Annotated in this window: 43 protein-coding genes and 1 riboswitch (1 of these 44 cut by a window edge); of the genes, 12 read left to right on the top strand and 31 right to left on the bottom strand. The window is 65.9% G+C overall.

Features of this window, described 5'->3' with window-relative positions:
* Positions 1 to 70: the start of an FAD-dependent oxidoreductase gene (locus HMPREF1868_RS03110; RefSeq protein WP_062530256.1), read on the bottom strand. It extends 1,454 nt beyond the left edge of the window; 70 of the gene's 1,524 nt are visible here — the first part of the coding sequence; the start codon lies at positions 68 to 70; its stop codon lies beyond the left edge, outside the window.
* Positions 71 to 381: 311 nt separating this feature from the next.
* On the opposite strand from HMPREF1868_RS03110, the gene HMPREF1868_RS03105 reads away from it, so the two are divergent.
* Positions 382 to 804 (top strand): hypothetical protein, encoded by a 423-nt coding sequence (locus tag HMPREF1868_RS03105; protein ID WP_062530254.1) that lies wholly within the window; start codon positions 382 to 384, stop codon positions 802 to 804.
* A 162-nt stretch (positions 805 to 966) separates the two neighbouring features.
* Here the strand turns inward: HMPREF1868_RS03105 and buk (HMPREF1868_RS03100) are convergent, their stop codons facing one another.
* The 5 genes from buk (HMPREF1868_RS03100) to HMPREF1868_RS03080 form a co-directional block, all read right to left on the bottom strand.
* Positions 967 to 2,082 (bottom strand): butyrate kinase, encoded by a 1,116-nt coding sequence (gene buk / locus HMPREF1868_RS03100; RefSeq protein ID WP_062530252.1) that lies wholly within the window; start codon positions 2,080 to 2,082, stop codon positions 967 to 969.
* A gap of 2 nt (positions 2,083 to 2,084) precedes the next feature.
* The gene (locus HMPREF1868_RS03095) at positions 2,085 to 3,098 is read right to left on the bottom strand and encodes a phosphate acyltransferase (RefSeq protein ID WP_062530251.1); all 1,014 of its coding nucleotides are present in this window, start codon (positions 3,096 to 3,098) and stop codon (positions 2,085 to 2,087) included.
* Between the two features lie 78 nt (positions 3,099 to 3,176).
* Entirely contained in the window at positions 3,177 to 3,416 is a 240-nt protein-coding gene (locus HMPREF1868_RS03090; RefSeq protein WP_062530249.1) for an acyl carrier protein, read from the bottom strand.
* A gap of 66 nt (positions 3,417 to 3,482) precedes the next feature.
* The gene (locus tag HMPREF1868_RS03085; protein ID WP_062530247.1) at positions 3,483 to 3,950 is read right to left on the bottom strand and encodes a Zn-ribbon domain-containing OB-fold protein; all 468 of its coding nucleotides are present in this window, start codon (positions 3,948 to 3,950) and stop codon (positions 3,483 to 3,485) included.
* A 36-nt stretch (positions 3,951 to 3,986) separates the two neighbouring features.
* Positions 3,987 to 5,279, bottom strand: a complete 1,293-nt coding sequence (locus tag HMPREF1868_RS03080) for a thiolase family protein (RefSeq protein WP_062530246.1) — start codon at positions 5,277 to 5,279, stop codon at positions 3,987 to 3,989.
* A 181-nt stretch (positions 5,280 to 5,460) separates the two neighbouring features.
* Between HMPREF1868_RS03080 and HMPREF1868_RS03075 the strand changes: the two genes are divergently transcribed.
* Positions 5,461 to 7,065, top strand: a complete 1,605-nt coding sequence (locus tag HMPREF1868_RS03075; RefSeq protein WP_062530244.1) for a PucR family transcriptional regulator — start codon at positions 5,461 to 5,463, stop codon at positions 7,063 to 7,065.
* 307 nt (positions 7,066 to 7,372) lie between these two features.
* On the opposite strand, the gene HMPREF1868_RS03070 is transcribed toward HMPREF1868_RS03075, so the two are convergent.
* From HMPREF1868_RS03070 to HMPREF1868_RS03060, 3 genes are all read right to left on the bottom strand, one after another.
* Positions 7,373 to 8,347: a flavodoxin family protein gene (locus HMPREF1868_RS03070; protein WP_062530242.1), complete on the bottom strand. Its 975-nt coding sequence runs from the start codon at positions 8,345 to 8,347 to the stop codon at positions 7,373 to 7,375.
* 195 nt (positions 8,348 to 8,542) lie between these two features.
* Positions 8,543 to 10,681, bottom strand: coding sequence for an oxidoreductase (locus tag HMPREF1868_RS03065; RefSeq protein ID WP_082719495.1), 2,139 nt, complete (start codon positions 10,679 to 10,681; stop codon positions 8,543 to 8,545).
* 45 nt (positions 10,682 to 10,726) lie between these two features.
* Positions 10,727 to 11,290: a DUF1097 family protein gene (locus tag HMPREF1868_RS03060; protein WP_062530240.1), complete on the bottom strand. Its 564-nt coding sequence runs from the start codon at positions 11,288 to 11,290 to the stop codon at positions 10,727 to 10,729.
* Positions 11,291 to 11,423: 133 nt separating this feature from the next.
* On the opposite strand from HMPREF1868_RS03060, the gene HMPREF1868_RS03055 reads away from it, so the two are divergent.
* Positions 11,424 to 12,350 carry a LysR family transcriptional regulator gene (locus HMPREF1868_RS03055; RefSeq protein ID WP_062530238.1) on the top strand — a complete coding sequence of 309 codons (927 nt, stop codon included), beginning with the start codon at positions 11,424 to 11,426 and terminating at the stop codon, positions 12,348 to 12,350.
* Positions 12,351 to 12,493: 143 nt separating this feature from the next.
* On the opposite strand, the gene HMPREF1868_RS03050 is transcribed toward HMPREF1868_RS03055, so the two are convergent.
* The 3 genes from HMPREF1868_RS03050 to HMPREF1868_RS10160 all read right to left on the bottom strand — a co-directional run bounded on the left by HMPREF1868_RS03050 (position 12,494) and on the right by HMPREF1868_RS10160 (position 16,059).
* Positions 12,494 to 13,015: a hypothetical protein gene (locus HMPREF1868_RS03050; protein WP_062530235.1), complete on the bottom strand. Its 522-nt coding sequence runs from the start codon at positions 13,013 to 13,015 to the stop codon at positions 12,494 to 12,496.
* Between the two features lie 210 nt (positions 13,016 to 13,225).
* A complete protein-coding gene (locus HMPREF1868_RS03045; protein ID WP_062530232.1) occupies positions 13,226 to 14,290 on the bottom strand; it encodes a flavodoxin family protein in 1,065 nt (354 codons plus the stop codon).
* A gap of 176 nt (positions 14,291 to 14,466) precedes the next feature.
* The gene (locus HMPREF1868_RS10160) at positions 14,467 to 16,059 is read right to left on the bottom strand and encodes a helix-turn-helix domain-containing protein (RefSeq protein WP_156439393.1); all 1,593 of its coding nucleotides are present in this window, start codon (positions 16,057 to 16,059) and stop codon (positions 14,467 to 14,469) included.
* 143 nt (positions 16,060 to 16,202) lie between these two features.
* Here HMPREF1868_RS10160 and HMPREF1868_RS03035 point away from each other — a divergent pair, with 143 nt between their 5' ends.
* Genes HMPREF1868_RS03035 through HMPREF1868_RS03025 form a run of 3 tightly spaced genes read left to right on the top strand, consistent with a single transcriptional unit; the run spans position 16,203 to position 19,647 of the window.
* The gene (locus HMPREF1868_RS03035) at positions 16,203 to 17,201 is read left to right on the top strand and encodes a phosphate acyltransferase (RefSeq protein ID WP_062530228.1); all 999 of its coding nucleotides are present in this window, start codon (positions 16,203 to 16,205) and stop codon (positions 17,199 to 17,201) included.
* A 53-nt stretch (positions 17,202 to 17,254) separates the two neighbouring features.
* Complete coding sequence (buk, locus tag HMPREF1868_RS03030; RefSeq protein ID WP_062530226.1) at positions 17,255 to 18,379, top strand: butyrate kinase; 1,125 nt, start codon at positions 17,255 to 17,257, stop codon at positions 18,377 to 18,379.
* Between the two features lie 11 nt (positions 18,380 to 18,390).
* On the top strand, positions 18,391 to 19,647 hold the full coding sequence (locus tag HMPREF1868_RS03025) for an MFS transporter (protein WP_062530224.1): 1,257 nt from the start codon (positions 18,391 to 18,393) through the stop codon (positions 19,645 to 19,647).
* 440 nt (positions 19,648 to 20,087) lie between these two features.
* Here HMPREF1868_RS03025 and HMPREF1868_RS03020 read toward each other — a convergent pair whose 3' ends face one another.
* From HMPREF1868_RS03020 to HMPREF1868_RS02970, 11 genes are all read right to left on the bottom strand, one after another.
* Positions 20,088 to 20,954 (bottom strand): MBL fold metallo-hydrolase, encoded by an 867-nt coding sequence (locus HMPREF1868_RS03020; protein WP_062530222.1) that lies wholly within the window; start codon positions 20,952 to 20,954, stop codon positions 20,088 to 20,090.
* 85 nt (positions 20,955 to 21,039) lie between these two features.
* Positions 21,040 to 22,986 (bottom strand): CocE/NonD family hydrolase, encoded by a 1,947-nt coding sequence (locus HMPREF1868_RS03015; protein WP_072499919.1) that lies wholly within the window; start codon positions 22,984 to 22,986, stop codon positions 21,040 to 21,042.
* Positions 22,987 to 23,052: 66 nt separating this feature from the next.
* The gene (locus HMPREF1868_RS03010) at positions 23,053 to 23,301 is read right to left on the bottom strand and encodes an acyl carrier protein (RefSeq protein WP_062530220.1); all 249 of its coding nucleotides are present in this window, start codon (positions 23,299 to 23,301) and stop codon (positions 23,053 to 23,055) included.
* A 428-nt stretch (positions 23,302 to 23,729) separates the two neighbouring features.
* On the bottom strand, positions 23,730 to 24,878 hold the full coding sequence (locus tag HMPREF1868_RS03005) for an acyltransferase family protein (RefSeq protein WP_062530218.1): 1,149 nt from the start codon (positions 24,876 to 24,878) through the stop codon (positions 23,730 to 23,732).
* A 113-nt stretch (positions 24,879 to 24,991) separates the two neighbouring features.
* Positions 24,992 to 27,565 (bottom strand): leucine--tRNA ligase, encoded by a 2,574-nt coding sequence (gene leuS, locus HMPREF1868_RS03000; protein ID WP_062530216.1) that lies wholly within the window; start codon positions 27,563 to 27,565, stop codon positions 24,992 to 24,994.
* A 207-nt stretch (positions 27,566 to 27,772) separates the two neighbouring features.
* A complete protein-coding gene (locus tag HMPREF1868_RS02995) occupies positions 27,773 to 32,569 on the bottom strand; it encodes an InlB B-repeat-containing protein (RefSeq protein ID WP_156439392.1) in 4,797 nt (1,598 codons plus the stop codon).
* 243 nt (positions 32,570 to 32,812) lie between these two features.
* Positions 32,813 to 33,145 carry a type II toxin-antitoxin system PemK/MazF family toxin gene (locus HMPREF1868_RS02990; protein ID WP_062530212.1) on the bottom strand — a complete coding sequence of 111 codons (333 nt, stop codon included), beginning with the start codon at positions 33,143 to 33,145 and terminating at the stop codon, positions 32,813 to 32,815.
* Positions 33,142 to 33,444, bottom strand: coding sequence for an AbrB/MazE/SpoVT family DNA-binding domain-containing protein (locus tag HMPREF1868_RS02985; RefSeq protein ID WP_009279392.1), 303 nt, complete (start codon positions 33,442 to 33,444; stop codon positions 33,142 to 33,144). Before HMPREF1868_RS02985 ends, HMPREF1868_RS02990 begins: the two co-directional genes overlap by 4 nt.
* A gap of 158 nt (positions 33,445 to 33,602) precedes the next feature.
* On the bottom strand, positions 33,603 to 35,120 hold the full coding sequence (locus HMPREF1868_RS02980) for an IMP dehydrogenase (protein WP_009279393.1): 1,518 nt from the start codon (positions 35,118 to 35,120) through the stop codon (positions 33,603 to 33,605).
* A gap of 96 nt (positions 35,121 to 35,216) precedes the next feature.
* Entirely contained in the window at positions 35,217 to 36,506 is a 1,290-nt protein-coding gene (locus HMPREF1868_RS02975) for a glycosyltransferase family 2 protein (protein WP_009279394.1), read from the bottom strand.
* A gap of 25 nt (positions 36,507 to 36,531) precedes the next feature.
* Positions 36,532 to 37,569, bottom strand: a complete 1,038-nt coding sequence (locus tag HMPREF1868_RS02970) for an RluA family pseudouridine synthase (protein WP_062530210.1) — start codon at positions 37,567 to 37,569, stop codon at positions 36,532 to 36,534.
* Positions 37,570 to 38,045: 476 nt separating this feature from the next.
* On the opposite strand from HMPREF1868_RS02970, the gene HMPREF1868_RS09695 reads away from it, so the two are divergent.
* Positions 38,046 to 38,672, top strand: a complete 627-nt coding sequence (locus tag HMPREF1868_RS09695) for a hypothetical protein (RefSeq protein WP_156439391.1) — start codon at positions 38,046 to 38,048, stop codon at positions 38,670 to 38,672.
* A gap of 641 nt (positions 38,673 to 39,313) precedes the next feature.
* On the opposite strand, the gene HMPREF1868_RS09690 is transcribed toward HMPREF1868_RS09695, so the two are convergent.
* From HMPREF1868_RS09690 to HMPREF1868_RS02940, 7 genes are all read right to left on the bottom strand, one after another.
* Positions 39,314 to 39,457 (bottom strand): hypothetical protein, encoded by a 144-nt coding sequence (locus HMPREF1868_RS09690; RefSeq protein ID WP_156439390.1) that lies wholly within the window; start codon positions 39,455 to 39,457, stop codon positions 39,314 to 39,316.
* 60 nt (positions 39,458 to 39,517) lie between these two features.
* On the bottom strand, positions 39,518 to 39,742 hold the full coding sequence (locus HMPREF1868_RS02965; protein WP_009279398.1) for a hypothetical protein: 225 nt from the start codon (positions 39,740 to 39,742) through the stop codon (positions 39,518 to 39,520).
* 18 nt (positions 39,743 to 39,760) lie between these two features.
* Positions 39,761 to 40,285, bottom strand: coding sequence for a hypothetical protein (locus HMPREF1868_RS02960; protein WP_062530208.1), 525 nt, complete (start codon positions 40,283 to 40,285; stop codon positions 39,761 to 39,763).
* A gap of 208 nt (positions 40,286 to 40,493) precedes the next feature.
* The gene (locus HMPREF1868_RS02955) at positions 40,494 to 41,771 is read right to left on the bottom strand and encodes an ATP-binding protein (protein WP_231782238.1); all 1,278 of its coding nucleotides are present in this window, start codon (positions 41,769 to 41,771) and stop codon (positions 40,494 to 40,496) included.
* Between the two features lie 158 nt (positions 41,772 to 41,929).
* Positions 41,930 to 42,403: a hypothetical protein gene (locus tag HMPREF1868_RS02950; RefSeq protein WP_156439389.1), complete on the bottom strand. Its 474-nt coding sequence runs from the start codon at positions 42,401 to 42,403 to the stop codon at positions 41,930 to 41,932.
* Positions 42,404 to 43,220: 817 nt separating this feature from the next.
* A complete protein-coding gene (metK, locus tag HMPREF1868_RS02945; protein ID WP_062530204.1) occupies positions 43,221 to 44,474 on the bottom strand; it encodes a methionine adenosyltransferase in 1,254 nt (417 codons plus the stop codon).
* Between the two features lie 92 nt (positions 44,475 to 44,566).
* Positions 44,567 to 44,687: riboswitch (SAM riboswitch) on the bottom strand.
* Positions 44,688 to 44,945: 258 nt separating this feature from the next.
* Entirely contained in the window at positions 44,946 to 45,695 is a 750-nt protein-coding gene (locus HMPREF1868_RS02940; RefSeq protein WP_062530202.1) for a TetR/AcrR family transcriptional regulator, read from the bottom strand.
* A gap of 280 nt (positions 45,696 to 45,975) precedes the next feature.
* Here HMPREF1868_RS02940 and HMPREF1868_RS02935 point away from each other — a divergent pair, with 280 nt between their 5' ends.
* The 4 genes from HMPREF1868_RS02935 to sdaAA all read left to right on the top strand — a co-directional run bounded on the left by HMPREF1868_RS02935 (position 45,976) and on the right by sdaAA (position 54,202).
* Positions 45,976 to 48,570, top strand: a complete 2,595-nt coding sequence (locus HMPREF1868_RS02935) for a YhgE/Pip domain-containing protein (RefSeq protein ID WP_062530200.1) — start codon at positions 45,976 to 45,978, stop codon at positions 48,568 to 48,570.
* Positions 48,567 to 50,798: a YhgE/Pip domain-containing protein gene (locus HMPREF1868_RS02930; RefSeq protein WP_062530198.1), complete on the top strand. Its 2,232-nt coding sequence runs from the start codon at positions 48,567 to 48,569 to the stop codon at positions 50,796 to 50,798. The genes HMPREF1868_RS02935 and HMPREF1868_RS02930 overlap by 4 nt, the downstream gene beginning before the upstream one ends.
* Before the next feature lie 174 nt (positions 50,799 to 50,972).
* A complete protein-coding gene (gene gltX, locus HMPREF1868_RS02925; RefSeq protein ID WP_062530196.1) occupies positions 50,973 to 52,481 on the top strand; it encodes a glutamate--tRNA ligase in 1,509 nt (502 codons plus the stop codon).
* Between the two features lie 122 nt (positions 52,482 to 52,603).
* Positions 52,604 to 54,202 carry an L-serine ammonia-lyase, iron-sulfur-dependent, subunit alpha gene (gene sdaAA / locus HMPREF1868_RS02920; RefSeq protein ID WP_062530194.1) on the top strand — a complete coding sequence of 533 codons (1,599 nt, stop codon included), beginning with the start codon at positions 52,604 to 52,606 and terminating at the stop codon, positions 54,200 to 54,202.
* Between the two features lie 495 nt (positions 54,203 to 54,697).
* On the opposite strand, the gene HMPREF1868_RS02915 is transcribed toward sdaAA, so the two are convergent.
* The gene (locus HMPREF1868_RS02915) at positions 54,698 to 55,945 is read right to left on the bottom strand and encodes a lysylphosphatidylglycerol synthase transmembrane domain-containing protein (RefSeq protein WP_062530192.1); all 1,248 of its coding nucleotides are present in this window, start codon (positions 55,943 to 55,945) and stop codon (positions 54,698 to 54,700) included.
* A gap of 190 nt (positions 55,946 to 56,135) precedes the next feature.
* Here HMPREF1868_RS02915 and HMPREF1868_RS02910 point away from each other — a divergent pair, with 190 nt between their 5' ends.
* Entirely contained in the window at positions 56,136 to 57,533 is a 1,398-nt protein-coding gene (locus tag HMPREF1868_RS02910; RefSeq protein ID WP_062530190.1) for a glutamate-cysteine ligase family protein, read from the top strand.
* Positions 57,534 to 57,671: the final 138 nt, after the last annotated feature.

Below are 57,671 nucleotides of genomic sequence, written 5' to 3'. Positions count from 1 at the left end.
CCACCGATGCCGCGAGTCCTGAGAGACCTGCCGCCACTACGACGACGTCGCACTCGAGCTGCTGTGCCATGTGACTCCTCCTCATTGCCGGATCCTTGCATCACAACTGAAGCCGTGACTAATCTCCCATGCGGGGAGCCCGTTGCATATGTACGCGCGCACAAGGTCTTGTCCCGTGCGGCCCTCCCTCTCGTTCGTAGGGGCAAAAGCGCGGGACCTGCCGACGAACGTCAGACGTCGCCGCCCTGGCACGGACTGTCCCGCCGCACAAGGTCCGCCGGATGGCGGGCGGCTCTCTTGGGGCCATGACCATTGGACCGCGTCTTCCAGGCGCATAGGATACGCAGGGCATTCACGTCATGAGTCGAAGTGGAGAGAATCATGTGCCAATGGAACAGGAGCGTCATCCTGCAGGACCTCGTCCTCGCGCTCGTCATCAACACCAGCGCCACCCTGCTCGCGGGGGCGCCACTCGCATGGGGGACATGGTATCCCTACACCGCGGTGGCCTTCCTCACCAACGTGGTCGCGCAGCTCGTAATACCCACCGGCTCCATCGCGCTGGCGCTCACCAGGGGGCTCGAGGGCAAGCCCGCGCGCCTCTGGTGCCAGGTGTTCGTCGAGAACCTCATCTTCGTGACCATCATCTCGCTCACCGAGGCGTTCACCCAGGTGGGGGTAGGTGGCATGCTGGCCGCCTGGTGGCAGACCTACCTGTGGCTGGTGCTCATAGGGTACGTGACCTCGGTCGCCCTGGTCGCCCTCTTCTCCCAGGTCCGCCAAGGCGGGCGCGTAGCCGCCTGACCGGGCTTCCGCGCTCCCCGGCTCCTCAGCGGATGCCGCGGGGAAGCCAGGGAGCGCAGGGTCCAGCCAGCCCACGACCGAGGGGTCCGTCGGCGATACCGGCGGACCCCTCGACTCATTTGACTAACCCTCTGGCGCCGCTCGCCCAAGCGAGCGCCGTGGCTACTCGAAGCAGGCGAAGCCCTGGAAGGTGGGGATGCCCGTATAGGTCTTGGCCTCCTCCTCGCCGTCCAGCACGCGGATGGCGCCGGCGGCCATGGCCTCGAGCTCGAACTCGCCGGGGTAGGCGCTCACGGGGGCAATCCAGCCACAGCCCTCCTCGACCGACCTCACCAGGTCCGCGTTGTGGACCATGCCGCCGCCCAGGAGGATGCCGTCGACCTTGCCGCCCAGCGCTCCCGCCATGCTCGCGATGCTCTTGTCGAGCTGGTAGAGGAGAGCCTCCCACGCCCGCCTGGCCGCCTCGTCGCCGGCAGCCACGCGCCGCGTGACCTCGATGGCGTCAGAGGTGCCCAGGAGGTCGACGAAGCCGCCGGTCTTCATGCAGAGCGCGCGGGCCTCGCGGACGTCGTGCCCCGCCTCGAGGTAGTTCAGGACCTCGGCGACGGGAACGCCTCCGCAGCGGGTGGGGGCCATCATCCCCTCCCCGCCCACGATGTCGAAGCCGTCGATCATGCGGCCCCCACGGTGGGCCGAGACCGATATGCCGCCGCCGATGTGGCACACGACGAAGTTGCAGTCCTCGTAGCGCCGCCCCATCGAGCGCGCGTGGCGGATGGCCGTCTCCTTGAGGTTGAGGGCGTGCAGGTGCACGTGCCGGTAGACGCCCCTGATCCCGGTCATGCGTGCCTCGTCGCAGAGCTCGTCGGTGTCGGGCGGGTTCACCGCGAAGGCCGGCTTGCCGCTCGCGTCCGCCAGCCGACGGGCGATCTGCGGCCCCAGCTGGGCCGGGTGCTGCACGCCGTTCGCGCCGCGCGTCGCATGGTCGAGCAGGACGTCGTCGATCCGGTAGGTGCCGCCCGGCAGGGGCAGGAGGCCACCGCCACGGCCCACGAAGGCGTCGACGGTCGCGAGGTCGACGCCGCCCTCGGCGAGGGCCGCCTCAATCGTCTCGAGGCGATAGGGCAGCTGCTCCGAGATTCCCGCGAACTCGGCGAGCTTCGAGGCCTCGTGGGCCACGGTCTTGGTGAGCACCTCCGTCTCTCCGTCGAAGACGCCCACCTTCGTCGAGGTGGAGCCGGGATTGATGACGAGGATGCGATAGTCCCTCTCTGCCATGCCTACGCCTCCTTGGCCTTGAGCGCCTGCGCGCGGACGCAGCTCATCACGACGTTGCCCACGATCTCTGACACGGGGGCGGAGCGGCTGCAGTCGCAGACGATCTTCCTGAAGCCCTGGAGCATGGGGCCGTAGGCGTCCGCATGGCCGAAGTTCTGGACGAGCTTCACGCCCACGTTGCCCACGTTGAGGTCGGGCCAGATGATGACGTTGGCCCTGCCGGCGACGTCGCTCTCGCGCTTCACCTTGTGGGCGGCGACGGCCGGGTTGATGGCGGAGTCGAGCTGGAACTCGCCGTCGATCTTGAGGTCGGGGCGCCGCTCCCGTGCGATGTCGCGTGCACGTTGGACCTTCTGGACCATCTCGCCGGAGCCGGAGCCGCAGGTGGAGAAGGACAGGAGCGCGCAGCGCGCCTCGCGGCCAGTCAGCGCCGTCCAGGTCTCGCAGGCAGAGATGGCGATGGAGGCCTCCTGCTCGGGCGTGGGGTTCTGGCAGACGGCAGAGTCGCCGAAGCCCAGGAGCTGGCCGTCGGGACCCTCGTAGCCCGGGATGTCGAAGATGCCCATGGAGGAGATGACGTCCACGCCCTCGGCGAGGCCGACGATGGTCTGCCCGCCGAGGATCACGTCCCCCGTGGGGCAGTCGATGCCGCCGAAGGTCACGTCCACGTCGTCCAGCGCCTGCATCATGAGCGCGCGCTCCATGGGTCGCACGACGCGGCGGCGGACGCCCTTGGGCTTCCACCGGTTGCTCGGCAGCGCCTCGAAGCGCTGGGCGAGGGCCTCGTTGGCCTCCTCGTCGGCGAGGTCCACGAGCGTGACGCCCTCGAGCGTGACGCCCTGCTCCCGCGCGTTGGCGAGGACCTTGGCGGCGTCGCCCACCACGGTGCAGTCGGCCACGCCCGAGCGCTGGCACTCGGCCACCGCCCTGATCATGGTGGGGTTCTCTCCCTCGAAGAACGCGACGCGCTGGACGTCCTTCCTTGCGCGCTCGCGCATGTCTTCCATGAGGTCCATGTCGTCTCCCTTCAAAGGGGGGAGGCACTCCGCAGAATGCCTCCCCCGATCACGGTCAGGTAAAGCGAGGCGGGAGCGCTACTCCTCGACCTCCTCGGCGACGCGGTCGACGAGCTCGCCGAAGGTCGCCATGTTCATGATCTCTGACACGGTCACCTCGGCGTCGAGCTCATTCTCGATCATGGAGGTGAGGGCGATCATCTTCATGGACTCCTTGCCCAGCTCGTCGAAGCTGGTCTGGGGGGTGATGTCGCCGTCGAAGCCGTAGGCGGTCTTCGCGAAGCCCGCGAGCTGCTGGAAGAGTTCCTCGTTTGCCATGCCAGTTACCTCTCTCTTCTTATCTTGGGCGAGAAGTCCCCGCCCTCCGTTGGCGCGCGCAGTCGCCTAGGCTTCGACCTCGTCGAGCTCGAAGCAGGGCTGCCACCACTCGACGAGCTCGTCGGAGCTCTGCTTGAGCGGCACCTCGCGCCTGATAGGCTTGAAGTGGACGCCGATCTTCTCCTGGTCCTTGTACAGGCGCTCCTGCAGGCCCTTCACGACCTTCTTCTTGCCACAGAAGACGACGAAGCTGTACTCGGCGCCCTCGTCGAGGCGAACCTTGCCGTAGCCGTAGGGCGCGATCGCCTTGAGGTAGGGCTTGTCGTTCTGGATGCCGGGCACCACGAAGGACTCGAGGGTGCCGTGGCCGCTGAGCTCGACCCATTCCGTCTGGTGGTAGCCGCAGGCGTTGCAGCCCAGGTGCGGCGGGAACTCGATGGCCCCGCACTCGGCGCACCTGCGGCCCAGCAGCTTGCCCTCGGCGACTCCGTCGTAGAACCTCTGGACGATGGGCTCCATGTCCTCTAGAAGCATCTCTGTACTCCCCTCTCTGGTGTTGGCGGAAGCCCGCTAGTCGACGGTGCGCAGGATCTGGCAGCGGATGTTCTGGCCGCCGCCGAAGCCGCGCAGGAAGGTGGTCTGGGGGACCTTGGCCATCTGGGTGGCGCCGGCCTCGCCGCGCATCTGCCTCACGGCCTCGTAGATGTCCGCGATGCCGGAGGCACCGTGGGCATGGCCGAAGTTGCAGCGGCCGCCGTGGGGGTTGATGGGCTTGTCCCCGTCGAAGGCGAAGCGGCCGTCGACGGCGTAGCGCCAGGCCTCGCCACGGGGGACGTAGCCGACCTCCTCGGCCGAGACGATGTCGCCACAGAGGAAGAAGTCGTTGACCATGAGCAGGTCGATCTCGTCGGGGGTCACGCCGGTGTACTCATAGACCTGGCGCGTGCCCTCCTTGGTGCCGTTGTACTCGTTGTCGGGCGTGGAGCCCTCGAAGGCGGCGGCACCCGTGCCCAGGACCTCGACGACCTTGTGGTCGAGGCCGCGCGCCACGGCAAGCTCGGTGGGCATGACCACGACCGCGGCGGCGCCGTCGCACTTGGTCTCGAAGCCCGTCACGCGCAGGTACTGGGTGACCTTGGGGTTACCGAAGCTCTTGAGGAACTCGTCCGCGCCCGAGAGCCCCGCCTTCCTGGCGACGTCGTCGAAGTCCTCGTCGTAGAAGCCCAGGGGGTTCTCCTTGGCGCCGCGGCGCAGGGACTTGGCGAGGCCGTTGAGGGCATCGTCGACCTGCTCGTCCGTGAGGTCGAACTCCCAGCGGTAGCGGTTGATCCAGTTGTCGAACGAGATGCCGAAGGCCGAGTCGAAGGGACGCCCGTAGGCGCGGTCGTAGACCTTGGGGATGGAGGGCAGCATCTCGGAGAGCGGGAAGTCGCGACGGAAGCAGCCCGGGGCGTCCACCACGGGCAGCGACGCGGCCAGGTCGACCGCGCCCGAGAGCACGACGTCGTAGCTGCCCGAGGCAACGGCCTGCACGGCCTCCTGCAGTGCCACGTAGCCGGTGCAGCAGGCCTCCGAGTGGTGCACCGAGCCGATGCCACGCACGCCGAACCAGTCGGCCACCTGCATGTTGGGTGTGAGCGAGTCGCCGATCATGAAGGGGTTCGCCGCGCCATGGTAGAAGTACTGGATGTCACGGGGCTCGAGACCCGCGTCCCGGATGGCCTCGAGGGCGGCGTAGCCGAAGGCGTCGCCCTCGCTCATGCCCTTGGTCTGGGGGTGGTCCTCGAAGTTGGTGAAGGGGGTGCAGCCCACTCCCACGATGGAGACGCTCCGTGCCTGCCCGCCTAGCTTCACGTTGTTCATGAACCGGACCTCGCCTTCCTCGCATGTCGCGCGCCGTCCGGCGCCACGACCTCACCGCCCATTGCAGCATCGAGTTTTGCATGCGGAGGAAATCAAGTCATTGTGTATCCTCACATAAAGCAGAGCGATAACTGACGTCCCAGTCGGCCCGTGGAACGGGATGGCACGGCCAGGAGGCTGCATGAGACTTGACGAGCTGGTCACACGACTCCCCCAGGGATCCGTCGCCCGGGAACACTACGCCGATCCGTGGCACGAGGTGTACACCATCAGCTTCCTGACCTTCGGCAAGGTCGCCCTGAGACCGGACGTCCTCTACTTTGGCGACCCGACCCAGCTCCCCGCCGTCCCGGACGACGGCTTCGCCAACCTCGTCGTGTTCGGGGAGGACGTGCCGGAGTCCTTTGGGCGGGCGAACAACATGAACGTGGTCGCGCTCTCCTCCACTGCCGACCCCTACGCCTGCTTCAACGCGATCCAGGCGTTCTTCCTGGAGGACCAGGAGCTCACGAACGCCGTGCGGAGGCTCCTGACCGCCCACTTCTCGAACAAGGGCCTCCAATACCTGGTTGAGGAGGCGTCTCTCGCCCTGGGCAACCCCATCTTCGTGGTGGACACCTCCTACCGCTACGTCGCCTGGCATCTGGGGGAGCTGGACGACTCCACCGCGTTCGGGCGGGTCATGCGCCAGGACATGGACGACCGCTCCGTGCACAAGGACGGCGTGGCGTACATCGTCCGCGAGCGGGTGGACGAGCGGCTCAGCAGCCAGGGCGGCCCCCTCGTCGCGCACAACGACCACCTCGAGGCCGACACCATGACCGACGCGGTGACGGTGCACGGCGTCGTCTTCGCCCACGTCTTCATGGTCGCGCACAACCACCCCTTCTCCGAGCTCGACCGCGAGGTCTTTGGGCGGCTGACGCACTTCGTCTCGCAGGAGCTGCAGAAGAGCCCGGTCTACGAGAGCAACAGGGGACAGGTGTGGTCGTACTTCCTCGTCGAGCTCCTCGACGACCGGCAGCCCAGCCCGGCGGTCGTGGAGAGGAGGCAGGAGGTCATCGACTACCACCCCTGGGACACCCTGTACATGGTCGTGCTGCGCCCCAAGGCCGACGCGCTCACGCCCAAGGCTGCCTCGCACGTGCGCGACCAGCTCATGCCCATCCTCGTCCACTGCCTCCACGCCCTCTACCACGGGTCGTTCGTCGTGGCGCTCAACCGGCACGACGGCGAGGAGGTGGGCGACTACGCGGAGGGCGTCCTTCGCAAGGTTGCGGAGGCCAACGGCCTCTTCGTGGGCATCAGCAACCCCTTCGGCAGCCTCGTGGACATACGCAGCTACTACCAGCAGGCGGCCGACGCCATCACCTACGGGACCATCGTGTCGCACGCGATCGACGACCATGGGATCTTCCGCTACCAGGACTACGCCTACGTCCAGATGCTCGCGGAGCTGGGCCGCGAGCACGACCTCCTGCACTTCTGCCATCCCGCGCTGCGCGCGCTCCTCGACTACGACAATGCGCACGGCACGGAGCTCGTGGACACGCTCTTCGAGTACCTGCAGAACGCCAGCAACACCACGAGGGCAGCCAGCATGCTGAGCCTGCACAAGAACACCCTGCTCTATAGGCTTGGCCGCATCCGCGAGATCGTCGGCTTCGACCTGAGCTCCGGAGAGGACCTCTACCAGCTCGCCTTCTCCTATCGCATCCTGCTGTACCTCGGCCTCTACACCCCGCGCATCCGCATCGCGCGCGACGACCTGCGCCGACCGAGGTAGGGCAAAGGAAGGGCACGGGCGAGGCGGACGACGGCCTCCTCCCGTAGGGAGCGCGGGCGCGCGAGGCATCCCCGCGCGCGCCCGCGCCACATGCTGATTGATGGGAGCTGCAAGCTCGCTCCGCCGCACGACCCCGCGCGTGCTCGCAGTCCGCACGCCGGATCTTGTCCCCGTGGACAGAAAGGGGCCAACCCGCCCCGAAAAGTGTCCAAAGGAGCAAGAACGAGGGAGAAGAACGCGAGAGCGACCGCAGGGCAAGAGCGCAAGAGAAAAAGCGAGAGGTGACCAGACCTCCCGCTCGCATCGCCTAGCGGCTGACCTCGACCGTGGGGAACTCCATCGACTTGTACTCGTCGTACAGGGGCTTGATCTCGCCCTGGCGCTGCATGAAGCCGATGCGGGTCTGGACGATCTCGTTGAGGTGCTCGGCGCGGGAGGCATCAATGAAGCGGTCGCGGATGTGCCCGTTCTCGGGGTCGATCTCGAGCATGAGCTTGCCCGTCTCGGGGTTGGTGCCCAGGGTGCCGCCGCATCCGCACACGGCGCACTCGTACGGGAACTCGACGCCGTCCCAGTGCGCGTCGCCGGGATACACGAGGGAGCTGTGGCAGTTGGGGCACACACCGTCGTTGGGGTCGCCCAGCCAGCTGCGCTCCTCGACCGGGGTGTTCATTGCCTCCCAGATGTGCTCACCCATCTGCTTGGCCCGCTCGACCTGCTCGGGGGTGGTCAGGACGTTGCCGGGACGGCCGACGCGCTGGATCATGAGGCGGTCGACCGGCGTGATGGACATGGTGAACATGGACGCCTGGAGCACCTCGAGGGCCAGGGGCTGCCAGTCGTGCATGGAGCCACCGACGGAGATGAGCCCGGCGACGGTGTGCGGGTCGTCCTTGACCACGCCGATCTCCTTGAGGAACGAGAGCTCGTAGGCGAGGAAGCGCTGGGCAAAGCGCAGGTAGACCGAGCTGGGGGCGAGGTCGTAGGTGGGGACCGCGAAGATCACACCGTTGCAGGTGTGAAGCTCGGTCACGAGCTGGTCGACGTCGTCCTTGTCCTTGAGTACGCAGCCGTGGTACTCCTTCTGCTTGCCCATGGCGATGTTGCCCATCTGCATGGTGCAGCCCTCACAGCCGCTGCAGGGCAGGATGTCGTAGTCGAAGAGGTTGATCATCTCGACCTCGGCGCCCTTCTCCTGCAGGACCTTGAGGGCGGCCTTGACCGCGATCTCGCCGTTGCCGTTCTTGCGACCAGCGCAAACGCCCATAACCTTGTATGCCATGACGGCTCCTCTCCCCTGCGGCCCCCTGCCGCAGCCTGTGCCCGCGGCAGCAACCGAGGGTCCCAAAAACCTGCTTCTAGGAGCAAGGATAGGTGGCGGGGAGGGTCCGGGCACCATCTGGAACGACAAAGCTCCCCTCCGTTCGGGAGAGGACCTTTGTTCGTGTGCACAATGAGGGACGGGCGATATCGACCCCTACACGATGGCCATGGCCACCTGGTCGCCCTGGTGGACGGCGTCGCGCACGACGCTCGCCTGGCGGGAGTTGCCCACGTTGAATACCGTGGCACCCAGCGCCTCGGACGCAGCCGTCAGCCGGCCCACCAGCTCCTCGTTGGGATCCATGCCAAAGGAGTACATGAGGCTGTCGGCCCTCACGAGGAAGCGCTCCTCGCCAGGCGTGCCCCGGTCATCCGTCGCCTTCGCGCAGACGAGGCCCTCGTCCGTGAACTCCAGAGGCACCGTGGAGAGCAGCTGTCTGATGCCGCGCTTGTCCATCTCGTCGAGAAGGGCGTTGCGATAGTAGCCGAAGGTGCCAGGCGTGATGCGCGGCCTGCGCACCACCATCGTCACCTCATGCCCCGCGGCGGCCAGGTTGAGCGCCGTCTCGCATGCGGTGAGCCCGCCGCCGGCGATGACGATGGAGTGCCCAAGCTCGCCCATGTGGTAGTAGGAGTCGGCGGCATCCATGGCACGCTCGGAGCCCGGCAGCTTGCAGCCGCGATTGTGGGCACCCACGGCAAGGATGACGTACTCGGGAGCGAGCTCGGCAAGGAAGGCCTCGTCCACCGTCGTACCCAAGCGCACGTCCACGCCCTCGGCCTCGAGCTCGCGCTCGAGCACCTCGATGAAGTCGAACCACTCGCGCTTGTCATGGTCGTGCTCCGAGAAGAGCAGCACGCCACCCAGGCGCGACCCGCCCTCGCACAGCGTCACCACATGACCACGGCGCGCGGCGGTGATGGCTGCCTGCATGCCGCCCACTCCACCGCCCACCACCAGCACGCGACGCGAGGCCTCTGGCTTGGGAAGACGGTCCGGGTAGTAGCCGAAGCCGCTGTTGGGGTTGATGGAGCAATCCCCCATGACGGCCGGGCTGTAGACCTTCATGAACTCCTCGGGAGGCAGCTGGTACCACAGGGGGATGTCCGTGGGGTGCTCGCAGAAGCCCGGGTAGCAGTGGAAGCAGCGCACGCAGCGGTGCACCATGTCTTCGTGTCCGTCCAGGGTCTTGTCGATGAACTCCGGATCCGCAAAGCACTGGCGCGCATACTCCACGAAGTCCGCCTTGCCCGACGCTATGGCCTCCTCGGCCTGCGCGACCGAGTTGAAGCCGCCCACCACCGAGACGAGCGTGCGCCTGAGATGCCCCTTGATGGCCGCCGCACGCTCGAGGTTCACCCCGTGCACGTCGAAGATGTCCGAGAAGGTGTCGCTGCCGTTGCCCAGCTTCTTGATGCCGTTCGAGACGTGGAAGATGTCGACGAGACCGTCTATCTGCTCGGCAAATCCGCAGCTGTCCTCGAGCGTCATGCCGCCCTCGTCGCCGTCCTCGGCGCTCATGCGCAGCTCGAGCACCTTGTCCTCGCCCATGCCGGCACGAAGCGCGCGCAGGACCATCTTGGGAAAGCGCGAGCGGTTCTCTATGGGGCCACCGAACTCGTCCGTGCGATGGTTGGTGGCCGGACTCACGAACTGCTGCAGCAGGAAGCCATGCCCACCGTGCAGGAGCACGCCATCGAAGCCGCAGGCGGTGGAGAAGCGACCCACGCGCTCGAAATCCGCACAGACCTTCTCCATCACCTGCCTGCTCATGCCGAAGACGTGGCGCCCGTCCTCGCGCACCATGTCGTCAGGCCCCACGGGCTCGGCCGCGTCGTCCGCCTCCAAACCCTCGTGGGAGACCTCGAAGTACGCCAGGGCCCCGCCGGCGTGGATGCGCTCGGCATACTCCTTGGCGGCCTCGAAGTCGCTGCCGTAGAAGTGCGTCACGTCGATGGCGCGGTCCATGAAGGCGCCGCGGCTCTCCTCGAAGTTGAGCGGAAGCTCTCCCGTTGAGACGCAGCCGAAGCCGCCCCTGGCGCGGTCCTCGCACATGCGGTAGATGTTCTCGGCTATCTCGGGAATGAAGTAGACCGCGTGGAAGAACATGGTGGGCGCGGCTATCAGACGATTGCGGTACACGTTGCCCCGCACCTCGATGGGGTCGAACACGTGTGGGTACCTCGCAGCGCCGGGACGACCCTGCACCTGGGCGCGCGCCTCCTCGAGGCTGCGCACCACCTTGCTTGTGCGCGCCGCCCTCTGGGCGTGTCCCCTCTCCTGCTCCGGCATGGCGCTCCCCTCTCCTCTCCTTGGATTGACCTGGTCAAAAGACGCTTACTTCCCATCCGCGCCTAGGGGCATGAATGCCTTGGACGCGCGCTCCTTGCCAAAGATGGCCCCACATACCAGCATGCCGCACATCACGAGGCAGACGGCGAGCAGGATGCCAAAGGCCCAGAAGCAGAAGAGGTGGACGTATCCGATGGACTGCTGCATGAACAGCGTGAAGAACGAGGTGGACATCCCCATGAAGATGCAGGGCACGTTCGAGAAGACCCTTCCCTCGAAGAGGTTCTCGTGCACGAGAAGGATGCAGAAGATGACGATGATGGTGGGAACGATGCTGGAAAGAATGAGGTTGTCGGCACCAAACCACATGGTAAAGAGCCCCGTGACCAGGCTGTTCACCACACACCATAGCTCGCCGATCGCGTAGCACAGAAGCATCTCGGGAATCTTCTTGAAGTCCACCCCAAAGGCGAAGAACATCAGCAGGGGCAGGAAGCACATCCAGGTGTACTGCCCATATCCCATGACGCCCATGAGCTGCATGAGCAGGGTGAGCACGATTGCCCCAACGATTTCTGACACGAGCTTGATTTTGGTACGTTCTGACATCTTGTCTCCCATCCAAAGAACCACCGTCATGAATTAACTTTTTCTTATCGTAGATGAAGGTAGATGGACAAATTAAGCTATAGATGTGCATATATAATAAGAGATGCTTATCATAAGGAGGGAGTGCGGGAGCATGCAGAGCAGACAGCTGGAGTACTTCGTCGCCGTCGCGGAGGAGCTCTCCTTCACCCGCGCCGCAAGGCGCCTCTTCGTCTCCCAGTCGGCACTCTCCCAGCAGCTCAGGACACTCGAGCGCGAGCTGGGCTGCAGGCTCCTTGAACGGGACAACCACCACGTGACGCTCACACCAGCGGGCCGGTCGTTTCTCGAAGATTCTCAGGCCATACTCGCAAGGACCAGGCAGGCCGTGGAGCGGGCGCGCCGCAGCGAGGAGGGCATCTCCGGCTCCCTTGCCATCGGCTACATCAAGGGATACGAACGCACGAACTTAGCCGACATGCTCTATTCCTTCCACGAGAGCCATCCCAAGGTGCAGCTGAGCTTCCTGCGCAAGAACGTGGCAGAACTTTATGATGCCCTGCGCAGGGAGGACATAGATGTCGCCATCAACCTCTTCTATAGCTCCGAGCACATGGAGGACATCCAGTGGCAGGGCCTGCGCAGCTGGCCCCTCAAGGCGGTGGTGCCCCTCTCCCATCCCCTCGCGCACCGCGCCATGATCGAGCTTTCGGAGCTCAGGGGCTATCCGCTCGTCGACATCGACAAGGGCAAGGGCGGCTACGGGGAGAGGGACACGATATCCCAGACGCTCAGGGAGGCCGGGCTGGACCCTCAGGTTTCCCTTTCCTCCGAGGACGTGGAGACCTCGGTGCTCTGCGTGGCGGCGGGCTTGGGATTTGCGCTTCTGCCCGGCTACCTCACTGACACCCTGCCGGCAGAGGGAAAGGTGGTGGCGCTGCCGCTTGCGGGGATGGAGCGCAAAATGCCCGTCGTCGCAGCGTGGCTCCCCTCGCACAAGAACGAGCTGCTCGACGTGTTCCTGGACACCTTCCTGGACGTGGACGAGCAGGGACCCTCCCTGCCGGAGGGCAGGGCCTAGGGAGGCCGCGCGATAATCTGCCTGCAACGACAAGGGAATCTGCAGATCGCTTACGACACGCCCCGCAACGCAAGGGGGCGACCACCCAGGATGGCCGCCCCCCAAACAATCAAACCTCACGAGTCTGCCTCCGAGGCAGCCCCTTACTCCTGGGAACCCTCGCCGCTCGGGATGACGTCCTCGTCACCCACGAGCTTGTGCGCGAGCTTCTCGATCGGCTTCATGAGGAGCAGGGAGATGACGAAGCAGAGGACCCACACGGGGATGTAGTTGACGAGGATGCCCATGATGACCCCGATGAAGGATGCCTTGACGGGAGGCAGGACCTCGGTGTTGAGGAGGGTCATGCAAATGACCAGGATGGTGGTGTACCAGGTGTTGACATGGATGCCCATCCACGTGCCGAACTCCTTGGAGCCCGGGGCGCCATGCTTGGCGGCAAGCTTGAACGCACGCTTGGGCGGCTGGATGGCGAGTCCGATGACGCACGCGATGAGATAGGCGACGAGGGCGTTGATGCCGTAGATGCCCCAGTTCCACTGGGGGACCTGCCCCTGCAGGATGGCGATACCCTGGCACATCACCGACACGGCGAGCGCCATGGGGACGTTGTTGATCAGGGTGTCCGCGAGCAGGAAGAACTTGGACTGCTTCATCTCTGGCATGGCTGACCTTCCTTTTGTCTTGGGATCAAAGTTGCTGGTAAGACGGCGTCCCATAGCGTATCAGGGGGTGGCACGTGGAGGATTGGTGTAGACATACAAGAATCCCGAGCACTTTTTCGATTCTTATGGGCCAAGCGACAAGTCACGATGGCGTGGGTGCCTCTCGATGGGGCTCGAGGCACCCCCGCAGAAGCTTGGCTTGGAGTTGGGCTACTCCGCGAACTCCTGGAACTTGAGACCGTGCTCCTCGGGCATGGTTGCCTCGACGAAGGCCTTGTAGCGGGCGACGCGCTGCTTGTAGGCATCACCCTTCTGCAGCTCCATGAGGATGCCCTCGTTCTTGCCGATGTCCTCGCCGTGGATCTGCTTGCCCTGCATGGTGTCGTGGGCGCGCTCGCGGCCCTGGTCGTCGTACATGCCGGGGAACGCGGGCTCGCCGTCCTTGTCGAGGACGGTGTTGCCGTTCTCGTCCTTGAGGTCATGCTCGGCGTACTCGACGGTGACCTTGCCGTCGGCGAGGACGACCTTGCCCTGCAGTCCGCAGACGGCGCAGACGGCGCGGTTCTCGTCGGGATACAGGTAGAAGTCGTTGCAGTTGCAGTGCGGGCAGACGCCCTTCTCGCCCATGTACTTGGCGCTCTTGGGGTCGGCCGCGAACTCGGCCATCTGGACGCCGATCTGGTGGGCGCGGCTCACGACGTCATCCTTCATGAGGGCCGTCTTGGACCAGGGGATCCACTCGTTGTAGCAGACCTTCCAGGCCGGGGTCATGGACTGGATGGCGTGGTCCGACTGGATGTGGGTGCCCCAGTCGGAGCCGCCGATGCCGATGTAGGCGACGGGGATGTCGGTGTGGAAGACGAACGAGGGCGGGACGACGCCCTTCTTGCCCTCGGCGATGTTCCTCTCGGCGCTCATCTTGCCCAGGAAGTTGTTGCCGGTGTCCATGCGGGGCCCGAAGCGGTCCATGATGGTGTGGAAGAGGCCCGACGCGCCCGTCTCGAAGATCGGGTCGACCATGACGATCGCGTCAGCGGTGAACATCTCGTGCGCCAGCCAGTCGAAGTCGTCCTTGTGGATGCACATGTTGCCGCGGCCACCCATGAGCATCTTGACGCAGGTGATGCAGCCCGTGCAGTGCCTGATGTCAAGGTCCTGCGCGCGGATGAACTCGATCTGGGCGCCCGCCTCCTGGGCGCCCATCAGGGCCTCCTTGCAGATGGAGTCGTTGTTGCCGTTCTTCGTGCCGAACGAGATGCCGAGTACCTTAGCCATTCGCACCCTCTCCTTGGGTCTGTGAGCACATGTACTGACCTTGGGAGAAACCGTATGCCACGGCAGTACGCGCGGCATTGTGCTTCGGTTCAAAAGCGAGACGCAAGAATCGTGCTTAATTTGTGAATCAGAGAGTGACGCGAGACCGCTCTGCCGTTCGTCGAGCAAACGGCAGCTTATGCCGAATTTCGACCCTCCAGCGTAAGACCGTCGGCCTCGCTCATCTCTAGCAGGCGCGCCGTGAAGGCCACCGCGAGCCGGTCGTCCCCGTCCTTAAGGTCGAGGTAGAAGAGCTCCCTGATCTTGTTCACCCTGTAGAAGTAGGTGTTGCGGTGCACGCTCAGGGCCTCGGCTGCCACCACGGGCTCGCCAGGGTAGCGGACGCTCATCACCGCCGTCTGGAGGTACGAGGTGTGACGCCTGCGGTCGTACGCGGCCATGGCCACCACGCGCTTGTCGAGGAGCGCGGCAAGCTTGCCGTCCCGCTTGGCGCTCCAGCCCATCACGGCGAAGCGCTCGTGCCAGAAGAAGTGGACGCGGGAGCCCTGGGCGGAGCGGCCCTCAAGCGCCTGCCGCAGGCCGGTGCACTGCCTGAGCGACGCCCCGGCGAGCGAGAAGTCCTCGAAGGGCTCGCAGACGTAGGCGTCCATGCCGTTGCGCTCGAGGAAGTCGCAGAACCCCCTGTTCTTGAGCACGAGGTTCTCGAACTGGTCGTAGGCGTCGAAGCCGGGCCTCTCGTCCTTTTCCAGGGTGAGCAGGAGCACCACGGATCCGTCTCGCACGGTCCAGATGACGTCCTCGAGGCAGGCCTGCATGACCTGGCCCGCCTTGAGGTAGTAGTCCCGGTCGGCCCCTTCCTCGCCTACGACGCTCACCAGGTCGTAGCGGGCGCCGTCCGCGCCGCCGAGCAGCGTGACCAGGGCGCGCATGGCGTCCACGCTCGAGAGCTTGCCGTCGAGGAGGTCGGCGAGGACCGTGGAACCCATGCCCACCCGCTCCCCCGCCACGCCCAGGCGGTCGATCATGATGCCGGCGAGGGCGCCCGCATAGTCCACGAGCTCCAGGTCGAGCCCCGTGAGCGGGCGCACCTCGAAGACGTCCAGGCGCCCCAGCTCGAGGTGGTGGTAGTAGATGATGGAGCTCACGTTGCGGACCCCGGTGGTACCCTTCTCGGACACGACGGGGACGCGGGTGGCCCGTGCCTGGCGGATGAGGCCGTCCGCCTCCATAAGCGAGGCGACCTCGTCCGTCACGTAGCCGCTGGTTATGACGTCCCGGAGCTCGCGGACGCCCTGGGGCAGGTCGCCCGCGGACGCAAGCACCTTGTGGTCGGTGTTGGATATGAGCACGGGGTTGCGCAGGACCCCGCTCGCGTGATCCGCGAACTGCTGGATGTCATACGAGCTCAGGAAGGCCTTGAAGAGGCGCTCGCGGCTCACGGCGAGGACGCCGCTCCTGCTCACCAGCCTGAGGAAGGCGTCACGGAACTCCGAGGGCGCGACGTCGCCGCTCGCCGCGACCACGCCCGTTGGCGGGCGCAAGGGGAGTTCGGAGGCGGCGCCGCGCAGGTACTCGAGGACCAGTCCCTCCCCCTCGCGGGGCGAGCCCAGCCGCTCCACCTGCTCCGGCGTGGCGAGGACGACGACCCCCTCCATTCCCCTGCCCTCGTAGTCGGCGGGTGACACGACGACGTCCCAGCCGAGCAGAGAGGGGTCCTGGACCTGGTAGCCCGTGAGGGGCAGCTCGTTTAGCACGGTTCGAAGTCTCACAGTGCCTCCCGTGGCTTGTGCTCATGCACAAATATGATAGACCAGCTGCCTGCGCGAATGGGGTTCCGTTCCATGTGCTTCCGGGGGGGCAGGACCTAGTATCTGCAAGGATGGCAATCCGACCTCATGCAGGAGGCAAGCACATGCAGAATCTGATCGACGAGCTCGTCGGGAAGGCGAAGCGGGCGCCAAGGCGCGTCGCGCTGCCCGAGTGCGAGAGCACGAACACCCTCAGGGCGGCACGCCGCGTGGCCGACGAGGGCATCGGCACCCCGTACCTCGTGAGCCCCCGCGACGTGATCGAGTCCTGCGCCGCCGAGGCGGGCGTCTCGCTGGACGGCATGCGAATCGTGGACAGCTCGAACGCCGAGGCAGCCGAAGCCCTGGCCAAGAGGTACATGGACGCCGGGAGGGAGCGGCTGGTCTCTGCCAAGGGGGCACGTCGCAAGATAAAGAGGCCGATCTACTACGCCATGATGATGGAGGAGCTCGGGGACGTGGACTGCACCTTCTGCGGCCACACCAACACCACCGGCGACGTGCTCATGGCCGCTCAGATGATCATCGGCCTGCAGGACGGCGTCGACGTCCCCTCCATCGTCGCGCTGACCCAGACCCCCGGCTTCGAGGGGCCCGAGGGGGACGTGATGGCCCTGGCCGACTGTGGCCTCAACCCCGAGCCCAGCGCAGAGGAGCTGGCCTCCATCGCCATAGCCGCCTGCGACTCCACGTCCTCCCTCATGGGCTGGGAGCCCCGCTGCGCCTTCGTCAGCTACTCCACCGACGGGTCGGGCGAGAGCCCCAGCGTCGAGAGGGTCCGCGAGGCCCTGAGGCTCGTCCACGAGCGCAGGCCGGAGCTCAAGGCGGACGGCGAGTTCCAACTCGACGCCGCCATCGTGCCTGCCACCGCCGCGAAGAAGGTCAGCCGCGAGTCCGAGGTGGCCGGCAGGGCAAACGTGCTCGTCTTCCCCGACCTCAACACCGCCAACACCGCCGTCAAGCTGATCCAGCTCTTCGCCCATGGCAAGGGCTTCGGCCACAACCTCTCCGGCTTCAGGCGCCCCGTCGCCGACAGCTCCCGTGGGGCCACGGTCGAGGAGATGGTCGGCGACATCGCCATGTTGGTCCTCTCGTCCGATTAGGCCCGCGTGGCGTCGGGAAGCGGCGCCACGCCCATCACGAGAAAGGAAGCATCGTGCCCTACCGCATCCTGACCCTCTCGCCCGGATCGACCTCCACCAAGGTCGCCGTCTTCGAGGGCGAGCAGACGCTCATGAAGGCAAACGTCCGCCACGACCCCGTCAAGCTCCAAGGCTTCGACGCCGCCGCGGACCAGCTCCAGTACCGCATCGACACCGTGCTGGCGGAGCTTGCGAAGGCGGGCATCCAGCTCGACTCCATCGATGCCTTCTCGGGCTACTGCGGGGGCATGGGCCCCACCGTGGGAGGCATCTTCGCCATCGACCAGAACGTGTGCGACCACGTGCTCTCGTGCGGCATGAACCACCCCGCCATCCTGGGCGCGCCCATCCTCTTCGACTTCGCACGCAGGACCGGCAAGCCCGCCTTCGCCGTGAACCAGCCCGACACCGACGAGCTCGAGGACGTCGCCAGGATCACCGGCTACCCCGGCATCTACCGCAAGAGCCACGTGCACTGCCTCAACCAGAAGGAGTGCGCCATCCGCTTTGCCGCCTCGCTGGGCAGGCGCTACGAGGAGGTCAACGTCATCGTGGCCCACGTGGGAGGCGGACTCTCAGTGGCGGCGCACCGGAAGGGCCGCATGATCGACACCAACGACGTGATCGAGGGCTCGGGCCCCTTCGCGCCGAACCGCTCCGGCGACGTTCCCGCCAAGCCCGTGGTGGCCCTCGCCTTCTCTGGTAGCCACGACAGGCGCGAGATCGACGCCGTGATCGGCAAGGCGGGCGGCCTGAAGGGCCTTTTGGGCACCGATGACGCCCTCGAGATCGACCGTCGCATCGAGGCGGGCGACGCCTGGGCGAAGCTGGTCTTCGAGGCCATGGCCTACCAGACGGCGAAGGCCATCGGGGCGTTCTCCGTCGCCCTGGAGGGCAGGGTCGACGGCATCGTGCTCACCGGCGGCGTCTCGCACGACGAGGCCTTCACCAGCTACGTCAAGGAGCGCGTGGGCTGGATCGCACCCGTGGCCGTATATGCCGGCGACTTCGAGATGGAGGGTGCCGCCGCCGGAGCCGTCCGCGCGCTCGAGGGCAGCGAGGCCGTCATGACCTACACCGGACGGCCGAGCTGGGCGGGCTTCTCGTTCGAGGCCGCCCCCGCCGACGTCGAAGCCTAGCGAGGAGGAGCATGTCCAAGGAGATATCCACGAGGGGCGCCTTCCACTACGCCCATCTGATCGTTCTCTCGTGCATCGTCATCACCTGCCTGCCCTGTGCGCTCGTGCTTTCCTGCGCAGGCATCTTCTTCACGCCCGTCTCGGCCTACTTCAGCGTGGCAAGGTCGGCGTTCACCCTGTACTTCTCGATCCTGAACGTCGCCATGATGCTCACCCTGCCCGTTGCCGGCAGGGTCCTGGCCAAATCCGACGCCCGCGTCGTGCTGTCGGCGAGCGTCGTGCTCTGCGGGCTCGGCCTCGTCGGCATGTCCATGTGCCGGGAGCTGTGGCAGTTCTATCCCTGCGGCGCGGTGCTCGGCGTGGGCGTGGCGCCCCTCATCTACCTTGCCGTGCCCGCCCTCGTCAACGCCTGGTGCGTGCGGAGGGTCGGCTTCTTCGTGGGCCTTTGTATGGCGTTCACGGGCATCGGCGGGGTGATCTTCAACCCGCTTGGAACGGCCCTCATCAACTCCGATGCCGAGGGCTGGCGCACGGCATACCTCGTCTTCGCCGCCATAACCCTCGTGGGTACGCTCCCTTTCACGCTCCTCGTGGTGCGCAGCAGGCCCGAGGACATGGGGCTCCTCCCCTATGGCGCAGAGGGCGAGGCCGCAGCAGGGGGCGAGCCCACCGTCACCGAGTCGAGGGGTGCCATGGCCACCGACGCCATGAGGACCCCAGCCTTCGTGGCGCTGCTCGCCTTCTGTGGTGTCATCACGCTGAACCAGACCATCTACCAGTTCCTTCCCAGTTACGCCTCCTCGATCGGGGGGGACGTGGCGGCCGCCTCGGGCGTGGTTGCCTCGGCCGCGATGGCTGGCCAGGCAATTGGCAAGGTCCTCCTGGGCGTCATCAACGACAGGTCAGCCAGGCTCGGCACCGCGTTTGGCATCCTGTCCGGCGTCCTGGGCGTGCTCGTGATGTGGCTCTTCCCGGGCGCCCTCGCCCTCCTGCTCGTGGGCTCCTTCCTCTTTGGCGTGGTGTATGCCATGACCACGGTCGAAACGCCACTCTTGGTCCGTACCGTCTTCGGGTCCAGGGACTACACCAACATCTACTCCCGCGTCTCCATGGTCGGGTCGCTCATGAGCGCCGTGGCCGCCGTGTTCTGGGGCCTCGTGGTAGACTCCGCCGGCGGCTTCCCCCTCATGTTCGCCCTTGGGATCGCGTGCATGGCGGCCTGTCTCGCACTTGCCAACTTCGCCCTGGCACATCGGAGCGCGGCCTAGGAATCGGTAGCGAAGGCTGGCCTGCCGCTCCGCCGCCTGCGCGCCAATTTCTCTCGAAAGCGTCCGATGTGTCAGGCCTCCACTTTCGACGGCGTCAAACGCGCGCCGCGCTTATGCGAGAGCGCCCAACGCGCGCCGCTCTTCGACGAAAGCGCTCAATGCGTGTCAAATTCTCTCGAAAGCGTCCAACGCGTCTCTCGCCTCCGCGTTTGCGCAGTTAGCAGAGAGGAGAAAAACGCGTTGGACGTTGTCGGCGCATTTTCGCGCGCGTAGGACGTTGCCGGGCGGAAGTCGCGCGCGATGGGCGCTGTCGGCGCTCTCTCGCGCGCGATGGACGCCGTCGGAATTGGCTCACGCGCGATGGACGTTGTCGACGCATTCTCGGTTCGCTCCGACAACGCGTTTGGAATCCTCGCTAGCGACGCCCTCGAGCGCCCTCCCTATCCGGCAGATCCGTGTCGGTGTCGGCGCTCGCCCCGAGGCTTGCGAGGCTTGGGCTTCTCGATGAGGCCACGGAAGTCGGGCGAGCTGGGGTCCATGTCCATGGGGCTCATCACGTGGAGCTGGCCTCGGAGCTCGCCGAGGGAGTCGTTCTCCCAGCGGAAGCCTCGGTCGGTCTTGGAGAACTCGGCGACGTCCAGCCAGGAGGAGAGGTCTGCCTTGGAGTACTCCCTGTCGTAGTGAGCGCTCACCCACCTGTCGTAGCCCTCCATGTCCTGCATCTTGCGCAAGGTCTCCTCCCACTCGTCGATGGAGGTGGAGTCCTCGTAGAAGAGGGTCATGACCGGCGTGACGGCGTCGCCCGAGAGGAACAGCCGTTCCTGCCCCACGAGAAAGCCCATGCTTCCCCTGGTGTGTCCCGGGAGCGCGACCGCCCTCACCGTGACGCCGCCCAGGTCGAAGGCCTGTCCCTCCACGAGGCGCCTCGTTGCCGGACGCTTGCCAGAGAGCACGGGGAAGCAGGAGTCCTCGGAGAGGTCGAGCTTCTCGACGAGCTGTTCGCGAACGCGCAGGTGGAAGGCCTTCTCCTGGTCCCAACGGCCATCGTCGGCCTCTGAGATCCAAGCCTCCGGAAACTGGTAGGCGCAACCCACGTGGTCGTGGTGATGGTGTGTCAGGACGACGGTGAGCGGAAGCGTCGAGATGCCCTCGACGGTCGCCCTGAGGTCGCCCAGCCCCTCGCCGGTGTCCACGAGGAGCGCGGCATCGTCGCCCACCACCAAGAACGCGCGGTTGCCTCCCACGTCGGTGAGCCTCCACACGCAGGACCTGACCTGCGCCACCTTCCACTCCGCCCTCTGCGGCATGCTTCCTCCTTTTGTGCGGGAGGGGTGCCCGGCCGAAGCCCGGACACCCCACGCTCAGACTACCTATAGCGATATCCAGCCGGACCTAGCGATGGATGTACTCGCCCGCCTGGTACCTCGGGGGAACGACCGGAAGCTCCAGGTAGGAGGCATGCTGGCCACCGGTGTGGACGCAGTGCGTGCCATGGTTCTCCTGGTCCCAGGCCAGGGGCTCAAACCAGCCCTCGCGGATGTAGCGGCCAGAGACCTGGATGCGGAAGCGCTCGCCCTTGTGATAGACGCGGGCGGTGGGGACGATGGCGATCTCGACCTCGCGGACCTCGCCCTCGGCAAGCTTGGCCGGCTCGTCCCTCATCGTGTACACGGGGTTGTGCTTCTTGGAGAGCTTGGTGTCCACGATGGCACGGGAGACGCGGCACTTGCCCCAGGCGCCGGGGTGCGGCTCGTCGAGCGTCGTCCACGGCACCCACGTGCCGTCGGCTGCGGCCTTCTGCACGTTGACGAAGAGGTCCATGTCGTCATGGCCCTCGCAGGACACGAACAGGTGGAGGTCCATGTAGCCGGTGACCTCGATGTCTTCGGGCAGGACGTAGTCGAAGTCGAGCTCGCCCCTGTTGGCGTCGTACTTGGCCACGGCCTCCGCCTCGGGCTTGTCGAAGCCGGCGGCGAAGGTCTCCTTGCTGCCGCCGTCCTGGCTCACGTCGGCGGAGTCAACATGCGCGCTGGCGTCGAGGTAGAGGTTCCTGTACTCGGTGCGCTTGATGGGCCAGGCCTTCTCGGGGCGCTTCTCCTGGTAATCCACGTCATAGGCGTCCATGATGTCCAGGCGCACGCGCGGGGTCATCTCCCAGCCGTTGTGGATGCCCTTCAGGTAGCGGTCGTAGAAGCGCCTGAGGTCCTCGAGGTTGTCGGGATCATAGGTGTCGGGCCACTCGAAGTCGCGGTGGGCGCGGAGCCACTTGAGGTGGGAGCGGCAGCGACGCCAGGCGTTGACGGACCCAGGCAGGTGGAAGTGGGACCAGCCGGCGGTCTGGTAGACGGGAATCTTGATCTTCTTGAAGTCGGCGCGCTTGTCCTCCCAGTACTCGTTCATGGTGGGGTACATCTGTGCCATGGACACCTGGTCGTCAACGCCGTTGGGGCCCGTCACCTGAGCGGCGATGAACTTGTTGAACGAGAGCGCGGGCACGCCGCCCTCGTAGAAGGACTCACGGTAGAGGTCGGTGGTGCACTCCCAGGGGGCGATGCACTTGAGGTGCGGGGGGCACTCGGCTGCGATGCCCCACTGGTGCATGGCCACGCCGGAGTTGCCGGACATGCCGACGTTGCCGTTGCACCAGGGCTGGATGCCGAGCCACTCAACGAAGTCGTAGCCGTCCTCGCGGTCCTGGTGGGTGAACATGTGCACCGAGCCCTCGGAGTGTCCGGCGCCGCGCACGTCGACGTTGGCCACGGCATAGCCCTGGTAGCACCAGTAGAGGGGGTCGGGCGACTCGAACTTTGCGGTCTTGGAGACGGTCATGGGAGGCACGCCCATGATCTGCCACTCACTCATGCCGTCGCCGGGGCGCTTACCGAACCAGGACCACGACACGATGGCCGGGACCTTGGCTCCCTCGATCACGTTGCCAGCCTCGTCCAGGTCACCGGGGCGGAAGATGTCCGCATAGATCCTGCAGCCGTCGCGCATGACGACTTCCTGGTCCTGCATGCAGATGACGCCTGGGGCGACCTGGTAGACGCGCTGGTTGAAGGGCGGGCAGAAGCCCTGGCCCATGCGCGCCATGGGGTCGTCGGAGGCGGAGAGGTCGACCTCGGCCTGGTTGTCGTTGGGCTGGCGGGCCACGAGGTAGGCGGTCATCATCTCGACGCCCTTGAAGGTCTCGGGCTTCAGGTAGAGGTAGCGCTCGCGGTCCGTGTCAAAGTAGACGGGCCACTCGTCCGAGTACTCCTCGCCGCTGCCCTGTACGAGGTCGGAGACCTTCTTGTCGGTCACGGCCTTCCAGTGCTCGGGAATCTTGTAGTCAAGCATGGGGTCTTCTTTCTCAACGTCAACGAGACGCCCGCGCCATGGCGGCACGGGCGGCAGTCACGGGTGCTACTCGTCGAGCAGGTCGCACACGAAGTCGGTGGCCTCGCCGAAGGTCGCGCAGCGGCGGAACTTCATGTAGGGCACCTCGATGTCGAGCTCGTCCTCGATGTATGTGGTGATCTGCGACACCTGCACGGACTTGATGCCAAGGTCCTCGAACCTGGTGTCCTCGGTGAACTCGGAGGGGTCCTTGCCAAAGAGCTGGCCGGCACGGGTGGTGAGCGCGTCCCAGACCTCCTGGCGATCCTCGTCCATTGCTGCTCCCTTCGTCGAGGGGACGCGTCCACGCCCCCGCCCGCGAGCGTCCGCGGGCCTGCCTTCTGGTTCGAGGCTCAGTATCCGCGCGCGTCGTGGGGTCGGCAATGTGGACCGACTCAAATGGACGGGCACAGGCAAGGTGGCAATTTGTGCTTGAGTGCAGAGCCAGGGCATGCGACGCCGCGAGGAGGGTGTGGGGTGGGAGCCGGTCGTCGGGAGGCGGAGGCGGGAGCGGGGCAGTGTGGGCCTGCCCGGGGCGGTGTGGGCCCGCCCGGGGCGCGCAGTTCAGATCTGATTTGCGCGTCTCTCAGCAAAATGCCAGGTCAGCGGAGAATGGCGCGCAAACCATTTCCAGAGTGCGCAGCGGGCAGGCGACTTGGGGGGGCGCCGAGGCCCGCGCCGCCCGCAGGCGAGAAGTGCGGCGGCTACCGCTCGCGGCGTCGTCCCAGGAGGAAGGGCAGGCGCCGTCGGATGAGGCGCTCGACGGGCACGAGGACGAGGACGGAGGCCAGGGCGAGGAGGGCACCCACACCGAGCTGCGCTGCGAACGGCGCGTCGTGGAGGTCGACGCCGGCAAGCGAGAAGAGCAGCAGCTTGCAGAGGTTCATCGACGGGGCCGAGAGCGCATAGAGCACGAGACTCCTGCGGCCCAGCTCCCGCAGGGGGCCGCACTCTCCCAAGGCAAGCGAGAGGAACGCCACGGCAAGGGTCCCCGCCAGCGCCAGGAGCAGCATGAGCGCCGCCTGCAGGACGGCCAGGGAGAGAGCGGGGCTCTCCCCGTCCGGGAAGAGCGCCACGTACTCCTGGGTCACGTAGAGATCGGGCATGACGCGGTGGGCGACGAGGCCCAGCGCGACCGCAAGGGCCAGCGCAAGCGGAACGAGGGCCCAGCGCGGCACGCGGGCCAGCGCCTCCCTGAGCGCCACTCCCAGGAGGATGTAGCCGCCCGCCTCCATGCCCCTGAGGAGGCAGAGGGGCAGCTTGACCTCCGGACCCACGGTCCACCAGAGCTGGGACGCGAGGACGAGCAGGACCCCGACGAGGGCACAGGCGAGGACGTGGCCCCTCTCGCCCGCCCCCTCGTCGTCCGGACCGGCGAGGGCGCGGAGCACCAGGAAGGCGAGGAGCTGACCCCAGAAGTACGCCCAGAGGAACCAGAGTCCCTCTCCCATGACCAGGACGTCGAACGCCGACGTCGCGAGGTCCTGGGTGCCCTCGACGGCGAGCGACTCCCCGAGGGAGGGCGCCAGGGCGAGGGCAACGGGCTTGAGGAGGTAGTAGAGCGAGAAGGCGTAGTAGGGAACGAGGAGCCCCCGCGCGCGGCGCCGGGCGAAGCTGCCGAAGTCACGCCCCCTGACGTGCAGGACCACCCCTCCCAGGAAGAAGAAGAGCGGCATGTGGAAGAGGTAGAGGTCGTAGTGGAGCTCGGCCAGGGCCGGCAGCCAGACGCTCTGGCCGTCGCCGTTGGTGAGGTGGCCCAGGGCGACGAGGAGGATGCCCAGGCCCTTGGCGACGTCTACCCAGGGCAGCTTGGTGCCCGCGGCGTCGCTCCTGGCGGTCGTCTTCCCCTCCATGTCAGCTCCTTGGTGGCTTCTGGTGGCTTTCCGGCGGGCTGCCACGCTTACGGGTCTGGGCGAGACCGGAGCCCCGCCCAGACGACTTCGCATGCCTTTCCGATGCCGCGCGACTAGATCGCGACGATGTTCACGAGCTTGCCGGGGACGACGACGACCTTCCTCACGTCCTTGCCCGCGATCTGGTCTGCGACCGCCTCGCGCGCCGCGGCCTCCAGCTCGTCCTTGCCGGCAGACGCAGGAACCATGATGCGGGCACGAATCTTGCCCTTGACCTGCACTGCGATCTCGACGCTGTCGCTCTTTGCCTGCTCGGGGTCGAACTCGGGCCAGGGCTCGTCGTAGACGGAGCCCTCCCTGCCCAGCGCCTCGTGGAAGAGCTCCTCCGCCCAGTGCGGGCAGATGGGGGCCAGCATGGTCACGATGGCATGCGCCGTGCGGTAGCAGACCGCCGCGTCGCGGCCGGCGGGCTCGGTCTCGTTCAGGTACTTGCTCGCCGCGTTGACCAGCTCCATGCAGGCCGATATCGCGGTGTTGAACTGCCCGCGGTCGAAGTCGGCGGTGCAGCGCAGCCCCATCTCGTTGAGGCAGCGGTTGAGCTCCCCGGAGGCCGCGTCCAGACCGGAGAGGTCGAACCCTGCCCTAGCGTCCGCGGTCTGGGAGAGGCCCCACACCACGCGCCAGGCGCGCTTGATGAAGCGGTTCGCGCCGGCGACGGCCTCCTCGTCCCAGTCGAAGTCCTTCTCGGGGGGAGCCACGAAGAGGATGGCCAGGCGCATGGTGTCGGCGCCGTAGGGCTCGATCACGCTGGAGGGCGGCACGACGTTGCCCTTGGACTTGCTCATGGTCTCGCCGTTGGCGTCCTTGACCATGCCCTGGCAGAGCAGGTTGGTGAAGGGCTCGTCCACGTCTATCATGCCCAGGTCGCGCAGGACCTTGGTCCAGAAGCGCGAGTAGAGCAGGTGCAGGATGGCGTGCTCGATGCCGCCCACGTAGTTGTCGACGGGCATCCAGCGGTCAACGGACCCCTTCGAGAAGGGGGCCTGATCGTTGTGCGGGTCGCAGTAGCGCAGGTAGTACCAGCTCGAGCAGGTGAAGGTGTCCATCGTGTCGGTGATGCGACGGGCGGGCCTGCCGCAGCGCGGGCAGGTCGTCTCGTAGAAGGGGGCGTACTCGGCCAAGGTCTCGCCGGCACCGAGGTCGAGGTTGTCGGGCAGGAGGACGGGCAGGTCCTCCTCGGGCACGGGAACGTCGCCGCAGTCGTCACAATGGATCATGGGGATGGGGTTGCCCCAGTAGCGCTGGCGGCTGATGAGCCAGTCGCGCAGGCGGAACTGGACCTTCTCGCGACCCACGCCCCTCTCGCCCAGCCACTTGATGATGGCGTCGACGGCCTCGGAGTGCTTGCCGCCCTTGAGGCCGGTGAACTCGCCGGACTGCACCAGGTAGCCCTCGGCGTCCATGGCGTGCTCCCAGTCCACGCTGCGCACACGCAGCTCGCGCTCGTCCTTGAGCTCCTCGTAGAGTGGGTCGTCCTTCTTGCAGATGATCGGGGCTATCTCGAGGCCGTACTTCTTGGCGAAGTCGAAGTCGCGCTGGTCGCCGCAGGGGACGCCCATGACGGCGCCGGTGCCATAGTCCATGAGGACGTAGTCGGCGACCCAGATGGGCGCGGGGCGGCCGTTGATGGGGTTGATGACGTAGCGCCCGGTGAAGACGCCGTGCTTCTCCCTGCCGGAGCCCTGACGGTCAACGCTCGAGACCTTCTCGGTCGCGGCCTTGAGCTCCAGGAACTCGGCCTCGTGCTCGCTGCCGGCGACGAGCTCGGCCGCCAGCGGCGACTCCGGGGGCAGCAGGAAGAAGCTCACGCCGAAGAGGGTGTCGGCGCGGGTGGTGAAGACGCTGACCTTGCGGTCGGTGGGGGTCACGCCGTCCTCGGCCGCCAGGACGAAGTCGATCTCGGCTCCCTCGGAGCGGCCGATCCAGTTGCGCTGCTGGGCCTTGACGTTCTCGGGCCAGCCCTCCAGCTTGTCGAGGTCGTCCAGGAGCTCCTGGGCGTAGTCGGTGATCTTGAGGTACCACTGTGAGAGCTCGCGCTTCTCGGGAATCGAGCCGCACCTCCAGCAGCGACCGTCCACGACCTGCTCGTTGGCGAGCACGGTCTTGCAGTGGGGACACCAGTTGACGGGCGAGGTGGCGCGGTACGCCAGGCCCTTCTCCCACATCTTGATGAACATCCACTGGCCCCAGCGGTAGTACTCGGGGTCGCAGGTGTTGAACATGCGGTCGTAGTCATACGAAAAGCCCATGCGCTTCATGGTCTTGACTGCCTGGGCGATGTTCTGGTGGGTCCACTCGCTCGCCTGGGTGTTGTGCTTGATGGCGGCGTTCTCGGCGGGCAGGCCGAAGGCGTCGAAGCCCATGGGGTGCAGCACATCGAAGCCGCGCATGCGGGCCTGGCGCGCCATGGCGTCACCGATGGTGTAGTTGCGCGCGTGGCCCATGTGCAGGTCGCCCGAGGGGTACGGGAACATCTCGAGCACGTACCTCTTGGGCTTGGAGGGGTCCTCGTCGGTCTTGTAGAGCGACTCCTCCTCCCAGCGCGCCTGCCACTTGGTCTCTATCCTCTGGGCGTCATAGGCGGGAACGTCGCCCGTCTCGCGCCTGACATCGCTGTTCTCAGCCATGAGTTCCTTTCCTTGGCACAAAAAGACATACATGGGGGAGTATAGCGAGAAACGCGTCGCGGTCTCGCGCAGGGCGCTGATGCGGACGTGCGGTCACTGCGCTGCCACACGTCCGTGGCGCCTGCCAGGCGAGCCGACAAGGAAGAGGGGCCAGGCTCAGCCTGACCCCTCGGACTCGGCACCTTGTAAGGAGGCCTGACGGGGCGCCTAGGCCTTGTCGTCCCTGCGACGGAGGCGGAACGCGACGAGCAGCGAGGCGGCGGCAAGGCCTGTGACCGCCACGTACGCGACGGGAGAGAGGTCGTCCCCGGTCTTGGGGAGCCTGGAGAGGACCTTGCGGACCACGTGCCCCACATGCCCTGGGAGCGCGGGCACCGGTCCGGGCTGCGGAGCCGGGTCCGGCGTCGGGTTGGGGTTGGGATTGGGGTTGGGCTTGGGCTTGGGGTTGGGCTTGGGGTTGGAGGGCTCGGTCACCTCGAGCGAGAGCTGGATGGTGTCATCGTCCGTCGCCACGGCATCCTTGCCCGGCGCCCACTGCGTGCCGTTCCACACGAACGAGAAGACCTTCGAGGTCCCCTCGTCGGTGGTGGCGCGTGCCGCGAAATGGCCGCCGACCGTGCCCACGATGGTCAACGTCTTGCCCGTTTCGGCATTCGTGGAGACCTTGAGCCCGGGGATGACGAGCCTCATCCAGCTGGGGCTGTTCTCGCCCGCGTCACCGGCGGCGTCGACGACGGCCTCGAGCTTGTCATAGGTCGTGATCTGGTCGGGGTCGCTCAGGACGAAGGAGACGGTGACGGTCTTGCCGTCAACCCTGACGTCACCCACCTTGAAGCCGGGGCCAAACGCCTCGGTCGTGACCTGAGATGGATCGAGGGACGCGGGGAGCTCGATGTCGTCGGGGACGGTGAAGCTGGCGCTGAAGCCGAAGTCCCTGACGTCCAGCTTGATGTCCTCGTGGCTGACGCCGGGGTAGCGGGCCTCGATGGCGGCCATCTGCGCCTTGACGGGAGCGACGTCAATCGCCCCGGTCAGGTCGAAGCTGGAGCCCTTCTCGGCCCTTATGACCGCGTCGTGCTCGGTGTCGCCGGCGACGAGCATGTCACCCTCGAGACCGCCCTCGATGGGCGAGGTGGTGGCGAGGGTCAGCTGGATGGTGGGATCGCTTGCGGACAGGATGGCATCACGCCCCTCGTCTGTCTGCTCGCCGTTCCACGTGAAGGCGAAGACCTTGGTCTTCCCACCCTCGGAGGTCGCCTTCGAGTGGAAGGTCCCCGTGACCGTGCCCGTGACGCTCAGGCGGGTACCCGCCGCGACGTCATCCGAGACCCGCGTGGGAACCGTGAGCCTCATCGTGTCGGAGACTGCGGAGACGGCATCCTTCAGCTGCTGGTAGTTCGCGATTCCGGACTTGAGGTCCATGGTGACGGTGACCTTGTTGCCCTCCGTCGTGACGTCCGACACGGCAAAGGTGTCGGAGAAGCCCTCGACCGTGACGTCCCTCTTCCCAAGCCCGACTTTGGGGCTCACACCCTCGGGAAGCGTGAGCGTGGCCACGAAGCCCGAGCTGAGGTCCGAGAGCGCGATGGACTCGAAGCGGTCGGGGGTGGTGCCAAACTGGCCCTCGATGGCCTCCATCTGGCTCTTGACGCTCGTCACCCCCACGACGCCCGTGAGGTTCACCTCCTCGCCTTGCAGGACCTCGTGCACTGCCTCGTGCTCCGTGTCACCGTCCGCCTCGAGGTCTGCGGGCAGTCCGATGGTGGAGGGGACCACGGAGACCATGGTCTGGCGGACGTCGTCGCCGCGGGGGTCCCTGCCGGCCTCCAGCTGCTGGGAGGTCCAGTCGAAGACGAAGCGCTTAGTCTCGCTCCCCTTCTTGGCGACGGCGAAGAAGTTACCGCTCACGTCGCCGGTCGCGGCGAACTCGACGCCGTTCTGGACGCCGTCGGCCAGCGTGAGGCCAGAGATGGTCGCCGTGATGAAGTTCGAGTCGTCGATGCCGGTGGCATGCCCAGCGGCCAGTCCGGTGCCTTCCACCGCATCCTTCAGCAGCTGGTAGTTGGTGAAGCCGTCGTTGAGCCTGAAGGTGACGGTCACCTCCTGCCCGGAGGCGGTGACGGAGTCGAGCCTGAAGAGGTCGCCCATGCCCGCGACCTGCACCTGGGGATCCGCAGGGACCCTCACCTCGTCAGGAAGCGTAATCTTAGCCGTGAACGTCGACGCGGCACCAGAGAGCGCGATGTCCGAGAAGTGCTCGGGACCCTCCCCGAAGCTCTTCTCGATAGAGCGCATCTGGTCTTTGATCGCAGTGGTGTCGATGGCCCCCGTCAGGCTGAACTCCTTGCCCGCCTCGACGAACTTGATCTCGTTGGACACGTCCTTGGAGTCCCCCCACATATCGGCATCGAGCGCGCCGCTCGCCTGGATGGTGGGGACGGAGGGGTCGTCCTTCCACTTGAGGTAGTACGTGACGTCACCCTTGACCGTGGTTCCGGAGTCAAGGGCCGCAACGTCGGAGCCCTGGGGGTCGTCGTACCAATAACTGTATTCGTGGCCATAAACGTAGCCGAGAAACGTGAGATCCTTTGTCTCGTGCTCAAGCAGGAAACCCGCGCGGGACGCCATGCCCTCGAAGCCCGCTGTGTCCTTGCTCGGCGTCGCGATGCCAGCGGTGCTGGCGTCGACGGAGCCGTCAAGGGACTTCAGGAGGTCGCCCAGCTTCTGGTTGTCCGAGACCTTGGCCTGCCTTTTGACGGTCGCGACCTCTCCCCCGTTGGCCTCGGTGGAGATGGAGAACACGTCCGTCTTGGTCTTGAACACGCTGTCATCGGAAAAAGTTCCCCCGTTGGCAGAGAAGCGGACCGTCGCAAGCTGGTCCTCCCACTGCGCATAGAGATCTACGGAGCTCTTGTCGGTGGGAAGCGTGAGGACGTCGCCAGAGGCATGCTCCTCTCCCCTGCCGTCGGCGCTGGTGTTCCAGCCCTTGAAGATCTTGCCCGGCTGGGAGAAGGCGCCGTTCGCGGCGATGGCAGCATCGATCGACGCTACGGTCGCACTGCGGTCGGGCCTGTTCGCAGAGACGGTGTAGGTGGCGTCATCGGCAAGGTTGCTGTGGTAGACGATGCCATAGCTGGCGGAGTCGCTCGACCACTTGGCATAGACGACCAGGGGCGCATTGACCGTGACGGAGCTGTCGTACGCGCGTTCCACACCGTCCGCATCCCTGTAGAACCAACCCTCGAAGTGATAGCCAAGTGCCGTGGGGTCGCCTGGGACCTGCGCGCTGCCGGCTGCGGGCGTGGCGTCGGCGAGCGCGTAGCCGCGCATGGCGACGGCAGCCTTGTCCGCGACCGTTCCGTCACTGAATCTCGCCCCGACCGCCTGGGCGGCGTCCGGGGCATTGAGCCTGAAGGTAACGCTCTCGGCGGGGACCCACACGTGCTTCTGTCCGTCGGACGAGGCGTTGGCCACGGGGTAGCTGTAGCTTGTACCGTTCGAGTTAAGAGGCGAAAGCGCGCTCGTGCTTGCGTCGGCCAGCGTGAAGAGCATGAGCCGCTCGTTGCCGTTGTCCGCGCCGTTAGTGGGAACGGTACTGCCACTGCCGGAGTTGTAGTCCGGGGCATACTTCACGAGGTGGGAGCCACCGAGCACGACGTAGTTCGTGCCCGTCTGGCCCGCGCCCGTATCTGCGTTCTTCGCCGCAGGCGACTCGACGAGCGAGCTGCCGTCGAACTCGATGTAGCCGTTGCCCTGCGCGCCGAAGAGCGCGCCGGAGTTCTTGCCGTTGCCCTTGAGCGTCGAGTTGTTGAAGACCACTTTTCCGGTGTTGACGTTGAGCCCGCCTACGCCACCGTTGTTGAGCTCGATGGTGGAATTTGTCACGGTGACCGTCGTGCTCGCGTTGCCGCCGATCGAGATGCCGGCCGTCGACCCGGTGTTGGAGGTGATGTGCGAGTTCACGATGTTGCAGGACGACTGGATGGCCATGCCCGTGGGATAGCGCCAGGAACTCCCTTTGTTGATCGTCAGTTCGGAGTCGCTCATGTTGAGTTGGTTCATGTAGTAGGTCTGGCCGAAGCCCGCCACGGTGAGCGAGGCGTTCTTGAGGTTGAGGTCACGAGCGTCGAACCAGGTGCGCGTTTGGGAGTTCACGCTCACGGTGCAGTTCTCGAAGGTGATGCCCGACTCGTAGAAGTTGGTGTCATTCTTGTCATCAGCCGTGATGGTGAGGCTGTCCTTGCCGCCGCTGCCCCTGACCGTTCCGCCCAGGGCGATGCCACGGGTGACGTTCCCGCCGGCGTTGTCCTCGAACACGTAGCTGCCGTCGGTGATGGTCGAACCCGCCCTGGCGGTCAGTGCCGTGCCAAAGCCGGACATGGTCAGCGTGGCGCCATCCAGGCACCTGAGGGTCGATCCGCTCGCAAGCGTGATGCCGTCCGCGCCGGTGCCCTCCATGGTGGTGACGCCGGCGACGACCAGGGTCACACCTGCGGGGATGGTGGCCGCAGCGGGCGCAGAGAAGCTGCCCTTGATCTTGATGGTCGTTATCGCCGGGTTTGCCGCTTGGAGCTCCAGCGCCTTGCCAAGGGACTTGAGGGGCGCTGTGCTCGACCCATCGTCGGCGTCGCTTCCGGTGCTGCCGTCGACCCAGAGCTCCACCGTCTCTGTCGGGGCGGACGCGGGCGGTGCCGCGGCGAGGGCGGGTGCTTCGGCGGCCGTCGCTTCAGCAGAAGCGGAGGGACTCGCCTCCTCGTCAGCAGGAGCGGCGTCGGCAGCCTCGACGCCTTCGGCGCCAGCGTCTCCCGATGTTGCTGACGCTGCCGTCCCGTCAGGAACGTCCTGCCCGTCGGACACAGGCTCAGAGGTCGATGCGGCGGCGCCCGATGCCGGTTCGGCATAGCCCGGGACCGCGGGGAATCCCTGCAGTGCCAGGGCGAGCGTGAGCGCGGTGACGAGGGACCGCCTTCCCAGGCCCAGCTCTCGAGAGCTCCTTGTGGACATTCTCACTCCTTTGCTTTTATATACTAAATTTCATACAGAGTGATTTTATCTCCACCGGATGGAACAGAGGGACCCGGCGGCAAAAAACTCGTGCGAAACCCAAGGGGGTCCGTCCGACAAGGCCGCAAGCCCGACCGAACGCAGGCAGGCCAATCGGGCGGGGAGGGACGGCAACGAAGCCACTGCCACCCGAAGGAACGCTGTCGTAGGCCGGGCAACCTGCAAACCGGCTGCGGCAGGCACCTACCTGAGGTCAAATATCGAGCGCACGTGGGACATCACGCGGGTCATGGTGGCTTCAGGCACGACGCCGAGCAGCTCGTATCCACGGCGCTCGAGGTCGAGGCAACGCAGGGCCTCCACCTGAACGTAACCCCGTTCCAGCCCCGTGCTCAACGGGACGTGCAAGGGATAGCCGTTGTTCGTACTGGTGACTGGCGCAACCACAACCAGGCTCGACCTGCAGTTGAAGCCATAGGTGCTCAGAACCACGGCAGGCCTGGACTTCGCAGGCTCATGTCCCACTGCCGGGGTGAAGCTCACCTCGACGAGGTCGCCCTGCTCGAGCGGCGTCACTCCACCACCTCCGCCCCGACGTCATCCCCCCAGTCGGGCTCTGGGCTCGGCTCACTTCCTTCGTAGCCCCTAAAGAGGCTCTCTATGCTCTGATAGGGGGCGTCACCGTACGAACGGTGGGGACCAAGGGGTCTGAGGGTGATGAATGGTCCCTCCTCATCCGACCCACCGACGGCGTCAAGCGTCGCTCCGACATCGACCCCAAGCAGGTCGCACATCGGCTTGGGTATGCGCACCGCCCGTGAGCCACCCCAACGACCGAGCTTCGTAGTGCCTTCCATCGTGGCGACGGCATTCATCCTTCCACCCCCTGATATGGATATTCTTCTACATATCATACCCAACGTCCAGCAGCCAAAACAAGGCGAGAGGCCCGCCGGCTTCGTGCCGGGGACCTCTCGCCCAAAGTCGCATGGCCTCGACCGAGACGAGGTTGGCTCGTCGCGGGCGCCGCCTCTTACGAGCGGAAGTTCATGTCTGAGTTTGAGTCCTTCAGCATGACGTCATGCGCGCCGCCCTCGACCAGCGAGGTGGCCGAGACCAGGGTGATCTTGGCCTTGTCGCGCAGCTCGGGAAGGTTGAGAGCCCCGCAGTTGCACATGGTGGAGCGAACCTTGGTGAGGGAGTTCTCGACGTTGTCCTTGAGCGGGCCCGCGTAGGGGACATAGGAGTCGACGCCCTCGACGAACGAGAGGGCCTTCTTCTCTCCCCCGAGGTCATAGCGAGCCCAGTTGCGGGCGCGGGCAGACCCCTCACCCCAGTACTCCTTGACGTAGGAGCCGTTTACGTTGAGCCTGCGCGTGGGCGACTCGTCGAAGCGGGCGAAGTAACGGCCCAGCATCAGGAAGTCGGCACCCATGGCCAGGGCAAGCGTCATGTGGTAGTCGTACACGATGCCGCCGTCGGAGCACACGGGCACGTAGACGCCCGTCTCCTCGAAGTACTCGTCGCGGGCGCGGCAGACGTCGATGAGCGCGGAGGCCTGGCCACGGCCGATGCCCTTCTGCTCGCGGGTGATGCAGATCGAGCCGCCGCCGATGCCCACTTTGACGAAGTCAGCCCCACAGTCCGCCAGGTAGCGGAAGCCCTCGGCGTCGACCACGTTGCCCGCGCCGACCTTGACGGAGTCGCCGTAATGCTCGCGCACCCAGTCTAGGGTCAGCTTCTGCCACTCGGAGTAGCCCTCGGAGGAGTCGATGCAGAGCACGTCGGCGCCGGCCTCCACCAACAGGGGCACGCGGGTCGCGTAGTCGCGGGTGTTGATGCCGGCGCCCACGATATAGCGCTTGTGTTCGTCGAGGAGCTCGTCGGGGCGCGACTTGTGGGAGTCGTAGTCCTTGCGGAAGACGAGGGACGAGAGGTTCCCGTCCTTGTCCACGATGGGAAGGGTGTTGACCTTGTTGTCCCAGATGATGTCGTTGCAGACCTTGAGGGGCACCGTGGTGTCCGCCGTCACGCACTCGGCGGCGGGGGTCATGAACTCGCTGACGAGCTTGCCGCGGTCGTCGCGCGACACGCGGTAGTCGCGGCTGGTCACGATGCCGCAGAACCTGCCATGGGGGCTGCCGTCCTCGGTCACGGGCATGGTGGTGTGGCCCGTGCGGTCGCGGAGCTCGAGCACGTCGGCCAGGGTCATGTCGGGCGTGAGCGTGGAGTCGGACACGACGAAGCCGGCCTTGTAGGTCTTGACCTCGCGGACCATGGCGGCCTCGTCCTCGGGGGTCTGCGAGCCGTAGATGAACGAGATGCCGCCCTGCTGGGCGAGGGCGACGGCCAGGCGCGGGCCGGAGACGGCCTGCATGATGGCCGAGACCATGGGGATGTTCATCTTGATGGCAGGCTCCTCGCCGCGCCTGAACTTGACGAGGGGCGTCTCGAGCGAGACGTTCGCCGGAACGTTCTCGTGGGAGGAGTAGCCGGGAACCAGAAGATACTCGGAGAAGGTGTGGGACTCTCCCTCGAAGAACGTTGCCATGCAGCTCCCCTTTCTTCGCGATGCGCCACGACCTGGGCCGTGGCGCATCTTGCAGACTAAGTTGTGGTCGATTCTAGCATCCGGCACAGGCTCGGGCTACCTCGCGCCCTCCCCCATGACATCGTCGAAGTTGACCGCGATGTCATGCTTCGTGGGGACCCACTCGACCTTCTTGAACAGGGCCGCGACCGTGATGGGGATGTAGGACATCATGAAGAGCGGGAAGGTAAAGAGGTTGGTGAAGATGCGCCACTTCTTCTTGGCGTGGATGTGCTTGCGCTCGCTGATCGTGGTGATGACGGCGAGGATGAAGAACACCACGTACATAGAGGCGAAGGTCATGATGAGCGAGCCCACGCACATGGCCAGCTCGCCATCCGTGGCGATGAAGCCGTGGCTCAGGTAGCCGACGATCAGATAGGACGCGTTCACGAAGGCGGAGAGGAGCGTCAGGATCATGCCCGGGGCAACCGTCATGAGCATGTCATACGAGGCGAACTGCCCCTTGCCTATGCCATGGAGCAGGTTCCTGTTGTACGAGAAGAACACCTGGTAGAAACCCTTTGTCCAGCGCATGCGCTGAATCCAGGACGCCTTGAAGGTGAGGGGCTGCTCGTCGAAGAACTCCGCGGGAGCGTAGCCGATCTGGATGCCGTGCGCGCAGCAGAAGGTCGAGAACTGGATGTCCTCCGTCAGGGTGTGGAAGTTCCAGCCGTGCATGCCGCGGATGATGCTCGCGGCGACGAGCCAACCCGATCCCGAGATGGCACAGCTCGTGCCCAGCATCATGCGGGCGTTGTTGAGGAACTTCGCCTCGCGCAGGAACCAGAGAGCGTACGCCGAGCTAATCCAGCTGGAGTCGAAGTTCTTGGAGTTGCGGTAGCTGGTGCAGACCAGGTAGCCGGCGTCGAAGGCCTGGTTCATGACCTGGACGTAGTCGGGCGCGATGATGTTGTCCGCGTCCATCACGAAGAAGGCCTCGTACTTTTCCCCGTACTCGTCGAGAATGCGGTCGAAGGCGTAGTCGAGCACCCAGCTCTTGCCCTTGCGCACGAGGTCGTTGCGCTCCCAGGTGATGGCGCCGGCCTTGCGCGCCTCGTCCGCGGTGGAGTCGGTGCAGGCGTCCGCCACGACGAAGCAGTCTATGATCCCGTCATACTCCTGGGTGAGGATGGAACGCACCAGGTTGCCGATGACCGGCTCCTCGTTGTGGGCGGCGATCACGAAGGCGTAGCTGTGGTTCCGCTTCGCCTTCGGCAGCACGACCGTGCCGCGCAGCATCACGCGGATGATGTAGACCAGCTGGTAGAAGTAGGCGAGCGTGAAGAACAGCCAGATGATGCCGTTGAAGATGACTATCGGCGTGAGTCCCAACCTGTTGAACACGGCCCTACCTCTCCTCGTGTGCGCGCTACGAGAGGTCGCCCATGCCCAGCTGGGGGCAGATCCTCTCCCCTGCCTCGGTGCGACCCATCGAGCTTCCCTTCAAAGATTCTAGTACAGCCAGGAGGTCCGATGGCAGGCGGTCGGCGAGCTCGATGGTCTGGCCCGTAGCGGGGTGGTCGAAGCGGATGTGCCAGGAGTGCAGGAACTGGCGCCTGAGGCCCTGGTTCTGCCGGTCGTCCCCGCGGCCGTAGAGCTGGTCACCCACGACCTGGTGGCCCAGGTGGCGCATGTGCACGCGAATCTGGTGGGTGCGCCCGGTGTAGAGGTGGCACTCGAGGAGGCTGTAGCCATCGTCGAAGCGCCCCGCCTCGAAGCGCTCCAGGGTGGTGAAAGTCGTGATCGCCTCGCGCGCCATGGGGTCGTCCGAGACCGCCATGCGCAGGCGATCTCGGGTGGAGCGGGCGATGCCGGTGGTGACAGTGCCCTGCTCGGGGGCCACGTAGCCCTGGACGAGCGTGACGTAGCGACGGTCGAGCACGCGCATGCGGATGAGGTCCTGGAGCGCCTTCTGGGTCGTGTCGTCCTTTGCGGCGACCATGAGCCCCGAGGTGTCCATGTCAAGGCGGTGCACGATGCCGGGACGGTCGTCCCCTTGCAGGGTTCCCAGGCGAGAGATGCCGCAGTGGGCGACGAGGGCGTTTGCCAGTGTGTCGTCCACGTGCCCCGGGCTGGGATGGCAGACGAGACCCGCCTGCTTGGAGAGGACGATGAGGTAGTCGTCCTCGAAGCGGACATCGAGGGGTATCTCGGGGTTGGGGGCCAGGGAGCCCGGGGCAGGCTCGGGCTCGGGGACGCTCGCCTGGACGCGGTCGCCCAGGAGGACGCGCTCGCTCTTGCTGGTGGCGAGGGTGCCGTTGATGGTCACGGAACCACCCTCGACGAGGTGCGCGCAGGCGGAGCGGCTGGGCATGCCCGGCTGGGCGGCGAGGAAGGAGTCGAGGCGCACGCCGTCGGACTCGGGCCCCACGAGGAGGCTTCGTATGGTTGTCGTTGTCGCCGGCATCTCTCGCCTCCCCTTCCACGGTCTTGGATCCCTCTTCCGACCCGGACGCGGCGCGTCTCCATGCGTGTCCTCGCTCGGGCACGTCCCTCCTAGTCGAGTGCGCAAGCTTAAGGCGCGGAATTGCGCACTCGACGGCCGTCCGCAGGCAAACGTCACCGTTTCGCCCCTCGAATGCGCAAGCTGAAGCCTTCAGATTGTACACTCGCACGATTTCTTGGGCGAGAGTGACCCTCGCGCCAGACCTGGGACCCATCGGTGCGGGCTCGGCAGAGTCAGCTACGGAGCTTGGGCTTTTCAGGGTCCGCAGCTGAGTACGCACCATCTGCGCAAACGCGCCCGGACCCTTCCAAATGCTAGTCACCTGTGGAGTTCTCACCTTTCAGAGTCCGCAACCAAAAGTCTACAGCCAAGGCCAAGGGGTCAGCGAACAGCCCTGCCTTCCGAAAGGAGACACCACTATGGAATCGCAGAGTCCCATGAACGAAATCAGGCATCTTCGACTCGATTTTCATGGGAGCGCATACAGGACCACGCTCGATGCCCAGGTCCGATCAAACCTATTACAGGATGGGATTGACCCAATAATTAGAGGTCAATTTGCTGTAGCGGCTGGCGTTAGCCTCGGAGTAGATGTCGTCATTTCGCTCGTGACCGGCGTTACGTCGGGACTCATCGTCGAAGCAATAAAAGGAATAATGAGAAAGATAAGGAAGGCCGCCAAGGAAACCTTGTCTAGTGACTGCCACCTTGGTCGAATGACGATAGAGATGGATACCTGCGACTTCGTCATCGCGACGAATGGCAGCGCTGGATTCTATGCCGAGAATGTTAACTACAATGAGCTTATTTCTCGAATGATGGATTTCTATGAACAAGAATTGGCCGCTGGTCATGCAATTTATCGCATCGAAGCACCCTGTAATTTTAATCTCAGCGAAGACCGCTTAAAATCTGGAACTTCCGGCGTGGGAAATTTCTCGTTGTGGCTTGTAACCTATCGATATGGAAGTCGATGGCCTTGTTGCATATACGATGCCATTAATGACGTGATCATACCTACTGAAGATAAAGAAGAAATAAAGAAGAAATTACAAAATCTATAAATTGTGTAGATAGATTCTATTCCGCAAATTGATAACAAATAGCATTGATGCATACGAATCGCCGACCTACCATGAACCAATGCGGTGTGCGCATAATTGCAAGCGCGGCGATTTATTTGTCATAACGTCGCCGCTAGTTAACCAGGCGCACATGCCAATGACATGCCGCCGCCCGGTCACGCACACCCATCGAGCGGTAGGGTACATGCGCCATAAGACAAAACACACACGAGCCTTCGGAGTCTACTGCATGGAAAGTGCGATTGTGTCGATTCCACACACCCAATGACCCTCGGTTTGGACGGGAAGTGCGTTTGTGTAGAGAAAAAGAGCGCTTTCATGCCGACAGACAGTCTTTTTTCCTACACAAACGCACTTCCCGTCCATTTGGGTGCCGAAACGGAGCCCCAAGTCGACACAAACGAGCTTTACGTTTTGGCACTCATCAGACTGGGGAATCCGACGATTCCACTTCACCATGAGAGGATCATTACGGCGAAGCAATCCATTCTTGCGCCCTGTTGCCCCTGAGAATCTCACCACACCAACTCCTGCAGACGCCTGAACGCAATCCGGAACCACGGCAGATGCCCCTCGTCAAAGAAGGACTCATGACCACTCTGCCAATGAGCGAGGCAGCATCATTGAGAGTAGATGACCGAACCGAGCAGCCGAAGCTCACGCACGCTGCCGATGATTTTAGCCAGTTCGTCGGTGTCATAAGAGACGCTGTGGTAGGCCGCCGCGAAGGTGCCTCCGACGTCCATCCCGATGTCGTCGATCACGTCGATGCTTTCCTTTGGACGAGAATAACTCAGCGGGCGTGACGCCGACGCTCCGCTCGCTCAGCCGCGTTCTTCGCAAAGCGTGCAAATCCCCTGGGTGAGAAGAGTGACGACCTCCTGGATCTGCCGTTCGGTCTGGGCGTAGTCGAGCGACACGCCAAAGTGGTTGGTCTCATGGTCGCTGCCCGGCTCGATGCGCCGGAGGATATCAATGAGCTCCACCTCGCGCTCCGTGTCATGGACGTTCGTCTTAAGGTGGTATGTCTCGTCGCGCTCGGTGATCAACGATAAGCCCGGACGCCCCTACCCACGGTAGACGCTTCTCGTCTCCTGTACCTCTCCCTTCATGGAAAGCCCCAGCAACCCCGCCGCCGACTTGGTCAACGCCCCGGACCGAACGACCGTGACGCTGCACTTCCGCGAGTCGTTGAACTCGTCCAGGCACCGCAGACCGCTCGTCGTGAGCCTGATTCCGCGCACGGTCTCGAGCGGCAGCAGCCTGCCACGCGCGTCCTTCCGGAGCTCAAGCCGTGTGCACCAGCCAAGCTGGCCCAGGTACGCAAGGGCGTCCGCGATTCTGACGTCACTCCCCTCGGGACCCTGAAGGTCGGGGGTGGCGCCCTCGGAGACGTCACGAATCAGCGTCATCCAATTGGCTGCGTCATAAAGCGAGATGGGTGGCACGGCACTGCCGTTGGGAATCACCCACTCCTCGCGCCCGAATCGCCCCAGCTCCTTGCTCGCAAAGGGGACCATGCCGTCCCGACAGTACCTGCGGACCTTGTCCTCCGACCAACCCCAGGCCTTCGCCGCCTCAGATGCCTTCACGCCGCCCCCTTGGTAGGTCGTGGTCCCGCATCGACGTCACACTCATTATGGGCGGCAAGCGCTCGTGGTTCCAGTCGTCTAGCCACAGCCGTTCAACATGGTGGGCATCACTTTTCAAGACACGAAGGGTCACGCTACCCGTTGATTCTCACTTCGCGGTGATTAGGAATCAGGGTCAAGTCCACACCGACGGATATCAGCGATTCCGTCAGAGTCTCTCGAGGCTCTCCCCGTCGAGAAGAAAATCGAAGAGCCCCGTCACCAGGACGCCCTCCTCGGTATACCAGGGGGCAACTGCGTCCCTGGCAACGATGACCTTCTTGAACGAGTCGTCGATCTTGAGAAGCGACCTCTGCTCCTGCAGGGTCTTTTCGTGGGTCGGTAGGGAGTATGCGGATTGGACGTAGTAGCGCCGGGAACCCTTGTTGCAGACGAAGTCGACTTCCAGCTGCTTCCGGGACGACCCACCCTCGGCATTCGTTTCCGAGGTATTGATGACGCCCACATCCACGTTGTACCCCCGGGAGACGAGCTCTGTGTAGAGGACGTTCTCCATTATGTGGGTCTCCTCGATCTGACGGAAACCAATCTGGGCATTTCTCAGTCCCATGTCCGAGAAGTAGTACTTGACGGGCGAACCGATGTACTTGCGGCCCTTTATGTCGTATCGCTGAGCTTCCTCGATTACAAACGCGTCCTCCAAAAAGCCAATCCAGCTGCGCACCGTGGTGGGACTCACGCCCTTTCCCTTTACAGTTTCGAACGTGTCAGCCATCCTCGTCGGGTTTGTCAGGGACCCTATGCCGGAGGCAAGCACGCTGAGAAGGTCGGCAAACTCCGCGTCGTCGCGTATCGCGTTGCGCTCGACCAGGTCCCTGATATACGTCTCACGGTTGAGCGCCTGCAGTGTGCCCATCTTCTCCTCGTCCGTACCCTCGAGCACCACCAGAGGGATGCCGCCAAACTGTACGTACTCCGCCCAGCCATCAGACTTCTCGCCATCATACGTCGACATGAACTCAGAGAAACTGAGTGGCCTCATACGGACCTCGTCGCCGCGCCCACGGAACTGAGTGATGATGTCCCGAGATAGGAACCTGGCATTGCTACCGGTGACATATACATCCAAATTACGCCTGCGGAGAAGGCCGTTGAGGACCTTCTCGAAGCCCTCCATCTCCTGCACCTCATCGAGCGGTACATAGTAGGGTCCCTCATCGGAAGTAAGCTCCATTATGGGGGAGTAGAACATCTTGTAGTCGAGGCACTCCTCGTTCTCGGGATCGTCGAATACCATCTCGATGATTTGATTCCCCGCGACGCCGCTCTCCAGCAGGTGCCTCTTGAACTGCTCGAAGATGAGAAAGGACTTTCCGCAGCGGAGCACGCCAGTCACTACCTTGATGAAGCCGTTCCATTTCTTTCCAATGAGCAGATTGAGATAGTGGTCTCGCCTTATTTCGGTGCTCGACATTCGCTCGGTCATAAGTGACTCACAGCTGTCGCAAAATGCTGATTAATGCATTTTCAATCAGCAGAAATATATCGTAGCAGCCCTTATGTATCCAGGCAGTAGAGGTAGCAAGCCAACGAGGGCGCGCTTGACGTACGAATCAAATAAGCGATTCGATTCGCATTTGACTCTTAGAGGTTCTCTGCCCAAGCATCTAGGGCAGCGGCATTCATCTTGAGCTTGCCCTTGTAGGCACAGGCGGAAATGTCAAAAAGATCAAGGGGAATCGACCTATAGAGCAGGCTGAGTTTGCATAGGTAAAGAACGCAGTGAGCCCCGTCGAAGCATTTTTCCTTCTTCTGATTATGCTTGATATGCATAATTCGTACTCTATTGTTCTTAAGCTTGTCAAGAAACCCATCGCTGTCAGCAGAAGTTTCTTTATAAAAGACCACGTTGTCATATTCGACAGGAAGAGCTTCGAGACACTCTTTCAATGTTTGACGTCTGGTGTTAGCGGGCAACTTTTTCCGCGCAACGAGGATCTCCGCCATGGGCTCTGCCAGCTCAACCGCAAAGGCCAAGGACACGTCTCTTGGCATGCCGTTTTTTGAAACCGCATACAGGTACATTTGATTAATTATGTCAAGCTCTTCAAGGAGCAATATCCAATGTTCAAATAAATCGTCTGTCAACACATCCTGGAAGTAGCGGAAATCCTGAATCTGAACAGGAGCGATGCGGCTCAGCAGTTTGTAAGCAATTAAAAATAGGCGTTAACTCCCCCTCTACCATTGTGTACGCCTGAGTTTTACTATCCGATTCGGCTGACTGTCACATCGTCGGCGGCGGCCCCCGTGGCAAAGCGAGACTGGACCGGTCACTGCCCAGCCAGGCACCATCACGACCTTCTCGGGACGGTCCTGCAACGAACTCGTGGTCACCGAAAAGAGGTCCGGCCGGCCATCCATCTCGCCGCGGCCGGAGCCGGAGCGCCCATGCGGGAACTCCTCTGCGAGGGGGGCACATCCGCTCGTCTCGTGGAGCGGGTTTTCCTTGTCGCGCCAGAGTCAGTGACAAGGTGGAGGGCTTCCACATCACGCGCACCATCATCGACAGCGAGGTCGTAGCGGATTGTGCAGCGACGGTGCCTCTGGCCAACACCTGACGGAGCCAGGCAGAACTTGTCAGGCACGCCTATCCCCGCCCGAGTGTGCAAGCTTAAAGCACGGAATTACGCACTCGACAGCAACTTGGAGACAATCTGCAGCGCTTAGGACCTCCGAGTGCGCAAGCTGAAGCTTTCAGATTGCGCACTCGCGTAAGCGCGGGAGGGGGCTCGCGACGATTGCGCACTCGAGGGCGGGTGCGGGAGACAAGCGACAGGAAAAGGCAAGAAACACAAACAGGCGAGAGAGACCGGCGGCCTCGCCCCCGCCCGTCCCTCTCGCCTGCAAAACGGTCGCTCCTAGCCCCGCTCCCCTACCTCGCGAGCTCTTCCACCGCGGCCTTGAGCTCGTCCGTGCGGTTCGTGGCCTCCCAGGTGAAGTCGGGATCCTTGCGGCCGAAGTGGCCGTACGCCGCCGTCTTCTGATAGATGGGCCGCCTCAGGTCCAGGTCGCGGATGATCGCGCCGGGCCTCAGGTCGAAGACACGCGCCACGGCCGCATCCAGCACGGAGTCGTCCACGATGCCGGTGCCCTGCGTGTCCACCATGATGGAGAGCGGCTCGGTAACGCCGATCGCGTACGCCAGCTCGACCTCGCACTTGCGTGCGAGCCCCGCCGCCACGACGTTCTTGGCCACCCAGCGCGCCGCGTAGGCACCGGAGCGGTCCACCTTGGTGGGGTCCTTGCCGCTGAACGCGCCACCGCCATGCCGGCCCATGCCGCCGTAGGTGTCCACGATGATCTTGCGGCCGGTGAGGCCCGTGTCGCCCATGGGCCCGCCCACCACGAAGCGCCCCGTGGGGTTGACGTAGATGGTCGCGTCCTTCCAGGCGATGCCGGCCTCGTCCAGGACGGGGCTTATGACCTGCTCGATCATGTCGCGCCGAATCTGCGCGAGCTCGATGTCGGCCGCGTGCTGGGTGGACACGACGACGGCCGTGACCTCGACGGGGCGGTCGTTCTCGTAGCGCACCGTCACCTGGGTCTTGCCGTCCGGACGCAGGTAGCCCAGGCTGCCGTCCTTGCGGACCTCGGCCAGGCGCTGCGCCATCCTCTGCGCCAGGTAGATGGGCATGGGCATGAGGACGTCGGTCTCGTCCGTGGCATAGCCGAACATCATGCCCTGGTCGCCGGCGCCGATGCGCTCGCAGAGGTCCTCGTCCCCCGCACGGGCGAAGCTCCCGTCCACGCCCTGGGCGATGTCGGGGCTCTGCTCGTGGATCATGTTGATCACGCCGCAGGAGTCGCAGTCGAAGCCGTACTTGGCGCGGTCGTAGCCGATGCGACGCAGGGTCTCGCGCACGATGCCCTGGACGTCCACGTAGGCCTGGGTGCGAATCTCCCCCATGACGGCGATGGTGCCCGTGGTGGCGAAGGTCTCGCAGGCCACGCGCACGTCCTCGAGGCGAGCGGGGTGCCCGGAGGGAGACACGTAGCCCTCCGCCTCAAGGCGTGCCTCCTTCTCGATGATCGCGTCGAGGATGGCGTCCGACACCTGGTCGCAGATCTTGTCAGGATGTCCCTCGGTCACGGATTCCGAGGTGAAGAGGTAGTTCCTGTGCGCCATGTCAGCGCCCCTTCCCGGTGCCAGCGCACCTTTGCGGGGCCATGGCGGCCCCTGTTCCAATAGAGGGGACATCGCTGTTGCTGGCACGCGCTCCCCCGTCTTCCAGGCCCTTGGCCTGCCGAGATTTGGCACCATGCCCTGAGGCTGGTTGCCGGAGCTTCATGGGGCTCGGTCCCTCAGCTCTTTGCGCCTCGCAGCGCCTCTTGACGAGCGAGTACACAGTATGACATCGCGCCCGCGCTGTAAACCAGATTTTTGAGAGCAGTTCAAAACTCACGATGCCGCGACGGGGCGGACGTCGGACAGGATGACGCCGATGGGCCGCGACCACGATGACAGGCAATCAAGATGTCATGACGGCAGGAACCTACCCCAAACGGCGATGCTGCCGCCAGAGCCCCCACGGCAGGAACCTACCCCAAACGGCGATGCTGCCGCCAGGACCCCACGGCAGCGGCTCAGTGCCGCCCCCTACGCCAGGCGCGCGCCAGCTATGGCAGCCGCCTCTCCGGGCGTCCCCATGCCCTCGATCGAGAGGTCGAGCAGGGAGCTTGCCAGCACGTCCTTGTCACCGAAGCGCTCGCCTCCGGCGGACACGAGCGACGTCACCAGGAAGCCGCCCGCGGCAAAGGTGGCGGCGAGCTCGCTGTTTACGTCCTGGCGCACGATGCCCTCGGTCTTCGCACGCTCGATCTGGGCGGCCAGGATCCTGACCGTGCGGAGGAAATGGCTGTTGGAGAGGGGCAGCGTGCCCTCCCCCGACTCGGTGAGCTCGCGCGTGAGCGCCAGGGCGAGGGGGCTTCCCGTCCTGAGCCGCTGGGCCAGCTCGGCGCAGAGGCCGCTCAGCGCGTCGCGCGCGGTGGGCGCCTCCGAGACCACACGTTCGATGGACGAGACCAGCTCGTCGCTCGCGACCTCGAAGATCGCATGGACCAGCTCATCGCGGTCGGCGAAGTAATAGTAGAGGGCGCCCTTGGACATGCGGCAGCGGCCGGAGACCTCGCTCATCTGGAAGTCGGTGCTGCCGTGCTCTGCCATGAGCTCGGAGGCGGCGGTCATGATGCGCTCACGGGTGGCGGCGCTCTTGCGCGTCTTGGACGAGGACCTGAGCCGCTGGCGCGTGCGCTCCACCCGCCCCTCGACGACGCCATGTGCGACGCCCCTCATGGCGCGCGCCGCACCGGCGACCTCGACCGCAGCCTGCTCGTTGATGATACCCATCGCCGTCCTTCCCCCTTGGCCGCGACGATTCTAGCATGCAGGAACGAGATTTTTTGAACTTCTCCCCCCAACGCACCGTTCGAGGGGGAGAGAAGCGCGGTGTCTTGATGCCGCGACGCCCGTCTCATGCAAGATAAGCGCAGCTCACGACCCGGTTGGTTCGTCCCTCTCCCCCTGTAGTTCGTTGATGAAATTTTTGACTCCCATTCAAATGAACGTACGCCTTGGGTAGACTGTCGCAGGAAAATGTCGGGCCCTGGGCCCCGTGGCAAGGAGCGCTATGAAGACGGCGGCAAAGATATTCCTCCGGGACCTGAGGCGGATCCTGCGCAACCCCATGGCCGTGGTGGTCACCCTGGGGGTCTGCGTCATCCCCTCCCTGTACGCGTGGTTCAACATCCTCGCCAACTGGGACCCCTACAACAACACCTCGACCGTGCCCGTCGCGGTGGTCAACGAGGACCAGGGCGCCAATGCCGGCAGCAGGGGCTTCGTGAACGCGGGCGACATGGTGGTCGAGCGCCTGAGGCAGAACGACCAGCTGGGCTGGGACTTCACCGACGAGGGAGCCGCGCGCGAGGGCGTGGGCTCCGGCCGCTACTACGCCGCCATCATCATCCCCCCCGACTTCAGCTCCACCCTCGCCGGGGTGCTCGAGGGAAAGACCGCCAAGGCGGACATCCAGTACCTGGTCAACGAGAAGGAGAACGCCGTTGCCCCCAAGGTGACCGACACCGGCGCAACCACCCTCGAGGACCAGGTGGGCGACGAGTTCGTGAAGGTCGTGGGGGAGGTCGTGACCCAGCGGGCGGCAGACCTGGCCGGGACCGTTCAAGGCCAGGCAAGGGACGCCAGCCGGGGCGCACTCGCAGACCTCCAGGGCGTGCGGGACAGCCTGGGGGAACTCCAGGACAGGCTTTCTGACGCGAGCCAAAGGGTGGACGGCGCGCGCGGCGGCGTGGGAGAGGCGCGCCAGGCGCTGCAGGGGCTCTCTGGCGACGGGGACGGGGTCGCGTCGCAACTCGACGACGGGCTTGCCAGCATAGGCGCGGCGCGCGGCAAGGCCCGCAGCCTCGCCGCGGAGCTCGACGCCGCAGTCGCCAAGGGGTCGGCCGGCGTCTCGGGGCTCTCCACCACCGCCTCCCACGACCTGGGCAGGCTCGCGGGCGACGTGGGATGGGCCCAGGGCCGGCTGGACGATGCCATCGCACGCCTCCAGACGACGCTCCAGTCCACGCAGGAGCTCAAGGTGACGCTGGAGGGCCTGCGCTCGACCACGGCCTCCCTCCAGGGGGCGGGAGGCAGCTCGGCCGAGCTGGGACGCGAGCTCCAGGGCAGGATCGACGCGGAGGTCAGCGTGCTGGCCGGGCTCAGCGACGCCCAGGCCGCCCGGCTCGAGGAGCTGAGGCGCGTCTCGTCCTCCGTGTCCGCGGGCGCGGACGACGTGAGGGGGCTCTCCTCCTCCGTGAACGATGCCATCCAGGGCAGCGCCAGCGAGCTCGACGACCTCAGGTCGGCCCTCGCCAACGACTCCCTGCCCCAGCTCGAGGCCTCGCTCGACCAACTCGCGGACGCGGGGGCCGGCCTCGCGGGCGCGGCGCGGCAGGTCTCGCCCACCCTCGCCCGCGCCGACGGCAGCCTAGTGCAGCTCGACCAGACCCTCGTCCAGGCGAAGGCGGCCCTTGACGCGACCGCGGGGTCCCTTGCCACGGCGAGGGACGGCGTCTCCCAGCTCGCCGACGACCTGGTCGCCATCCAGGGCGGAACGGCCTGGAGGCTCCTCTCCGCGGCAGGCAAGCTCGACGCGCAGCGCGTGGGAGAGCTCCTCGGCTCGCCCGTGGAACTCCGGAGCCAAGCGGTCTTCCCCGTTCAGAACTACGGCTCGGGCGTGACGCCCTTCTACACCAACCTCGCGCTCTGGGTGGGTGGCTTCGTGCTCGTGGCCATCTACAAGCGCGAGGTGGACCTCGAGGGGCTGGGCGTGGGGCGCATCCGTCCCTGGCAGGGCTACCTAGGGCGCTGGGCGCTCTTCAGCCTCCTGGGGCTCGTGCAGGCCCTCGTCTGCTGCCTGGGCGACCTCGCCCTGGGCATCCAGTGCCTGCATCCCGTGGCCTTCGTCCTCGCCGGCTTAGTCGAGTCCTTCGTGTACGTCAGCGTAGTCTTCGCCCTCTGCGTCGCCTTCAAGCACATCGGCATGGCGCTGGGCGTCCTCCTCGTGATCGTGCAAATCCCGGGCTCATCGGGCACCTATCCCATAGAGATGATGCCTGGCTTCTTCCAGGCCCTGAACCCCTGGCTCCCCTTCACCTACGGCATCAACGCCATGAGGGAGGCCATCGCGGGCCACTATGGCAACCTCTACCTGCAGAACCTGCTCGTGCTCCTTGCCTTCCTCGCACCCGCCCTGCTCGTGGGCCTCGCCGCCCGGCGCAGGCTCGTGAACATCAACGCCCTCTTCGACGCCCGCCTCGCCCAGACGGAGCTCATGGTGAGCGAGAGGGTCGCGCCCCCTCGGCAGGGGCCGGGCATACGGGAGCTGCTGCGCGCCATCTCCGGCTCCGAGGAGTACCGCGAGCGCCTGACGCGGCGCGCGGCGCGCTTCGAGGAGGCCTACCCCACCCTCGTGAGACGCGGGTTCGCCTGTCTCGCCGTGATTCCCGTGGCGCTCTGCGCGCTCCTCTTCGCCCTCGACGCCAAGATGCCGCTCCTGGTGCTGTGGATCGTCTCGCTCGTCGTCATCTGCAGCTACCTCATCGTCGTGGAGTACCTGCACAGCCACCTCTCGAGCCGCGCCGAGCTGGGCTCGCTCCCGCACGAGAGGCTTCACGAGCTCCTGGACGAGAAACTAGGCCAGGAAGGGGGCGATGCCCGATGAGCCGCGTCCTCGAGGTCGCCAGGAGGGACTTCCTGGCGCTCAGGCACAACGTGATCGCACTCGTGGTCTGCGTGGGGCTGGTGGTGGTCCCCAGCTTCTACGCCTGGTTCAACATCGCCGGGGCCTGGGACCCGTACGGCAGCACGGGCAACCTCAAGGTGGCGCTCGCCAACTCCGACGAGGGCTACAAGGGCGAGCTGGTGCCCGTCGAGCTCAACGTGGGCGACCGCGTGGTCGCGCGCCTGCGCCAGAGCGACAAGGTGGGATACGTGGTCTGCGACGAGGACCAGGCCCTCGAGGGCGTGAGGAGCGGCGAGTACTACGCCGCCATCGTGATCCCCCGCGACTTCAGCCGCAAGATCCTGGGGATCCTCTCTCCCGGGGCGACCAAGGCCCAGGTCAGCTACTACAGCAACGACAAGAAGAACGCCATCGGCAAGATCGTGACGGGCAAGGTGTCGACCTCCGTCCAGGAGGAGATAGACTCCTCCTTCGCCGACGCGGTGACCCAGGTCGGCGCCTCCGTCCTGCAGGACCTGGGCAGCTACCTGGACGACGACCAGACCACCCGCCTCGCCTCCTCCTTCGAGGGGCTGCTCGCCCGCAGCTCGCAGTCGCTCAGGCAGGCCTCGGGCACCCTTCAGAGCTACCAGGCGGTGGTGGACTCGCTCCGGGGACTCATGGGGAGCGCCGACGCCCTCCTCGCCGGCACCCAGGGTGACGGCGGGACCCTGGCGCAGTCGCTCTCGCAGGCGGCGGGCGGCGTGAGGGGTCTCGGAGGGGGTCTCGAGGACGCCGGCACGACCGTGTCGAGCTCGCTCCAGAGGGGCGCCTCGAGCCTGGACGGCGTGTCCTCGGCGCTCGACTCCGCATACAAGACCCTGGACGGGCAGGGCTCCGACCTCTCCGACGGCCTCGCCAAGGCCAAGGCGGAGGTCGACCAGAGGAGGGCCGACCTCCAGGCCCTGAGCGACGACCTGGACGGCAGCGACACGCTCTCGGCCCAGCTCGAGGACAGCCTGGGGGACGACGCCGCCAGGCTCCAGGACGTCCGGCAGCTCCGCCTCACCATCCAGGGACTGAACCGCCGCGTCTCCTCCGCCCTCGACGACCTGGGGCAGCTCTCCGACGCCCTGCAGGGGGCCATTGACGACGTGGACGGCTCCCGGAGGGACGCAACCGGCAGCAAGGCCGAGCTCGAGGGCCTCGTCGCGGACGCCAAGGACCAGCTCTCCTCGGGGCTTTCGACGTGGCAGGGCGAGCTCGGGCAGAGCCTGGGCTCGCTCGCGGACGACATGGAGGAGGCAGCCGGGAGGGCCGATTCCGTCTCGTCCCAGGCGAGCTCGGCCATCCAAGGCGCCCAGGGCAAGGTGGCGGACGCCACGAGCGGCCTCGACGGCATGGGGCAGACCCTGAGAGAGGCGCGGGCGCGCCTCGACTCCGCGGCGGACCGCATGGACGCGACGAGGGCGAGCCTCGACGAGGCCCTCGCCTCCGCGGACGTGGACCGCGTGCGCGCCGTCCTGAGCGGCGACCCCGCCGACCTCGCCGACTTCGTCTCGTCTCCCGTGAGCCTCCAGCGTGACGCGGTCTTCCCGGTCCAGAACAACGGCTCGGCCATGGCGCCCTTCTACACCACCCTGGCCATATGGGTCGGCGCCGTCATCCTCTGCGCCCTGGTGAGGACGGGCCTCTCGCCCGAGGCCCTGAGACGGACCGGTGCCAGGCCCCGTCACGCCTACCTGGGCCGGCTCGCCTTCTTCGCCGTCGTCGGCCTGGCCCAGACCACCCTCGTGCTCCTGGGGGACCTCTTCTTCCTCAGGATCCAGTGCCTGCACCCCTGGCTCTTCCTGCTCGCGGGATGGCTGGCCTCCCTCGTCTTCGTGAACCTGACCTTCGCCCTCACGGCGAGCTTCGGCGACGTGGGCAAGGCCATCGCCGTCTTCCTCATGGTGATCCAGGTGGCGGGCTCGGGCGGGACCTTCCCGCGCGAGATGCTGCCCTCCGGCTTCTTCCAGGCGGCCTACCCCTTCCTGCCCTTCGTGCACGCGGAGAAGGCCATGCGCTGCGCCATCGCGGGACTCTGGGGGGCGGACTATTGGCTCGCCCTGGCACGTCTGCTCGCCTTCCTGCCGCCGGCGCTGCTGCTGGGACTCCTCCTGCGCAAGCCCGTGGTGCGGCTCACGAGCTGGATGGAGCGCAGCCTCGAGTCCACGAGGCTGATGTAGGGCCAACGGGACCGGCGGGCGCGCGACTTCCACACGCACCTGCCACTGCGTCACCCCCCATAGCAGGACTCACGCTGTCGCGCTGCCTGCGGACGCCCGTCCCGAACGCCTATACTGGGCGAGTTGGACAACACCTCGCGTGGCATCCCGCGCCAGCACGTCAGGAGAGACCCCGTGTCAGACACCAGACCCGTACGCGTGCGCTTCGCGCCCTCCCCCACCGGCAAGCTCCACGTGGGAGGCGCCCGCACGGCCATCTACAACTGGGCCTTCGCCCGCGCGAACGGGGGCAGCTTCGTCCTGCGCATCGACGACACCGACCCGACCCGCTCCACGGACGAGAACACCCAGATCATCCTGCGCGCCATGCGCTGGCTGGGCCTCGACTGGGACGAGGGCCCCGACGTGGGCGGCGACTTCGGTCCCTACAAACAGACGGAGCGTCTCGCGCTGTACCGCGACGCCGCACGGCGCCTGGTGGCCGAGGGCAAGGCCTACTACTGCTTCTGCACGCCCGAGAAGCTCGCGGCGGACAAGAAGGCCGCAGAGGAGAGGCACGACCCCTTCCAGGGCTACCAGCGCACCTGCCGCAACGTCGACCCGACCGAGGCCCAGGCTCGCGTGGACGCCGGCGAGCCCTACACCATCCGCATCAAGGTGCCCGACGACCGCGGCGACGTGGTGATCCCGGACGCCGTCCACGGCGAGGTGACCTTCAACGCCCGCGAGCTGGATGACTTCATCATCTTCCGCTCCGACGGCACACCCACCTACAACTTCGCCACCGTGGTGGACGACGCCCTGATGCGGATCACCCACGTCATCCGCGGCGACGACCACCTCTCCAACACCCCGCGCCAGGTCATGGTCTACGAGGCCCTGGGCGCACCCACGCCCACCTTCGCCCACATCTCCATGATCCTGGGGCCGGACGGCAAGAAGCTCAGCAAGCGCCACGGCGCGACCTCCGTCGAGGAGTACCGCGACCAGGGCTACGACGCGGACGCCTTCGTCAACTACCTGGCGCTCCTCGGCTGGGCCCTGGACGGCGAGACCACCATCGTCCCCCGCGACGTCCTGGCCAGCCGCTTCTCGCTCGACCACGTGTCCAAGAACCCGGCGACCTTCGACTTCAAGAAGCTCGACTGGATCCAGGGCCAGTATGTCCAGGCCATGAGCGACGCGGAGTTCTCGCAGCGGGTGCTCCTCCCCCAGCTGCACGAGGCGGGGCTCGTCGCCGACGACCCCAAGGCCGTCTACCGCGCGAGCGCCCCCTGGTTCGACCTCCTGTCCAGCATCCTCAAGCCCCGCACCACGCTGGCCCCCGACGTGGTCGAGAAGTCCCGCTTCCTCTTCGAGGGAGAGGAGCTCGCCTTCGATGAGAGGTCCGTCGCCAAGAACCTAGCAAAGGAGGGCGCACGCGGTTACCTCGAGGCGGCCGCCGAGGCGCTTGCCGCGCTGGGCGAGGACGAGTGGAACGCTACGCGGATCGACGCCGCCCTCGAGGCGCTGCCCGAGAGGCTCGGCGCCAACAAGCGCAAGTTCTACGGCGCCGTGCGCGTGGCGGAGTGCGGGAACCAGGTCTCTCCCCCGCTGGGAGAGTCCCTCGAGCTCCTGGGCCGGGACATGGTCCTGACGCGCCTCGAGCGCGCCCTGCCCCTCACCGAGACGAGCGAGGGCTAGCCGCCCGGATTGGGCACAATGGGCATGCATGCGGGCCGGGGCACCCCACGGGAGCTGCCTCGGCCCGCCAACTTTGACGACGTTCGCCGGCAGGGGCCGGCGGCAGCTAGGAGAGACGCCCCATGATGACCACCTCGGCGTTCGAGATCCTGGGCCCCATCATGGTGGGCCCCTCCTCGTCGCACACCGCCGGCGCCCTGAGAATCGCCCTCGTGGCCCGCTCGCTGGGTCCCCGCGAGCTCAGGAGGGCAGAGTTCACCCTCTACAACTCATTCGCCCACACCTATAGGGGCCACGGCAGCGACCGGGCGCTCGTGGCCGGGATCCTGGGACTCGCCCCGGACGACGTGCGCGTGCGCGACTCCTTCGACCTGGCCCGCGAGGCGGGGATCGAGTTCTCGTTCCTGCCCAGCGAGGAAGGAGCGGGCATGCACCCCAACACGGTGACCGTCACCATGCACAGCGCCGATGGCTCGAGGGTCGCCGTGACGGGCGAGTCCCTGGGCGGGGGCAGGGTCAGGATCGTCTCCATCGACGGCGTGCGCGTGGAGATATCGGGCGACTACCCCACCCTCTTCGTGGCGCACAAGGACAAGCCCGGCGTGCTGGCGGCGCTCACCAGCGGCGTCTCCGCCTCCTCCTCCAACATCGCCACCCTGCGCACCTTCCGCGAGAGCCGCGGGGGCAAGGCCTACACGGTCTTCGAGCTCGACGAGGCCGTGGACCAGGGGCTCGTCGACTTCCTCTCGCGCGGGCCCAACATCCTCTCGGCGAGCGTCGTGGACGTGCCGGGCGCGCCCCACGTCCCAGCGGACGCGACGCTGGCACACGGCTTCGACAACGGCGCCGAGCTGCTCTCGCTCTGTGCGCGTGAGGGGGTGGGCATCGGCGAGGCCATGCGCCTGCGCGAGCTCGAGCTCACGCCCGCGGTTGACGTGGACGCCCAGATGGCGCGCGTGATCGCGGCGCTCAGGGACGAGGTCGCGGGGCCGATCGCAAGCCCCTCCCCCTCGCTGGGCGGCCTCATCGGGGGCCAGGCCCGCGCCGTGAGCGACGCCGCGGGGAGACTGGGCGGCCCCCTCATGGGAGAAAGCCTCTCGCGCGCGACCAGCTACGCCATGGCGGTGCTGGAGCGCTCCGCCAGCATGGGCGTGATCGTGGCCGCGCCGACGGCGGGGTCGGCGGGCGTGGTGCCGGGCGCATTGCTGTCGGTGGCCGAGGCGGTGGGCGCGAGCGACGAGGAGCTCGCGCGAGCGCTCTGGAACTCCTGCGCCGTCGGGGCCATCATCGCCCAGAACGCCTCCGTGGCGGGGGCCGAGGGCGGCTGCCAGGCCGAGGTGGGCAGTGCCGCCGCCATGGCTGCGAGCGCCCTGGCGGAACTCCTGGGGGCGAATCCCGCGACCTGCCTCTCGGCCGCCTCGACGGCCATCGCCAACCTCCTGGGACTGGTCTGCGACCCGGTGCGCGGCCTGGTGGAGTATCCCTGCCAGAACCGCAACGCCATCGGCGTGGCCGACGCCTACGTCGCGGCGCAGCTGGCACTCTCGGGCGTACTGGACCCGCTGCCCTTCGACGAGGTGGTCGCGGCAATGAGGTCCGTGGGGGACGCGCTGCCCGCCACCCTGAGGGAGACCGCCCTGGGCGGCCTCGCGGCGGCGCCCTCCGCTGCCGGCGCCCGGAACGCCTGCTCGGGCTGCCGGGGCTGCACGCGGCAGGAGTAGCGTCAGGCGGGCGCGACGACCCACAGGCAAAACGGCACCCAACGCACCACGTCACAGGCAATGCGGCATTCGACGCGCCCCGTCAGCCGGGGCGCGCTTTTCTTGTGCTTCTCCCCGGCGAACCACAGGCAAACCGAGGCTCCGGGCAGTCTTTGCCCGTCCGGGCACAGTTTGCTTGCGCCTCTCCCCTAGCAAAGCACAAGCAAATTGTTGGCATCGCCGGCAAGTTGTTGGCAGCGGCGGGAAAGCCGCGCGTCGCGGGGCAAACGGGCTCCACGCCCACGTTTGTCGGTGTTCTCACCCGCCCAAGGTACCGACGAACGGCCTCTATGTGCCTGAATCAACCAGAAAGCCCTGGAATGTCGGTTGTTTGGGCAGGCGAGAATACCGACGACTTTGGTCCAGGCCGCAGAACGCGAGCGAGTAAGTCCGGGCCGCAGATAGCAGACACGCAGGTCCGGACCCGCACAAGCCCGGGCAGTGGGCCACCGTGGCCTATCCCCTGCGCCCCGCCGAGCCTCGCATGCTGATGGTGACGGAGCCTCCGCCACGCCCGTGCCCACCGCCCCTGCGACCGGAGGCGACGGAGGCGAGCCGGTCCCTCAGCGCCTGCACGCGACGGTAGATGCTCCTCCCGCCACGGGAGCGCAGCCCCAGGAGCGGGGCCGCGAGCAGCGTGGGGCCGAAGAAGGTGACGATGCGCCAGACGAGGAAGCCCGCCGAGGTGGAGGGGCCAAACATGTGGCCGTAGAACATGACGAAGCCACCCTCCGCCCCGCCCGTCCCACCCGGCAGGGGCACCGCCGAGGCGACCATCTGGACCATCGAACCCGCCGCCAGGCACTCCACGAAGTCCGCCTGGATGCCAAAGGCGCGCAGCACGAACCAGGGGATCATGTAGAGGCAGGCGAGCTGCGCCATGGTCACCACGAGGGTGAGGAGCATGGAGGGCACGTCCTGGGCGGCGCGCTTGAAGGCGTCAGAGAACTCCATGACCTGGACGTTGACCATCTCGTCCCAGTGGGAGCGGTCCTTGAGCCAGTGCCGGGAGTCCGCAAGGCGAATCGCGCGGTTGCCCACGCGAATCACGAGCCTGGGACAGAGGCAGACGACGAAGAGGCCCGCGAGCTCGAGGAAGTGCACCGCGAAGACCACCAGGTTGAGGATGATGATGTCGCCGTAGGTCTGGAAGAAGTACGAGAGCTTGGCGAAGAGCATGATCGCGGCGAAGAGCACGACGCCCAGTTGGAACATGATGAAGCGCGTGAACTGGGTGGCGCTGGCCTCCCCCACGTCCAGGCCCGTGCGCGTCAGGCGATAGATCTGCGAGGGGACGGCGCCGGCCATCATGGGCGTGAGGTTGCCGAAGAAGACGCCCGAGGCCTCGACGCTCATGAGGTCCCGCACGCCGACGGGCGATTCGTGGTCGAGGTAGACGGCTATGACGTAGGCCAGGACGCCGAAGGCGAAGTAGAGGACGAAGGCGAAGGCGGCCCACATGACCCAGCCCGTGTCCACCTTCGAGAGGGCCGAGAGGAACTCGCCCATCTGGCCCGTGGCCACGAGGAAGACGACGTAGACCCCGATGACCCCGGCAAGGAAGATGGCGCCCTTGCGGGCCTTGGTGCTGTTCTCGCCCATCTCGGGCGCGCCGGGGGTGGTCGCGGGGGCAACGACATGAGGGCCGGTGACCTTCAGGGGCACCTTGGCCTTCGAGCGCTCGCTGTTGCTGTCCTGTGCCATGTCCCTCCGACCCCACGATCCGTGGCCGCGGACGGCAGAAGTGACGTCCGCATGCCGTTCCCTGCCAAGTGGGCACGCTCATCATACTCGCTCGGCGGAATCGGGCATACTAAGCGGGACTCAGCAAGCGAACAAGGGACGGGGGGCACGGCATCTAGCTGCCGCCCTGCCAATAAAGGGAGTCTCGTCCATGCAAGGAACAAACAAGCTTCCCTCCGCCGAGGAGCTCGTCAGGCAGGCGCTGCTCGGCTCGAACCGCCGGCGCATGCTCGCCCAGCTGCGCGGCGACGCCCAGGCCCGCCCGGGCGACAAGTCGATCACCCTCCGCCTCGAGCGCTTCGTGATCGACCGGCAGACCGGGACCACCGTCTCCTACCAGGGAGAGCGCGGCCTGGAGCGCGTGCTCGAGGCGCTTGGCGCCTACTACCCCGACGGGCAGGTCATGGAGGAGGGCCGCCTGGTCGGGCTACGCGGCAGCGTCGGCTCCTCGGGCATCCGCGTGGGCGTCGAGCTGGGGCTGGGCCCCGCGGCGCAGTTCGTGGTGTGCCTGGGGCCGATCGCGCGCGTGTCTCGCCTCAGGGGGGCGCTCCAAGTGGTCGACCGCCAGTTCCACCTCGCGTCGAGGGAGCTGGGGGCAGACTACGAGCTCCTGGCGCAGGGCGTCAACCCGCGCCCGCGCTCCGCGGCGGAGGTGCCACTGGTCCCACTCACCCGTCACGGCGTCATGGGTGCCCACCTGGGGACGAGCGGCAGGACGGGCCGCGACCTCATGAGGCTCACGGCGAGCACGGGAGTCCGCCTCTCGCACGCCGGCGAGACCGCGGCCGCCGAGGCCTTCCGCCTGGCGAGCGCGCTCTCTCCCGTCATCGCGTTCCTCACGGACGACGCGCTGAGCCTGCGCGGGAGCGACCCCCACGAGGTGGGGCGCATGATGCGCACGCAGCTGTGGAGGCAGGCCGACCCCGAGCGCAGCGAGGCGATCCCCGGCTGCTTCGCCACGGACTTCGGCTTTGCCGCCTACGGCGAGTGGCTCGAGAGCGTGCAGGCGGTGCTGGTGACCAACGACGCCGGCGAGACGAGCTCCTGCGACAAGCGGCTCGTCGAGGACGTCATGAGCGACCACGAGCTCGACCGCGCCGAGGTGGCGAGCCTGCTGGAGGCGGCGCATCCCCTGGTGCGCTGGGACGGCCAGTTGGAGGTGCGCTCCGCAGACGCGCTGCCGCCCCGGCTTGCCTGCGCCTACGCGGCGCTCATGCGGGGCATCTTCTGCGACGAGAAGGCATCCGAGCTGGCAGGCATCCTCTGCGCCGAGGCGAGCGAGGAGGGCGTGGCCGAGCTCGAGCAGGAGCTGAGGGAGAGGGGCTGGGACGCGCGGGTGTACGGCCGCAGCCTGCCCAACTTCGTGGAGCAGCTGGTGGACGTGGCGCGCGGCGGCCTCGAGGACGAGGCGGACCGCGCCGTCCTGGACGAGCTCGCCCAGCTGTGGGAGATTCGCTCCGTCCCGCGCGACCTCTTGGTCGACACCTGGGACAAGGAGCACGAAAGCGCGGCGGGAAGTGCCGACTCGGCCGTCGGGACGACCGAGTAGCCGTACGAACGGACTCGTGGCGTTCGACTGCCTGCGAGGGGAGGTGGCGTCTGCCCGGGTGGCACGCCACTCCCCTCGCCCTTTGTGCGGGGGGGTTGGCCGTTCGCGACGGCGTCGGGGCCTCGCGGCAAAAGGAAA

The sequence above is a fragment of the Olsenella sp. DNF00959 genome, assembly GCF_001553055.1.
In the GTDB taxonomy this organism is placed as follows: domain Bacteria; phylum Actinomycetota; class Coriobacteriia; order Coriobacteriales; family Atopobiaceae; genus Olsenella_I; species Olsenella_I phocaeensis.
The sequence above is the reverse complement of the archived record's forward strand: the minus strand, read 5'-3'. Positions and strand labels throughout refer to the sequence as shown.

Coding starts and splice junctions, on each gene's coding strand:
- HMPREF1868_RS03105 (WP_062530254.1), top strand. CDS start 382: ATGTGCCAATGGAACAGGAGCGTCATCCTGCAGGACCTCGTCCTCGCG.
- buk (WP_062530252.1), bottom strand. CDS start 2,082: ATGGCAGAGAGGGACTATCGCATCCTCGTCATCAATCCCGGCTCCACC.
- HMPREF1868_RS03095 (WP_062530251.1), bottom strand. CDS start 3,098: ATGGACCTCATGGAAGACATGCGCGAGCGCGCAAGGAAGGACGTCCAG.
- HMPREF1868_RS03090 (WP_062530249.1), bottom strand. CDS start 3,416: ATGGCAAACGAGGAACTCTTCCAGCAGCTCGCGGGCTTCGCGAAGACC.
- HMPREF1868_RS03085 (WP_062530247.1), bottom strand. CDS start 3,950: ATGCTTCTAGAGGACATGGAGCCCATCGTCCAGAGGTTCTACGACGGA.
- HMPREF1868_RS03080 (WP_062530246.1), bottom strand. CDS start 5,279: ATGAACAACGTGAAGCTAGGCGGGCAGGCACGGAGCGTCTCCATCGTG.
- HMPREF1868_RS03075 (WP_062530244.1), top strand. CDS start 5,461: ATGAGACTTGACGAGCTGGTCACACGACTCCCCCAGGGATCCGTCGCC.
- HMPREF1868_RS03070 (WP_062530242.1), bottom strand. CDS start 8,347: ATGGCATACAAGGTTATGGGCGTTTGCGCTGGTCGCAAGAACGGCAAC.
- HMPREF1868_RS03065 (WP_082719495.1), bottom strand. CDS start 10,681: ATGCCGGAGCAGGAGAGGGGACACGCCCAGAGGGCGGCGCGCACAAGC.
- HMPREF1868_RS03060 (WP_062530240.1), bottom strand. CDS start 11,290: ATGTCAGAACGTACCAAAATCAAGCTCGTGTCAGAAATCGTTGGGGCA.
- HMPREF1868_RS03055 (WP_062530238.1), top strand. CDS start 11,424: ATGCAGAGCAGACAGCTGGAGTACTTCGTCGCCGTCGCGGAGGAGCTC.
- HMPREF1868_RS03050 (WP_062530235.1), bottom strand. CDS start 13,015: ATGCCAGAGATGAAGCAGTCCAAGTTCTTCCTGCTCGCGGACACCCTG.
- HMPREF1868_RS03045 (WP_062530232.1), bottom strand. CDS start 14,290: ATGGCTAAGGTACTCGGCATCTCGTTCGGCACGAAGAACGGCAACAAC.
- HMPREF1868_RS03035 (WP_062530228.1), top strand. CDS start 16,203: ATGCAGAATCTGATCGACGAGCTCGTCGGGAAGGCGAAGCGGGCGCCA.
- HMPREF1868_RS03025 (WP_062530224.1), top strand. CDS start 18,391: ATGTCCAAGGAGATATCCACGAGGGGCGCCTTCCACTACGCCCATCTG.
- HMPREF1868_RS03020 (WP_062530222.1), bottom strand. CDS start 20,954: ATGCCGCAGAGGGCGGAGTGGAAGGTGGCGCAGGTCAGGTCCTGCGTG.
- HMPREF1868_RS03015 (WP_072499919.1), bottom strand. CDS start 22,986: ATGCTTGACTACAAGATTCCCGAGCACTGGAAGGCCGTGACCGACAAG.
- HMPREF1868_RS03010 (WP_062530220.1), bottom strand. CDS start 23,301: ATGGACGAGGATCGCCAGGAGGTCTGGGACGCGCTCACCACCCGTGCC.
- HMPREF1868_RS03005 (WP_062530218.1), bottom strand. CDS start 24,878: ATGGAGGGGAAGACGACCGCCAGGAGCGACGCCGCGGGCACCAAGCTG.
- leuS (WP_062530216.1), bottom strand. CDS start 27,565: ATGGCTGAGAACAGCGATGTCAGGCGCGAGACGGGCGACGTTCCCGCC.
- HMPREF1868_RS02995 (WP_156439392.1), bottom strand. CDS start 32,569: ATGTCCACAAGGAGCTCTCGAGAGCTGGGCCTGGGAAGGCGGTCCCTC.
- HMPREF1868_RS02985 (WP_009279392.1), bottom strand. CDS start 33,444: ATGAATGCCGTCGCCACGATGGAAGGCACTACGAAGCTCGGTCGTTGG.
- HMPREF1868_RS02980 (WP_009279393.1), bottom strand. CDS start 35,120: ATGGCAACGTTCTTCGAGGGAGAGTCCCACACCTTCTCCGAGTATCTT.
- HMPREF1868_RS02970 (WP_062530210.1), bottom strand. CDS start 37,569: ATGCCGGCGACAACGACAACCATACGAAGCCTCCTCGTGGGGCCCGAG.
- HMPREF1868_RS09695 (WP_156439391.1), top strand. CDS start 38,046: ATGAACGAAATCAGGCATCTTCGACTCGATTTTCATGGGAGCGCATAC.
- HMPREF1868_RS02955 (WP_231782238.1), bottom strand. CDS start 41,771: ATGACCGAGCGAATGTCGAGCACCGAAATAAGGCGAGACCACTATCTC.
- metK (WP_062530204.1), bottom strand. CDS start 44,474: ATGGCGCACAGGAACTACCTCTTCACCTCGGAATCCGTGACCGAGGGA.
- HMPREF1868_RS02940 (WP_062530202.1), bottom strand. CDS start 45,695: ATGGGTATCATCAACGAGCAGGCTGCGGTCGAGGTCGCCGGTGCGGCG.
- HMPREF1868_RS02935 (WP_062530200.1), top strand. CDS start 45,976: ATGAAGACGGCGGCAAAGATATTCCTCCGGGACCTGAGGCGGATCCTG.
- HMPREF1868_RS02930 (WP_062530198.1), top strand. CDS start 48,567: ATGAGCCGCGTCCTCGAGGTCGCCAGGAGGGACTTCCTGGCGCTCAGG.
- sdaAA (WP_062530194.1), top strand. CDS start 52,604: ATGATGACCACCTCGGCGTTCGAGATCCTGGGCCCCATCATGGTGGGC.
- HMPREF1868_RS02915 (WP_062530192.1), bottom strand. CDS start 55,945: ATGGCACAGGACAGCAACAGCGAGCGCTCGAAGGCCAAGGTGCCCCTG.
- HMPREF1868_RS02910 (WP_062530190.1), top strand. CDS start 56,136: ATGCAAGGAACAAACAAGCTTCCCTCCGCCGAGGAGCTCGTCAGGCAG.